Origin of the sequence: Acinetobacter sp. CIP 64.2 (assembly GCF_000369645.1) — a bacterium.
Lineage (GTDB): Bacteria > Pseudomonadota > Gammaproteobacteria > Pseudomonadales > Moraxellaceae > Acinetobacter.
The window spans coordinates 1,113,281-1,170,951 of the sequence record NZ_KB850122.1; the positions used below are offsets into that span (position 1 = coordinate 1,113,281).

General features: G+C 40.5%; 54 protein-coding genes and 2 pseudogenes (1 of these 56 cut by a window edge). 32 read left to right on the top strand and 24 right to left on the bottom strand.

Translation table 11 applies throughout. The features are described from left to right. Window positions 1–22 precede the first annotated feature (22 nt). The 11 genes from F895_RS05815 (at window position 23) to pal (ending at window position 9,737) form a co-directional block, all read left to right on the top strand. A complete protein-coding gene (locus tag F895_RS05815) occupies window positions 23–1,363 on the top strand; it encodes a deoxyguanosinetriphosphate triphosphohydrolase (RefSeq protein ID WP_005242688.1) in 1,341 nt (446 codons plus the stop codon). Further along, window positions 1,363–2,037 carry a hypothetical protein gene (locus F895_RS05810; protein WP_005242689.1) on the top strand — a complete coding sequence of 225 codons (675 nt, stop codon included), beginning with the start codon at window positions 1,363–1,365 and terminating at the stop codon, window positions 2,035–2,037. The genes F895_RS05815 and F895_RS05810 overlap by 1 nt, the downstream gene beginning before the upstream one ends. Before the next feature lie 9 nt (window positions 2,038–2,046). Beyond that, window positions 2,047–2,652: a Holliday junction branch migration protein RuvA gene (gene ruvA, locus F895_RS05805; RefSeq protein ID WP_005242690.1), complete on the top strand. Its 606-nt coding sequence runs from the start codon at window positions 2,047–2,049 to the stop codon at window positions 2,650–2,652. A 7-nt stretch (window positions 2,653–2,659) separates the two neighbouring features. Continuing rightward, window positions 2,660–3,655 (top strand): Holliday junction branch migration DNA helicase RuvB, encoded by a 996-nt coding sequence (gene ruvB / locus F895_RS05800; RefSeq protein ID WP_005242691.1) that lies wholly within the window; start codon window positions 2,660–2,662, stop codon window positions 3,653–3,655. A 92-nt stretch (window positions 3,656–3,747) separates the two neighbouring features. Continuing rightward, complete coding sequence (locus F895_RS05795) at window positions 3,748–4,656, top strand: hypothetical protein (RefSeq protein ID WP_005242692.1); 909 nt, start codon at window positions 3,748–3,750, stop codon at window positions 4,654–4,656. A gap of 134 nt (window positions 4,657–4,790) precedes the next feature. Next, a complete protein-coding gene (ybgC, locus tag F895_RS05790; protein WP_005242693.1) occupies window positions 4,791–5,198 on the top strand; it encodes a tol-pal system-associated acyl-CoA thioesterase in 408 nt (135 codons plus the stop codon). A gap of 24 nt (window positions 5,199–5,222) precedes the next feature. Next, window positions 5,223–5,921, top strand: coding sequence for a protein TolQ (tolQ, locus tag F895_RS05785; protein WP_005242694.1), 699 nt, complete (start codon window positions 5,223–5,225; stop codon window positions 5,919–5,921). After that, a complete protein-coding gene (gene tolR / locus F895_RS05780) occupies window positions 5,921–6,373 on the top strand; it encodes a protein TolR (protein WP_005242696.1) in 453 nt (150 codons plus the stop codon). The genes tolQ and tolR overlap by 1 nt, the downstream gene beginning before the upstream one ends. A 3-nt stretch (window positions 6,374–6,376) precedes the next feature. After that, window positions 6,377–7,765 carry a cell envelope integrity protein TolA gene (gene tolA, locus F895_RS05775; RefSeq protein ID WP_005242698.1) on the top strand — a complete coding sequence of 463 codons (1,389 nt, stop codon included), beginning with the start codon at window positions 6,377–6,379 and terminating at the stop codon, window positions 7,763–7,765. 99 nt (window positions 7,766–7,864) lie between these two features. Continuing rightward, window positions 7,865–9,148 carry a Tol-Pal system beta propeller repeat protein TolB gene (gene tolB / locus F895_RS05770; protein ID WP_005242701.1) on the top strand — a complete coding sequence of 428 codons (1,284 nt, stop codon included), beginning with the start codon at window positions 7,865–7,867 and terminating at the stop codon, window positions 9,146–9,148. A 22-nt stretch (window positions 9,149–9,170) separates the two neighbouring features. Next, window positions 9,171–9,737, top strand: coding sequence for a peptidoglycan-associated lipoprotein Pal (pal, locus tag F895_RS05765; protein WP_005242702.1), 567 nt, complete (start codon window positions 9,171–9,173; stop codon window positions 9,735–9,737). Window positions 9,738–9,794: 57 nt separating this feature from the next. On the opposite strand, the gene F895_RS05760 is transcribed toward pal, so the two are convergent. Continuing rightward, on the bottom strand, window positions 9,795–9,980 hold the full coding sequence (locus tag F895_RS05760; protein WP_005242703.1) for an NF038105 family protein: 186 nt from the start codon (window positions 9,978–9,980) through the stop codon (window positions 9,795–9,797). Window positions 9,981–10,156: 176 nt separating this feature from the next. Here F895_RS05760 and F895_RS05755 point away from each other — a divergent pair, with 176 nt between their 5' ends. The 5 genes from F895_RS05755 (at window position 10,157) to F895_RS05735 (ending at window position 13,425) form a co-directional block, all read left to right on the top strand. Continuing rightward, window positions 10,157–11,128, top strand: coding sequence for a class 1 fructose-bisphosphatase (locus F895_RS05755; RefSeq protein ID WP_005242704.1), 972 nt, complete (start codon window positions 10,157–10,159; stop codon window positions 11,126–11,128). 55 nt (window positions 11,129–11,183) lie between these two features. Next, window positions 11,184–11,960 (top strand): TrmH family RNA methyltransferase, encoded by a 777-nt coding sequence (locus F895_RS05750; protein ID WP_005242706.1) that lies wholly within the window; start codon window positions 11,184–11,186, stop codon window positions 11,958–11,960. Window positions 11,961–12,118: 158 nt separating this feature from the next. Then, the gene (locus tag F895_RS05745; RefSeq protein WP_005242713.1) at window positions 12,119–12,736 is read left to right on the top strand and encodes an RNA polymerase sigma factor; all 618 of its coding nucleotides are present in this window, start codon (window positions 12,119–12,121) and stop codon (window positions 12,734–12,736) included. Further along, window positions 12,723–13,046 (top strand): hypothetical protein, encoded by a 324-nt coding sequence (locus tag F895_RS05740; protein WP_005242714.1) that lies wholly within the window; start codon window positions 12,723–12,725, stop codon window positions 13,044–13,046. The genes F895_RS05745 and F895_RS05740 overlap by 14 nt, the downstream gene beginning before the upstream one ends. Then, a complete protein-coding gene (locus F895_RS05735) occupies window positions 13,036–13,425 on the top strand; it encodes a DUF3106 domain-containing protein (RefSeq protein WP_005242716.1) in 390 nt (129 codons plus the stop codon). Before F895_RS05740 ends, F895_RS05735 begins: the two co-directional genes overlap by 11 nt. Window positions 13,426–13,483: 58 nt before the next feature. On the opposite strand, the gene F895_RS05730 is transcribed toward F895_RS05735, so the two are convergent. The 4 genes from F895_RS05730 to cxpE form a co-directional block, all read right to left on the bottom strand. Next, on the bottom strand, window positions 13,484–16,000 hold the full coding sequence (locus F895_RS05730) for a CSLREA domain-containing protein (RefSeq protein WP_005242718.1): 2,517 nt from the start codon (window positions 15,998–16,000) through the stop codon (window positions 13,484–13,486). 16 nt (window positions 16,001–16,016) lie between these two features. Next, window positions 16,017–17,903: a rhombotarget A gene (gene rbtA / locus F895_RS05725; protein WP_005242719.1), complete on the bottom strand. Its 1,887-nt coding sequence runs from the start codon at window positions 17,901–17,903 to the stop codon at window positions 16,017–16,019. A 113-nt stretch (window positions 17,904–18,016) separates the two neighbouring features. Further along, a complete protein-coding gene (locus tag F895_RS05720; protein ID WP_005242723.1) occupies window positions 18,017–18,715 on the bottom strand; it encodes a DnaA ATPase domain-containing protein in 699 nt (232 codons plus the stop codon). 20 nt (window positions 18,716–18,735) lie between these two features. Further along, window positions 18,736–19,929 (bottom strand): chloramphenicol efflux transporter CxpE, encoded by a 1,194-nt coding sequence (gene cxpE / locus F895_RS05715; RefSeq protein ID WP_005242724.1) that lies wholly within the window; start codon window positions 19,927–19,929, stop codon window positions 18,736–18,738. A gap of 134 nt (window positions 19,930–20,063) precedes the next feature. Here cxpE and purM point away from each other — a divergent pair, with 134 nt between their 5' ends. Both purM and purN read left to right on the top strand, forming a co-directional pair. After that, window positions 20,064–21,134: a phosphoribosylformylglycinamidine cyclo-ligase gene (gene purM / locus F895_RS05710; protein WP_005242726.1), complete on the top strand. Its 1,071-nt coding sequence runs from the start codon at window positions 20,064–20,066 to the stop codon at window positions 21,132–21,134. Then, a complete protein-coding gene (purN, locus tag F895_RS05705) occupies window positions 21,131–21,760 on the top strand; it encodes a phosphoribosylglycinamide formyltransferase (RefSeq protein ID WP_171057820.1) in 630 nt (209 codons plus the stop codon). Before purM ends, purN begins: the two co-directional genes overlap by 4 nt. Before the next feature lie 36 nt (window positions 21,761–21,796). Here the strand turns inward: purN and F895_RS05700 are convergent, their stop codons facing one another. Both F895_RS05700 and sppA read right to left on the bottom strand, forming a co-directional pair. Further along, entirely contained in the window at window positions 21,797–22,588 is a 792-nt protein-coding gene (locus F895_RS05700) for an alpha/beta fold hydrolase (protein WP_010589736.1), read from the bottom strand. 134 nt (window positions 22,589–22,722) lie between these two features. Further along, complete coding sequence (gene sppA, locus F895_RS05695; protein ID WP_005242732.1) at window positions 22,723–23,745, bottom strand: signal peptide peptidase SppA; 1,023 nt, start codon at window positions 23,743–23,745, stop codon at window positions 22,723–22,725. Between the two features lie 138 nt (window positions 23,746–23,883). Here sppA and F895_RS05690 point away from each other — a divergent pair, with 138 nt between their 5' ends. Further along, entirely contained in the window at window positions 23,884–24,840 is a 957-nt protein-coding gene (locus F895_RS05690; RefSeq protein ID WP_005242740.1) for a lysophospholipid acyltransferase family protein, read from the top strand. Between the two features lies 1 nt (window position 24,841). On the opposite strand, the gene F895_RS05685 is transcribed toward F895_RS05690, so the two are convergent. The 3 genes from F895_RS05685 to F895_RS05675 all read right to left on the bottom strand — a co-directional run bounded on the left by F895_RS05685 (window position 24,842) and on the right by F895_RS05675 (window position 29,264). Then, window positions 24,842–27,268: a DNA internalization-related competence protein ComEC/Rec2 gene (locus tag F895_RS05685; protein ID WP_005242743.1), complete on the bottom strand. Its 2,427-nt coding sequence runs from the start codon at window positions 27,266–27,268 to the stop codon at window positions 24,842–24,844. Between the two features lie 84 nt (window positions 27,269–27,352). Further along, window positions 27,353–28,036, bottom strand: coding sequence for a lipoprotein-releasing ABC transporter ATP-binding protein LolD (lolD, locus tag F895_RS05680; protein WP_005242745.1), 684 nt, complete (start codon window positions 28,034–28,036; stop codon window positions 27,353–27,355). Further along, window positions 28,029–29,264, bottom strand: a complete 1,236-nt coding sequence (locus F895_RS05675) for a lipoprotein-releasing ABC transporter permease subunit (RefSeq protein ID WP_005242747.1) — start codon at window positions 29,262–29,264, stop codon at window positions 28,029–28,031. Before F895_RS05675 ends, lolD begins: the two co-directional genes overlap by 8 nt. A gap of 25 nt (window positions 29,265–29,289) precedes the next feature. Between F895_RS05675 and F895_RS05670 the strand changes: the two genes are divergently transcribed. Next, on the top strand, window positions 29,290–29,871 hold the full coding sequence (locus F895_RS05670) for a PilZ domain-containing protein (RefSeq protein WP_005242748.1): 582 nt from the start codon (window positions 29,290–29,292) through the stop codon (window positions 29,869–29,871). A gap of 12 nt (window positions 29,872–29,883) precedes the next feature. Here F895_RS05670 and F895_RS05665 read toward each other — a convergent pair whose 3' ends face one another. Together F895_RS05665 and F895_RS05660 are read right to left on the bottom strand one after the other, a co-directional pair. Further along, a complete protein-coding gene (locus tag F895_RS05665; RefSeq protein ID WP_005242752.1) occupies window positions 29,884–30,777 on the bottom strand; it encodes a DMT family transporter in 894 nt (297 codons plus the stop codon). A 7-nt stretch (window positions 30,778–30,784) separates the two neighbouring features. Then, window positions 30,785–31,255 carry a YaiI/YqxD family protein gene (locus F895_RS05660; RefSeq protein ID WP_005242754.1) on the bottom strand — a complete coding sequence of 157 codons (471 nt, stop codon included), beginning with the start codon at window positions 31,253–31,255 and terminating at the stop codon, window positions 30,785–30,787. 231 nt (window positions 31,256–31,486) lie between these two features. Here F895_RS05660 and F895_RS05655 point away from each other — a divergent pair, with 231 nt between their 5' ends. Continuing rightward, window positions 31,487–32,425 (top strand): hypothetical protein, encoded by a 939-nt coding sequence (locus F895_RS05655; RefSeq protein WP_005242756.1) that lies wholly within the window; start codon window positions 31,487–31,489, stop codon window positions 32,423–32,425. Window positions 32,426–32,461: 36 nt separating this feature from the next. Then, the gene (locus F895_RS20095) at window positions 32,462–32,605 is read left to right on the top strand and encodes a hypothetical protein (RefSeq protein WP_005242759.1); all 144 of its coding nucleotides are present in this window, start codon (window positions 32,462–32,464) and stop codon (window positions 32,603–32,605) included. Window positions 32,606–32,682: 77 nt separating this feature from the next. On the opposite strand, the gene serC is transcribed toward F895_RS20095, so the two are convergent. Then, a complete protein-coding gene (gene serC / locus F895_RS05650; protein WP_005242761.1) occupies window positions 32,683–33,762 on the bottom strand; it encodes a 3-phosphoserine/phosphohydroxythreonine transaminase in 1,080 nt (359 codons plus the stop codon). A gap of 350 nt (window positions 33,763–34,112) precedes the next feature. On the opposite strand from serC, the gene F895_RS05645 reads away from it, so the two are divergent. The 4 genes from F895_RS05645 to F895_RS05630 are packed head-to-tail and all read left to right on the top strand — an operon-like array spanning window position 34,113 to window position 39,004. Continuing rightward, window positions 34,113–35,609, top strand: coding sequence for a TolC family protein (locus F895_RS05645; protein WP_005242763.1), 1,497 nt, complete (start codon window positions 34,113–34,115; stop codon window positions 35,607–35,609). Window positions 35,610–35,621: 12 nt separating this feature from the next. Continuing rightward, on the top strand, window positions 35,622–36,785 hold the full coding sequence (locus F895_RS05640) for an HlyD family secretion protein (protein ID WP_005242765.1): 1,164 nt from the start codon (window positions 35,622–35,624) through the stop codon (window positions 36,783–36,785). 3 nt (window positions 36,786–36,788) lie between these two features. Beyond that, window positions 36,789–37,919 (top strand): ABC transporter permease, encoded by a 1,131-nt coding sequence (locus F895_RS05635; RefSeq protein ID WP_005242766.1) that lies wholly within the window; start codon window positions 36,789–36,791, stop codon window positions 37,917–37,919. Continuing rightward, complete coding sequence (locus F895_RS05630; RefSeq protein ID WP_005242768.1) at window positions 37,916–39,004, top strand: ABC transporter permease; 1,089 nt, start codon at window positions 37,916–37,918, stop codon at window positions 39,002–39,004. Before F895_RS05635 ends, F895_RS05630 begins: the two co-directional genes overlap by 4 nt. 62 nt (window positions 39,005–39,066) lie before the next feature. Here the strand turns inward: F895_RS05630 and F895_RS19575 are convergent. Continuing rightward, window positions 39,067–39,459, bottom strand: a pseudogene (locus tag F895_RS19575) (transposase family protein); the annotation flags it as partial. A 37-nt stretch (window positions 39,460–39,496) separates the two neighbouring features. Continuing rightward, window positions 39,497–39,901 carry a transposase family protein gene (locus tag F895_RS05620; RefSeq protein WP_000669095.1) on the bottom strand — a complete coding sequence of 135 codons (405 nt, stop codon included), beginning with the start codon at window positions 39,899–39,901 and terminating at the stop codon, window positions 39,497–39,499. Between the two features lie 175 nt (window positions 39,902–40,076). Between F895_RS05620 and F895_RS05615 the strand changes: the two genes are divergently transcribed. The 4 genes and pseudogenes from F895_RS05615 to F895_RS0119030 all read left to right on the top strand — a co-directional run bounded on the left by F895_RS05615 (window position 40,077) and on the right by F895_RS0119030 (window position 43,892). Continuing rightward, entirely contained in the window at window positions 40,077–40,868 is a 792-nt protein-coding gene (locus F895_RS05615; protein WP_005242770.1) for a ChbG/HpnK family deacetylase, read from the top strand. Further along, the gene (locus F895_RS05610; RefSeq protein ID WP_005242771.1) at window positions 40,868–41,848 is read left to right on the top strand and encodes a glycosyltransferase family 2 protein; all 981 of its coding nucleotides are present in this window, start codon (window positions 40,868–40,870) and stop codon (window positions 41,846–41,848) included. Before F895_RS05615 ends, F895_RS05610 begins: the two co-directional genes overlap by 1 nt. Next, window positions 41,848–42,231, top strand: coding sequence for a GtrA family protein (locus F895_RS05605; RefSeq protein WP_005242772.1), 384 nt, complete (start codon window positions 41,848–41,850; stop codon window positions 42,229–42,231). The genes F895_RS05610 and F895_RS05605 overlap by 1 nt, the downstream gene beginning before the upstream one ends. A 14-nt stretch (window positions 42,232–42,245) precedes the next feature. After that, window positions 42,246–43,892, top strand: a pseudogene (locus F895_RS0119030) (ArnT family glycosyltransferase). A gap of 46 nt (window positions 43,893–43,938) precedes the next feature. Here the strand turns inward: F895_RS0119030 and gyrA are convergent. The 4 genes from gyrA to xerA form a co-directional block, all read right to left on the bottom strand. After that, entirely contained in the window at window positions 43,939–46,668 is a 2,730-nt protein-coding gene (gene gyrA / locus F895_RS05600) for a DNA gyrase subunit A (protein ID WP_005242775.1), read from the bottom strand. A gap of 743 nt (window positions 46,669–47,411) precedes the next feature. After that, the gene (locus F895_RS05595) at window positions 47,412–48,347 is read right to left on the bottom strand and encodes an electron transfer flavoprotein subunit alpha/FixB family protein (protein ID WP_005242777.1); all 936 of its coding nucleotides are present in this window, start codon (window positions 48,345–48,347) and stop codon (window positions 47,412–47,414) included. A gap of 17 nt (window positions 48,348–48,364) precedes the next feature. After that, window positions 48,365–49,114, bottom strand: coding sequence for an electron transfer flavoprotein subunit beta/FixA family protein (locus F895_RS05590; protein WP_005242778.1), 750 nt, complete (start codon window positions 49,112–49,114; stop codon window positions 48,365–48,367). Window positions 49,115–49,552: 438 nt separating this feature from the next. Next, window positions 49,553–50,440 (bottom strand): site-specific tyrosine recombinase/integron integrase, encoded by an 888-nt coding sequence (xerA, locus tag F895_RS05585; protein WP_010589962.1) that lies wholly within the window; start codon window positions 50,438–50,440, stop codon window positions 49,553–49,555. Between the two features lie 162 nt (window positions 50,441–50,602). Between xerA and F895_RS05580 the strand changes: the two genes are divergently transcribed. Further along, window positions 50,603–51,217, top strand: a complete 615-nt coding sequence (locus F895_RS05580) for a LysE family translocator (protein ID WP_005242780.1) — start codon at window positions 50,603–50,605, stop codon at window positions 51,215–51,217. Between the two features lie 38 nt (window positions 51,218–51,255). Here the strand turns inward: F895_RS05580 and F895_RS05575 are convergent, their stop codons facing one another. The 5 genes from F895_RS05575 to F895_RS05555 all read right to left on the bottom strand — a co-directional run bounded on the left by F895_RS05575 (window position 51,256) and on the right by F895_RS05555 (window position 55,866). Next, window positions 51,256–51,867, bottom strand: coding sequence for an alpha/beta fold hydrolase (locus tag F895_RS05575; protein WP_005242783.1), 612 nt, complete (start codon window positions 51,865–51,867; stop codon window positions 51,256–51,258). 71 nt (window positions 51,868–51,938) lie between these two features. Continuing rightward, the gene (gene dapF, locus F895_RS05570; protein WP_005242784.1) at window positions 51,939–52,793 is read right to left on the bottom strand and encodes a diaminopimelate epimerase; all 855 of its coding nucleotides are present in this window, start codon (window positions 52,791–52,793) and stop codon (window positions 51,939–51,941) included. 6 nt (window positions 52,794–52,799) lie between these two features. Next, window positions 52,800–54,050: a diaminopimelate decarboxylase gene (gene lysA / locus F895_RS05565; RefSeq protein WP_005242786.1), complete on the bottom strand. Its 1,251-nt coding sequence runs from the start codon at window positions 54,048–54,050 to the stop codon at window positions 52,800–52,802. 22 nt (window positions 54,051–54,072) lie between these two features. Continuing rightward, the gene (lptM, locus tag F895_RS05560) at window positions 54,073–54,312 is read right to left on the bottom strand and encodes an LPS translocon maturation chaperone LptM (protein WP_005242788.1); all 240 of its coding nucleotides are present in this window, start codon (window positions 54,310–54,312) and stop codon (window positions 54,073–54,075) included. A gap of 141 nt (window positions 54,313–54,453) precedes the next feature. Next, the gene (locus tag F895_RS05555) at window positions 54,454–55,866 is read right to left on the bottom strand and encodes an amino acid permease (RefSeq protein WP_005242790.1); all 1,413 of its coding nucleotides are present in this window, start codon (window positions 55,864–55,866) and stop codon (window positions 54,454–54,456) included. 798 nt (window positions 55,867–56,664) lie between these two features. Between F895_RS05555 and radA the strand changes: the two genes are divergently transcribed. Beyond that, window positions 56,665–57,671, top strand: partial view of a DNA repair protein RadA gene (gene radA, locus F895_RS05550; RefSeq protein WP_005242792.1) — the 5' portion only. 382 nt of this gene lie beyond the right edge of the window; the window shows 1,007 of its 1,389 coding nt (coding positions 1–1,007); the start codon lies at window positions 56,665–56,667; its stop codon lies beyond the right edge, outside the window.

The window sequence follows — 57,671 nt, forward strand, 5'->3', positions numbered from 1 at the left end:
AATTCATAGTGAATAATGATAAATGGAACAAATGCGTTGGTTAGAATTGCTTTCTGCAATTCGCTTAGGTAGTAAAAAAAGCAGTACAGAATTGGCTCGAAGCCCTTTCCATAAAGATTATGACAGAATTATATTTTCCCAAAGTTTTCGTCAGTTGAATAGAAAAACACAGGTTCATCCACTAACTCAACATGATGGTATTCACACCCGCCTTACTCATTCCCTAGAGGTTTCTTGTATCGGACGTTCACTGGGCATGCTCGCTGCAGAAAAGATCAAAGACGAACTACCAATGTGGATTTCCCCTGCTGATGTCGGGGCAATTATCCAGGCAGCCTGTCTGGCACACGACATTGGTAACCCCCCATTTGGTCATGCGGGTGAATATGCCATTCGTGAATGGTTTGATGATGCTTCGCATCGAGACTTTCTGGCTAGACTCACGCCAGAAGAAGCAGCCGATGTACGCCAATTCGAAGGTAATGCCCAAGGACTTCGGCTTTTAAGTCGTATTGATTACCACCCTGATGATGGCGGCATGCGTCTAACCTGTGCAACACTGGGTGCTTATTTAAAATATCCATGGCTCTCAAAGACGATTGAAGAACAAGGCGACACGCCCTCACATCAACGTGCAAAATTTGGTTGCTATCAATCTGAAAAAGAAATTTTAAAACAACTTGCAGAACAGCTTGGTCTGATTCAACTGGGTGACTATCACTATTGCCGTCATCCATTGACTTATTTATTGGAAGCCGCTGATGATATTTGCTATGCACTGATCGATTTAGAAGATGGCATTATTCTAAATATGTTGAACTATGCCGAAGTTGAACCGATTTTTCTGAATTTAATTGCGGATTATGGTTATCCTGAAGAATTACAATTACCGCATACCACATGGCAGCAAAAAATTGCCGCTCTACGTGGCCGTGTCATGAAACGCCTTGTCGATGAAGTGACCTCTGCTTTTGCCAAACATCATTACGAAATTTTAACCGGCCAACTTAAAGGTAGCTTATTACAATATTGCTCACCCGATATTGAAGCAGGCATTCAAACGGCGAAGAATCTCGCCAGAGACCGTATTTTTGAGCATCCTCAAAAATCAGGTTTAGAAATTATTGCCCATCAAAGTTTGCAAACCATCTTAGATGCTTTTATCCCTTTAACCATGCCGCATAAGACCTTAAGCTTTAAAGAACAGCGCTTGATGTCAATTTTGCAACATTCAGGGGTAAATCTGCAAAACAACCACTATAATAATATTATGCAAGTCTTAGATATTATTAGTAAGTTCTCAGACCACCAAGCCTATAGTCTAGCACAGGAGTTGCAAGGCAATAAGATAGGTTTTTTTTAGTGAAGCGATTTTTTGATGACGGAAAGACATGGAATACTTTTACCCAGTATCCTATTTTAGTTGTATGTCCTTTTTGCCAAAGTCATGCACTGGTAATTCAATACGAACAAAATGATCAAACTGAAAAAAAAATAATTTTTAGTTGTGGATTGTGCTGTAAAACTTTTGACCAAAGCTTACAGCAGCAAAAGAACTTAGGCTATTTTGATGAGATCAACGTAGAAATTAATCAAACCTGCTCTTGTAAGCGTGGAAAATATAACTTTTCTCAATCTTATGCTCAGCCGAGTGTTCTTCCGCCTTTTATAAAATTAAGCTGTGATTTCTGCCAAAAAGAAAAAGTATATAATTCACCCTATACGTTATTTATCCATAAAATCCCGAGAAAGACAGGATTTGAAATCAATACAGATCCTTTTTTTGGCTATCGTTTGTATTTGACTATAGCAACAAGGCATGGTCTCATTTTCGTGTATAACACAGAACAGTTAAACGATTTGAAAGCTTACATCTCTGCAGAGCTAAGACAGAGAACCTATACCAATAAGAATAAAGCTTACTTAAGCCGCTTACCTTCTTGGATAAAATCCGCGCGAAATCGTAAAGAAATTCTAAAAGCCATTTTGCGTTTAGAACAAATGGCATCTACTATTCAACCATTAACAAATAAGTGAAAAGACTCAATGATCGGATGTTTAATTGGCGAAGTGTTTGCCCTAGAAGCCCCAACCGTATTACTCAATGTAAATGGCGTTGGCTATGAAATTGACACACCACTTTCGACATTTTGCCAATTACAAAAAGGACAGAAAGTCACTTTATGGACGCACTTGGTGGTTCGTGAAGATGCGCAGCAACTTTATGGTTTCAGTGATGCACAGGAAAAAACCATTTTCCGTACCTTATTAAAAGTGAATGGCGTTGGCCCTAAAATGGCTTTAGGCATTTTATCAACACTGAGCGTAGAGCTACTGATTCACACGATTGAACATGATGATATTAATACACTGATTAAAGTTCCTGGTGTGGGCAAGAAAACAGCTGAACGCTTAATGATTGAGTTGCGTGACCGTTTCAAAGCGTTGGCGCATTCAACCAGCGGTACGACAAATGCAGCAGTTGCTCAAATTCAATTTATGGCAAATTCACCTGTTGCGGAAGCGGAAGCCGCTTTACAATCGTTGGGCTATAAACCAGCAGAAGCACAAAAAGCAGTAGCAGCAGTCAAAGCAGACTATACTGAATCGGCTGACATTATCCGTGCTGCGCTTAAATCCATGATGAAGTAATAGATATATGCAAGATCGTCTTATTAGCGGAACAGAAAAACCTGAAGATCATTTTGATCGTGCCATTCGTCCGACCTCATTGGCTGACTATATTGGTCAGCCTGTGGTTCGTGAACAAATGGAAATTTTCATTGGTGCAGCGCGTGGCCGTGGTGAAGCACTCGACCATACCTTGATCTTTGGCCCTCCAGGTTTAGGGAAAACCACGTTGGCCAATATTATCGCAAGAGAAATGGGCGGTAATCTAAAGTCAACTTCTGGCCCTGTATTGGAACGTGCGGGTGACCTTGCTGCCATGCTGACCAATTTGGAAGAAGGTGATGTGCTGTTTATTGACGAGATTCATCGTCTTTCCCCAGTGATCGAAGAAATTCTCTATCCAGCCATGGAAGACTACCAACTCGATATTATGATTGGTGAAGGCCCTGCTGCCCGCTCAATTAAGCTAGATCTTCCCCCTTTCACTTTAGTCGCGGCAACAACACGTGCAGGCCTTTTGACCTCTCCTTTACGTGACCGTTTCGGGATCGTACAACGTTTAGAGTTTTATTCAGTTGAAGACCTGACCCATATCGTGACACGTTCAGCCAACTTGATGGATGTGCCGATTACTCACGAAGGCTCAACAGAAATCGCTCGTCGTGCACGAGGTACACCCCGTATTGCCAATCGATTATTACGCCGTGTCCGTGACTATGCCCAAGTCAAAGGCACAGGTGAAGTAACTCAGGAGATGGCACAACGGGCTTTGGACATGCTCAATGTCGATAAAGCAGGTTTAGATACGCTCGATCGGCGTTATCTCAGCATGTTACTGGAACGTTTTGAAGGACGACCAACTGGTGTTGAAGCTTTAGCCGCAGCCATGGCGGAAGATAGCGGAACGCTTGAAGATGTAATTGAACCGTATTTGATTCAGCAAGGTTATGTGATGCGGACTGCACGCGGTCGTATTGCAACCAATATGGCATATTTACAATTTGGTATGACGCCGCCTGAATAATATTAAATATTTTTAATTAAATGCTTCTTATAATGAGATGATTAGAATAGCATATACGTCATTCTAATCATCTCATTATTTTTAGGGTAACAATGAAAATTAAAACATTAACTGCCGTATTTATAAGTAGCTTATTTTTAACAGCCTGCGGGGGTGGAGGTGATAATGCAAATAACGGAAATTCATTTCAAGGCAAAGAAAGACTAGATTATAGCAAACCAGAAAATCTTGAATTGATTTATGCTCCGATTATCAATTTATCAAGTATTCATGAAAATCAGCTCATTGATACCATTACACTTGCCGAATCCGTTTTTTATTTAATACAAGGTGGAGAAAAAATGGGCTACAAAGCCTTCTGCCGAAATAAAGAAGGAAGCTTTAGCAGAAGTAGTCAAATGGTTACGCTGAATAAATGTGATCTACAGTATACAAAAGATGGCGTGATTCAACCTATTTCTGAAGGACCAATGATTCTATCTGGAAGTGTTAGCTCACAAGGATACTGGTCTCAGAATAACTTTAAAATCGATACGACACTGAACCAATTTAAAGTAGAAGTTGATAATGAAATAACAACCTTTAATGGAAGCAAAAGTAGTCTATCTTATTATGCTGATACTCGTCCCTTCAAATATGACATTGCTCAAATGGAATTCACATGGGCTGATAAGAAATATACAGAACGCTATAAACTCACAAACTATAGCTTTGAACCTTGGTCAACTGGATCAATTACTAAAGGATGCCTAATTGGGATAAACAATAATAAAGAATTCTCTGTAAATTTTGACAATCAAATCAAATTTGGAAGTGTTGACGATGCTTTGGCTTTTTATCCAAGCTTTGCCGAGATTTTTATTGAAGACACCAACAACAATAAAAATTCAATTAATATCACCAGAACCACTGACTATAAAGCGTTAATGCGTGCTTATGCGAATGGGACTACCGTTCCTGGCTTTCCTAAAGTCGTCGCTTGGGAAGAACTCAACTATTAAAAAAAAGAGGCCCTTAGATAGGGCCTCTTTTTTTTTATCTAGGTCAACAATATGTTATTTATTACTATTTCCTTAGCTCTCTTGAGGCAATATCATTCCTGATTGCTCACAGTACGCAAAAATAGGTAATAGAAATGGCCAATCATTTTGAGTTCAACATTCGCGTTTATATCGAAGATACAGATGCAGGCGGTATCGTTTACCATGCCAACCATATACGTTTTATGGAACGTGCTCGTACCGAATGGTTACGTGCAGCTGGTGTTGATCACTACTGGCACCAAAAAGATTACAGCTTCGTGGTACATCAGATTCAGGTCAAATATGTACGCCCAATATTAATGGATGATTTAATTACCGTTACAGCACGTGTTATTTCGTGTAAAGCCGCATCTTTTGTGTTGCAACAAAATATTTATCGTGGTGAAATCTTGCTGGCTTCAGGTGAGGTTGTGTTGGCATGTTTAAATAAAGAGTTAATGCCACGCCGACTTCCTGATGAAATTCGTGATCTAATTCAAAAAGAGTTAGCACAGGACTAAAATAAACTTTCGGCACAGCGACTTATGGCAACTAACTTAGAATCTTCCCTGCATATTTCTGACCTAATTTTACAAGCAAGTCCTGTTGTACAACTGGTCATGCTGATCTTACTTCTTGCTTCAATTTTTAGCTGGTATTTGATCGCTAAATTACATATGGGCTTTAAAAAAGCAGAACAAGAGGATGAGCATTTTCAAAAAATGTTCTGGTCAGGTGCCGAATTAAATACCCTTTATAACAATGCACAACTCAATTCTAAGCGCCGTGGTCTAGAAGATATTTTCTACCAAGGCTTAGGTGAGTTTTTCAAATTACAGAAACGTAAAGCTGATACCAATCAAACCATCGAAGGAACCGAACGTATTCTTCGTGTTGGCCTAAGCCGTGATCAAGGTGGTCTAGAGCAAGGCTTAGGTTCACTTGCCAGCATCGGCTCTGTTGCTCCTTATATCGGCTTATTCGGTACGGTCTGGGGCATTATGAATGCCTTTATTGGTCTTGCTGCCGTTGATCAAGTGACTTTGGCAACTGTTGCACCTGGTATTGCAGAAGCCCTCATTGCAACTGCAATTGGTTTATTTGCAGCAATTCCTGCGGTACTTGCGTTTAACCACTTTACCGCTAAAGGTGAATCAACCTATTCAGATCGTGCCTTATTTGCAGAAGAAATGGTTGCTCTTTTACAGCGCCAAGCGATTGGAACGACACAGGAAGATGCATAATGGCGATTCAACGATCTGGACGTTTTGAGCGGATTAAAAAGCCACTCAAAAGTGATATGAACGTCGTTCCTTATATCGACGTGATGTTGGTGTTATTGGTCATTTTCATGGTGACAGCACCCATGATCACCAGCGGTATTAAAGTAGATTTACCTCAGGCCAATAATCAACCTATCGAGTCTAAAGATATGCCAGCGATGGTGACTTTAGGTAAAGATGGAAATATTTATCTTGAATATAAAGAACATAAAAGTAGTGAGCCGCTTTCTCTTGAGCAGCTTGAAACTGTTCTAAGTGAAGCTCAAATTCAAGCTGAACAAGAAAATAAGAAGTTGATGGTATTAGTCAATGGAGAGGAATCTCGTCCTTATGGTGAAGTTGTCGCTCTTATGTCTAGTTTACAAGAAGCAGGCCTTACCCAAGTGGGCTTACTCACAAAGTCTTTAAAATAAATTATGAAGAAATTTCAAGAGCCACCTTTTAAACAAAATGCGATTGCGCTGGGTTTCACGCTTGGCGTCCATGCAATCGTGATTGTTGGCTTACTGTTTTTAGGCTTGAGTAAACCACCTGAACAGCCTAAAAAACTCACCACTATTTTGGTGAAGCCAGAAGATTTACCTCAGTCTTTACAGCAACCAGAACAACAAGTCACAGCAGATCACCAAGCTGAACAGGTTGAAAGTCCAATTGTTGATAAGACCTTGCCTGAGAATATTCCCGTAATTCCTCCACTGCCAACTGCGCAACAGCTTGCTGCTGAAAAGCAAAAAGCTGAACAGGCTCAGCAAGCCAGGCTTGCCGAACAAAAACGTAAAGCCGATGAAGCTGCGCGAGCTCAGCAGGTTGAAGAACAACGTAAACTCTCAGAAGCGCAAGCACAAAAACAACGTGCAGACGCTGAAGCCAAACGCCAAGCTGAGGCAAAGGCGAGAACAGAGGCTGAAAAACATAGAGCTGAACAATCTGCCAAAGCCGAGGCGGAAGCCAAAGCACGCCAAAAAGCGGAACAAGATGCGAAATTAAGACAGCAAAAAGCTGCCGAGAACGCAAAACTTCAAGCCCAGCAAGATGCAAAACGCAAAGCAGAAGCTGATGCCAAGGCTCGTGCTGAAGCCGATGCAAAACGTAAAGCAGAACGAGATGCGAAAGCAAAAGCTGAGGCGGACGCAAAACGTAAAGCCGATGCTGATGCCAAAGCTCGCGCGGAAGCCGATGCAAAACGTAAGGCGAATGCAGATGCAAAAGCAAAAGCTGAGGCTGATGCAAAACGCAAAGCCGATGCTGATGCAAAACGCAAAGCTGATGCTGATGCGAAGGCAAAAGCAGACGCTGATGCTAAGCGTAAAGCTGATGCAGACGCAAAACGTAAAGCCGATGCTGATGCCAAAGCAAAAGCGGACGCTGATGCCAAACGCAAAGCCGATGCAGATGCGAAACGCAAGGCCGATGCAGATGCCAAAGCAAAAGCAGACGCTGATGCGAAACGTAAAGCCGAAGCTGAAGCAGATGCCAAAGCGGCTGCAGCCAAAAAAGCGGAACAAGAAGCAGCTCAGAAAAAGGCTGATGCAAAACGTGTGGCTTCAACGGCTAAACGCGACTTTGAACAAAAAATCTATCGGGCTTGGAATATGCCATCGGGCTCTTCAGGACAACGTGCCAGCGCACGTGTAACCTTAAGTGACAGTGGTGCAGTACTTTCTGTTGTTGTTTCTGCAAGTGATCCTGATGTGAAAGCCAGTGTAGAAGCAGCTGTTCGCGCCGCAGCACCCTACCCAATGCCAGATGATCCTGTTGCCCGCCGTGAAGCAAGAAGCTTTACTTCAAGTTTTACTGCAAAATAGTAATGAATAGTTAACGTTACATGCTTTTAATAGCACAAAGCATGTAACTATGTTAAATAATCAACAGCCACAAAAATACGAACGCAAGTAATTGTAACTATGGACAAGACTCGTAAACACCTCATCTCTTTAGCAGTTTTCACTGCGATTAGCACTGTTGTTCCAACAGCAACTTTCGCACAATTACACCTCGAGATTGCAAAAGCCCCTGAACAAGCCCCTAAAATCGCGATTGTCCCCTTTACAAATGACAATGCGATCTATCCTATCGTAGAAAGCGATTTAAATCGTTCAGGTCGTTTTACCAGTGCATCTCAAAATTTACCAGCAACTGCAAGCCTGAATCAGGTTCAAGCAGCTGATTGGCAAAATGCGGGTGTACCTTACGTTGTCGTTGGGCAAATGAAAGCGGTTGATGCAAATACCTTTGAAATTCATTACCAGCTTTATGATGTACAAAAACAAAAATATCTACTGAATGAGGTACTCACTGTACCAAGCTCACGTATACGCCAAGCTGGTCATATGATCAGTGATACGATTTATCAAGCGTTAACGGGTATTGCGGGTGACTTTAGCGGTCGTATTGCCTATGTATTACGTAATCAGGCAACGCCAGCCCAACGTTATACTTTGCAAATTGCTGATACTGATGGCGAACAGCCTAAAACTGTCCTGTCTTCACGCGATCCTATTCTTTCTCCAGCCTGGACACCAGATGCCAAGAAAATTGCATATGTGTCATTTGAGACCAAGCGTCCTGCGATTTATCTGCAAGACTTAGCCACAGGCCAACGTGAAGTTTTAGCCAGCTTCCGTGGATTAAATGGCGCACCAAGCTTCTCACCAGATGGTAAATCAATGCTATTTACCGCATCGATGAATGGTAATCCTGAAATTTATCAAATGGATTTAAGTACGCGTCAAGTACAGCGTATGACCAATGATACTGCGATTGATACTGAAGCACGCTATGCACCCGATGGTAAATCATTCATTTTTACCTCAGACCGCGGTGGCTCACCACAGATTTATCGCTACAGCTTTGATGATAGTTCAGTTAAACGCTTAACCTTCAAAGGTGCTTTCAATGCACGCGGTACGCTAAGTGCCGATGGTAAAAAAATTGCTTTGGTTCATCGCCCAAGCGGTAGTAACTATAAAGTCGCAATTCAAGATATCAATACTGGCATTACCAACATTCTTACACCAACTAGTTTAGACGAATCGCCAAGCTTCTCACCAAATGGACAAATGGTGGTTTATGCAACGCGTGAAGGTAGTCGTGGTTTGCTATCCGTCATGTCTACTGACGGCCGTTTCCGCATGAATTTGCCAAGTGAGCAAGGTGAAGTTCGTGAACCAGCTTGGGCACCAAAATAAATTTAGTTTATTGGAGAATCAAATGAACATTAAATATCTAACGCTTCCACTTATTGCTGCAACGCTTGTATTTACAGGCTGTGCAAGTCGTAAACCGGCTGCTGAAATTACCACAGGTACCAATCCAAATGGTTCATCAACAGTCAGTACCGAGGGTTTAAGCGAAGATGCAGCACTCAATGCACAAAACTTGGCTGGCGCATCTTCAAAAGGTGTAACTGCTGCAAACAAAGCATTCTTGGCAAAACGCGTTGTTCACTTTAACTATGACAGCAGCGATTTATCAAATGAAGACTATCAAACACTTCAAGCACATGCTCAGTTCTTGGTTGCCAATGCCAACTCTCGTGTTGCTCTTACAGGTCATACGGATGAACGTGGTACACGTGAATACAACATGGCGCTTGGCGAACGTCGCGCAAAAGCGGTTGAAAGCTTTTTGATTACCAACGGTGTAAACCCACAGCAACTTGAAGCAGTCAGCTACGGTAAAGAATCACCTGTTAACGCAGGCCATGATGAAGCTGCATGGAAAGAAAACCGCCGTGTAGAAATCAACTATGAAGCCGTTCCACCACTATTAAAATAATCGTGGTTACGCTTTAAATAAAAATGCTCACTTAAGGTGAGCATTTTTATTTATTGATCAAGACGAAGACTGAGTATCCGGCTTGCTTTGCATCGACTCAATCAAATCGTGCTTGTTAAACTTTTTATATTCAGGCTTGGCCTCATACTGTTTCCATGCATCCTTCACATTTTCTTTGGAAATCGTATCTAAGCTAATGGGCTCACTTGGCGTGGGCGTTGCCTCAAAATTCTTGGTTGTCATATTTAACCTCCAAACATCCTGTTTAGTATCTATGCAACATAGCATGTAATGGCGTACTTGTAATCATAAAAGCAACATAAATAAAGTAAGATAATTTTTATTTTTGCACGATCTCATCTAGAATAGCCACATTCTTTTTTATCAATTTTGACACGGCTAAATCGGAGCTATTCAATATGTCAAACCTTACTTTGACCCAATATCTAGAACAACAAAATGGGAATTTGACTCCAGAGTTGGCACAAGTCATCGAAACAATTGCTGCAACTTGCCAAACTATTGATCAAGCCCTACAAAAAGGTGCTTTAGCAGGTATTTTAGGCAGTGCTGGCAATGAAAATGTTCAAGGTGAAACACAAAAGAAATTAGACGTTATTTCAAATGACTACCTGATTGATGCATTAAAAGTACATCCTCAAGTAGGCGGTTTAGCTTCCGAAGAATTAGATGATTTCACCCCTGCTCAGGAAAATGGTAAATATCTGGTTTTATTTGATCCACTCGATGGTTCAAGCAATATCGACATTAACATGTGTGTCGGTACAATCTTCTCTATTCTTCCTGCAAAGAATGCAGTGACTCAATCTGCTGACTTTATGCAAGCTGGTACAGAACAAGTTGCTGCTGGTTATGTACTGTATGGCCCATCGACCATGCTCGTGCTTACTGTGGGTTCTGGTGTGGTGTTCTTTACTTTTGATCCGACCACAAAGAACTTCCTGTTAACAACAGAACAAGTGCAAGTTACAGCAGATACGCAAGAATTTGCAATTAATTCATCTAATCAACGTCACTGGGAAAATCCGGTAAAACGTTATATTGATGAGCTGTTAGCAGGTAAAACCTCTGTCCGTGAAAAAGACTTCAACATGCGCTGGGTGGCATGCATGGTTGGTGATATCCACCGTATCTTATGCCGTGGTGGTATTTTCCTTTATCCTTACGACTTAAAAGACCCGAAGAAAGCAGGTCGTTTACGTTTAATGTATGAAGCAAACCCAATGAGCATGCTGATTGAACAAGCAGGTGGTGCTTCTACAACAGGTCGTGTTCGTATCATGGAAATCCAACCAACTGAATTACACCAACGTGTTCCAGTAATTATTGGCTCTAAAAATGAAGTCGAACGCGTAACAAGCTATCACTAATTACTTTTATAATCAGGGTATTATAAATTTATAATACCCTTTCGGATGTTATTTTATGGCGGTTATTTTCCTAGAATCAAAAGACAATGCAAAAATCAAACATTTGCGTGGGCTGATCGAGCTCAACAGTGCTCGAAAAAAACATCAGCAAACCGTTCTAGAAGGTACACATCTGTGCTTGGCGTGGTTACAGCAACAGAAAAAAATCTTTTCTTTATTTACCACTGAACAAGCCTTAGAACATCCAGATTTACAAGAAGTGATCGAACTCCACCAAGGTCACATCTTCGTTATCAGTGAAGTCCTATATAAGGATTTAAGCACCTTGGGTACCACCCTGCCATGTCTAGCGATTGTCGACCTCCCCAAAACTGCTGCCACTATTGATTTTAAGGCCGACACTTTAATTCTAGAAAATGTTCAAGATCCTGGAAATGTAGGTACACTCCTCCGCTCTGCTGCCGCTGCAAACATCAAGCAGGTGATTTGCACACAAGGTTCAGCTGCACTATGGTCTCCACGTGTGCTTCGAGCAGGTATGGGTGCTCATTTTAGTCTTCAATGTTTTGAAAACTTTCAGCTCACGGATATTTTACCAAAATTTCAAATACCTGTGTTTGCCACCAGTTCACATCGTTCAACCAGCCTATATAGCAAGGATTTAACCAAAGCTTGTGTCTGGATTTTAGGTAACGAAGGTCAAGGTGCGAGTGATTATGCGCTAGCACATGCTCAAGCTGTGACAATCCCTCAACCGGGTGGGCAAGAGTCCCTCAATGTTGCGATTGCAGGCTCTGTGTGTTTTTTTGAAATGGTTCGTCAACGTCAGTAAAACGTTAAATTATTTTAACTACGAGTTTTTTACTGAGAAAATCAATTACACTACTAAAAATAATTGCTTAAGTTGTCAACGCGCTCACCATTTTCAACGTTATATGATTAATGAATTGGAATTAATGGTGGGTATCCATGACAGGATTTTCCATCTCTATGGATTTAGCACCGAAAAAGGCTCGAATTGAAAACAGTACTGATCGTAGTACTGTTGAACAACGCCTGCGTTTTTTCATGCAGGACGTTACAGGTCGTGCCTTGGTTATGATGGAAAGTGCAACACAGGGGCAACAAGGCATTGCCATGGATTTAGTGCAAGAAGCATTTATTTCATTACATAAATCATATGCCGACAAAAGTACCGATGAATGGTATCCCTTGTTCTATACCATATTGAACAATAAGCTCCAAGACTGGCGACGAAAGGAAGCTCGTCGAGCAAGTCCTTTTTCTTTATTTAAAAAAATTAGTTTAGATGATGATGAAGAAATCATTGATGTTGTAGATGAATCTACGCCTAATCCATTTGAATTTCTTGATCAGGAAGTCACGATGGAGGAAATTCAGGCAGCGATCAATCAGCTACCTGTTCGTCAACAACAGGCATTTATGCTCAGAGCGTGGGAAGGGTTCGACACAATGACCACAGCACAAATTATGGATTGCAGCGAAGGCAGCGTTAAAACGCATTACCACCGTGCAATTCAGGGACTTCGAATTGCTCTTGAGCATTTAAACCCACATACAGGAGGATCATCAGATGAAAAAAGATGAGTTCACGAACCATGTGACTTCCAGACTTGACCAACTTGCGAAAGAGCAGCATCACAACAAAATGCAAGTCATGAATCATGTTCTAGATACGATACAAAAGAAACCAACTTCTTATTATAGTATCTGGAAAATGACAGGTTTTGCTGTTGCTGCTGCAATCATGGGAATTGTGGTTCTGCCAAGCTCTTTACAGCTTGCTGATCAACCACAAAATCAGGTTGTCGTAAATCCAAAGCTTTCGCCGCAAATGGTTGAAGATATGGAGATGTTATTGGTCTTAGGTGAGAATAAGGTTCCACATGGCAGCTAAAAAATTAGCACTTGTTGTGTGTACGCTCGGGTTACTACAAACCAGTTTTGCAGGTTCTGAACGCTTTTGGGTATTTTCTAAACCCAATAAAGCCACAACAGAAGAAGCATGGGATGATCTATCGCCTGAAGAGCAACGTGTTTTAATTAAACGTTACCAAACCTTGAAAGAAGTTCCTAATAGCCAGAGTTCTCAACTACAGCAAAGGATGGAATGGTTCACGCAACTGCCAGAAGATGAAAAACAAAAAATGCGTGATGTCTGGCAAAAGATGAGCACACAGGAACGCAATACATTACGTAAGCGCATGTTAAATGCCAGTACCGAAGAACGGATAAATATTAGAGAAGAATATCTCAGTAAATATTCTGAGCACTGAGTTTATAGTGTATAGAAATAACAATAGCGCCTAAATGGCGCTATTATTATATTTCGGGTTATTTACTTTTAAAGCGGCGATAAGCCAATAACCCCAATAACCCCAATACTGAATAGAAACTAAAACTCCCCCCCCCACTGTTACTGGCAGAACGTGTATCGTCTGTTGTGGTTGCCGTGCTAATGGTTCGCACTGTCGCCACATTGGAGGATACGCCATCAGCATCGTAAACTTGGTAGTTAAATGAGAAGTTAAATGGATTAAATGCATTAACTTCTTGAACATAAATATTACCACCATAGCAGGTTTCTTTTTCATCTGGCGCAGGGCAAGCACCTTGGCGATCTGCCGTAATACCTAGATCTTTGGTTGGCACATTGGTTAAACGAATTGGTAATTCGATACCTTCGGCATTCTTCCAAAACTGAGGTTTATTCGGATTCTTTTCTGGCCCAGATCCACCCTCGCCTGTATCGCCATTGTCATTTGCAAAATTTAATAAGTTTAAGCTTAACTTTTGCTTTTCTTTATATTTGAAAGTTAAGGATGTATTTGTTGCAACTGGTGCAATATTTACAAATGCTGCTCGGATTAAACCAGATGAACTCACTTGTGGACTAGTTCCTGGTTTAGAGGTAATCGTATATTTACAGAAAATCTTATCACCAGCTTGAGTAACACTGTCATCTTTTCGATAAAAAATAATTTGCTGTAAATCTTTATTCCAAGTACAAACCAAATTTTCTATATCACTTTTATCTATATCAGTAACCGTATCATTGATCTGTCCTTTACCTAAAGGTTCTGTCGTTACATCATATAAATCTGGGCTAAAGAACTGTAATTTATAACTGCCATCAGCTTGCTGTACATCTTGTGGTAAAGGTAGTTGATAATTTCTTAAATCAATGTAAATTGCACGATAATGTAAATTAGCTTTGGTGTATTGCAATAATTTTTGATATTGATCCAAACGAGATTTGTAATACGTTAAAAAATCAGGATTATTTGGATTTTTCACCAAATTATCGAAAAAGTCATATTGTGTTTGATAACTTGTAATCAAGCTGCTAATCGATGTATTGGTTAGATCCTGTAAATCACCTGCTGTAAACTTCATTAGTTCAACCGAACCAATATCACAGCGGTTGCTTGCTTTAGGGTCATAATATAAAGTGCCGTCGGTGATACGGGCTAAACCACGCTGGTCCGTCAAACTACAATTGACTCCATCAACATCTAATAAGCCAACTAATTTTGTATTCCCCTTATCATCGATAGGCACGCTTGTCGCATTTTTTTTAGGGTAATACATTGGTAAGAATGCCGTATCAGCTGAAGCTTTTTGTAAAGGGCTCAATAAGGTATTAAAATCAATCGCACTTACATTCAAATTGGTTTTATTGTCTTTAAGCGACGCTTTTGGCACATCACACACATTATTTACTACAGAACTAGAACCATCCTGCTTGAGCGCAAGTGCATTGTAAGCAATTCCAAGACCTACCCCTTCTTGATCAGCGACATTTCCAAATAAATATCGACAGGCATATGTATTGCTATCACCATTATAAGCAAGAACATTGAACTGTAATAATTTAGCACCAATTTTATCATAGAGAAGCGTCGTAAAAGCTTGATTTTCTACGATTGTATTACTCGTCAAGCTTAAAATACTGGTTTTACTTAAAATACTAGACTTATTATCTTCTACAGTTCCAGCTTTGGTATCACCAGTGAATTTAAGTAGATTTCCTGTTGAATTATTTACAATATTTTTTGCAATGGTATTGGTCGTTAAAGTTGCTGTAGATTCCCCACAAAACTCAATCATACTACTTGAATTTGGTGAACCATTATTAATAAAACTGTTGGAGGTTAAGTTGATGGTCCGCTTTGCATATGTAATATCATTAAAGCAACTCATCGAGAGTACACTGCCTTTCTCCGCACGGTTACCCTGAATCACACTCTTATTCAATGTTAATGTCGTCGAAGGACCAGCTAAAAAAATAGCTCCACCTTCTTTTGCCTCAGAATCAAGGATTTGTGTACTTTGTAATGCAACATCAGCACCTGCATATATTGCACCACCAAAATCAGCCGAACGTCCACCTGTTAAAATCAAATTGGTTAGGCTTAAACCCTTGGCACCAAGTGTCGTGTTAAAAATACGTGAATTTTCTGCTTTGATTGTTGTTTGCAATGGGATTTGAGCTGGATATTGATTAACAACATCATTTAGCAGGACATTTTTTCCTTCCCAATTTACAGGACTTGCCCCTAGAATTGAAACGCTCACATTTGGCGTCAATTCCTTTTTCAGGTTATATACCCCTTTTTCCAGCTGAATAACTTTTTGCGTACTTGGTAAGGTATCTGTTACAACACAACCACCATAAGAGACACGCGTCTCGGCAGTTTTTATTGCCTCACGTAATGAGCAAGCATTTGGATTTTCGCCATCCTCATCCACAAATGTAGTTACCTTAATGGGCGTGCTGCTGGTGGCAGCTAACAACGGCATAGTTGCCAAAACCATAGTTGCTAATATTGTTTTTCTATAATATTTCATCTCATCACATCCCTGATTATGATTTTAAGCGGCGCAATCCTATTAAACCGAATAATGCCAAGATCGCTCCTAGACCAAAACTTCCTACATTTACGGTTTTACTTTTAAAAGTGTTTGGTGGGTCTTGTACAATTGTTGCTGGAATATCAATAAAATAGTTTGATACATCATTAAAACGAGTCGTTGTCGTCATAACACGTAAGTTAAATTTATCTGCACCATGCCAATCACTATCAGGCACGTAAGTTACATTACCATCCTGATCAAGAGTTAGCTTTCCTTTAGATGGCGTTTGGGTTTGAACCACTTGCAAACAACCAACTTGCCAAGGCTGGCCATCAGGACGCTTACCTAATTGAGCCTCGCATGTGGCTGGATCTAACAATTCACCATCTAACAAACTCTCTGCAATACTGAATTTCGCAATTTGTCCATATAAAATATCTTGACCAACGATTGGAATCTCCCCCCGGTTAACAACCAGTTCAATTGCGCCTAAGTCACACAACTCATTAAAGCCCGTACGGCTTTTCCCACGCTGGTCAGTTGCTTCACAACTCGCTAAACTAAAGGTCGTACCATCACTATAAATGCGTCCTTTATTGACAATGAGCGAATCCGATAACTGCTTATAAGAAGTGAGTAAACGTGGTTTAAAGAAACCCAGCATTTGATCTTTTGGCGTCGAGTATGGACATAATAATCCTTTTGCTGGAGGAGCAGCACAAATCCCTTCATCATTTGTACCGCCAGCAATTAATGTTTGCTCAGGATCATTCTGATTCCACATAAAATTGGGTAATCGTTCACCCGCATTACGGTCGCACTCTGATGTCGTTAAATTACTTTGAACAATCGTGGTATCGTCTGAGGTAGTACCACAATTACTATTTCCATTTGCAACTAAAACACTATTCGACACATAAGAGCTTGGGTACTCTTTGACTGTTTCTTTTTTCACTCCATTGACATCTTCTTCTGTCGTTACTTTAAAATTTAAAGATTGTAAATACAGCCCCGCAGCATTCTTAATAATCGTATTATTATTAAGGATCATGCCTTCACGAATATTCGCTACATAACCGCCTTTATTATGGAAAATAGTGCTACTACGAATACCGGAAGATCTTACGGCAAGTGCCCCAGCTATCGTGTCATTATTGAAGCCCGTTTGAACAAATAATAAAGCACCATTTGGCCCTGCTACACCTTCATTGTCACGTATGACCGATTGTGTAATCAGATACATTGGCATTTCGCTATAAATGACTGCCCCCTGATCTGCTTTATTATTCTGAAAAATACTATTATTAATAAAAACATAGCCTGCAGTGTTCTTCGCGTCCGATGAAACCCCAGCATTATAAATTGCACCACCACGGTTTGCAGAACCACCTGTCAGGCGAGAATACTGAATTGATAGACTTTCACGATTAAGAATTAGCCCGCCGTCATTCAGCTTATTTGCAGCACCTTGTAAATTTAATTCAATCAAATTAACTGCAAGTAATGCACTTTCAACATTATTATCATCAATGACAAAAAGACGATCATTTCCCGCCATTTTAAGCGTCGCATTGTTCAATCCTTTTTTATTATCATTAAAACCATCACTCACTACAGTGCGAATTGTCATCGCGGCTTTGATATTTAATGCCGAGTTAAGTTGATAGGTTTGATCGCGTTGTAAAACAATTGTATTGCTTGCATCCTTGTTACCACATCCGTGATAACCATTTTCAAATTCTTTTTGGCTTCTTTTATTTAAAAACTCGACAGCTTCTCGTAATGAACAAACGGCGTCATCTTTGTCTTCATCAACTAATGTTGTGACTTGAATATCCGCAGAATATGCATATCCAGTAACGGTAAATAAAGCACAGGCAAGCATCCGTTTGAGCATACCAATCTCCTTCTATTTTTCATTTTTTTTCGTCTTGCAAACTAGCTGTTTACAACCACATTCCTTTGTGCGTACTTTGTCATAGCTCTCAAAATTACTCAAGAAATTTTATACTATTGGCGATATTCATCAATCAATGCATAAATTTGCTTAAGTGTTGTATTTGATAGTTTAGTTTTCTCGCCTTTGAGCATTTTTTCAAGCTGAGCCAATCTCTGTAATAAAATCGAAGCCTGATGCGGCCCATTACTCAATAAATAGTCAACAATTTGCTGGTCAAAATGAATACCTCGGCGCGTCATGACCGAGTGCAACAGGGCTTGTCGATCACTATAAGAACTGCCATTAGGTACTTTAACACTCACAGCTTGGGTCAGCCTTGACTGTAAGTCAGGTAATTCTAATTTTAATTCAATAGGCGCCACACGAGAGGAAAAAACCAACTGCCCCTCATGATTATTCATCAAATGAAATACAGCTTTCTGCCAATGTGGAACACCACTGATCGCATCAATATCATCCAAAGCGACCAAATCATAAAATTCTAATGAAGTAATGGCTTCAATAGGTGCATCTAATAATTCTAGTAATGAGACTTTAATTGCTGGGCGACCGAGCTCCAGATAAGAATCACAAATCGCAGAAAGTAAGTGACTCTTGCCAGTACCTGCCCCGCCATAAACATAAAAGCGGCTGACTAATCCGGCATGTAACTGTCTAACTGCGTCAACCACAGGCCCCCAACCCGGCCCCGAAAAATCACTGATTCGGGCATCGAGTTGTGGTTCTATATCCAGTTGGAGTTGACGCATATCCTTAATTTTTTCCTCAATTACTTTAAGTCATTCGTGTTTGAAGTCTCTGTATCTTGAGAGTTTTTAATTTGAATATCAAGCTCTACATGATCTGTTTCAACATTTATATGCTTGGTTTGCCCTTCTGCCAGCACAACTTCAGTTGGCAGACCATATAAACGACTTTTTTCATAATGGTCGCGTGCATGTTTTAGCAGCACCACAATAACTGCTGCAACAGGTAAAGCGATTAACATGCCAAGGAATCCACCTAGTTGTGCCCCTGCAAGTACAGCAAAAACAACTGCAACTGGCGACAAACCAATTTTATCACCCAGTAAAAATGGCTGAAGAATATAACCTTCGACCATTTGGCCAATCATGAAGACAACACCCACTAGCAGCAATTGTGTCCAGTCAAGTCCAAACTGGAACAGTGTTGCAATGATAGCTGCAATAATTCCGACACCAAATCCTAAATAAGGAATAATACTGGCTAGACCAGCAATCATGCCAATGATCAAGCCAACTTCTAAACCAATAAATTGTAAACCAACAGCATAAACAATTCCCAATAAAAGCATGACAAGGAATTGTCCTTTGACAAAAGCACCTAGAACACTATGGCACTCACGAACAATGGTTAAGGTAGAGGCTTCATAAGGACGTGGTATCAAACGTCTAAAGCTTTGTAACATACGATCCCAATCCAGTAAGAAATAGAAAGAAATAATTGGAATCAGTACAACCACACCACCAATCTGGATGAAATTCAGTCCAGACTGAGCAACCCTTAACGCCATCGTTTGGATACTATCCGCACTGTAATTGGTTTGAATATAATCCATCAAGGCCTTGGTAATTTGATCAGTATCAATTTCCATTGGAACCACATTAAAGGTATGTGATACCCACGGCAAGAAAGTTGCATTCACCCAGTGAATACCAGCAGGAATGCTATCTCGAGCATACATCAACTGTTTCCAAATCAATGGCACCAAGAACCATAAAACCATGGTCAAAGTAACACCAATACCTATAAAAACGATGCTGATAGCCAACCAACGTGGAAGTTTAATTTTAACAAGAACATCGACTAAAGGACTAAATAGGTAAGCAATAAAAAAAGCACCAACAAAAGGGATCACAATGGGCTTTAATAAATAGAGAACCCAAAGGAATAATGCGAGCCCAGCGAGGATAAAGATACGACGCAGTACCTGATCTTGCATAAAATCTAGCCTTTTTTCGTGTAATCGTTATAAATGAAAAAAAAATTTAATTAAAGATAGCATTTTCGAGCATAAATAACATAAGAGTTTCGTATATTCAGGTTATAATCTGCCGCCACTGCGGAGACTTCACTATGAGCAACTCAACTTCTACCCCAAATACTGGTTTAAGCTATAAAGATGCGGGCGTCGACATTGAAGCGGGCGACGCACTGGTCGATCGTATCAAATCTGTCGCTAAACGTACCACTCGTCCTGAAGTAATGGGCGGCCTCGGTGGTTTTGGCGCGCTATGTAAAATCCCTAAAGGTTATGAAGAACCTGTATTGGTTTCAGGAACAGATGGCGTAGGTACAAAATTACGTCTGGCGCTGAACCTCAACCGTCACGACACCATTGGTCAAGATCTCGTTGCAATGTGTGTAAACGACTTACTTGTTTGTGGTGCTGAACCATTATTCTTTCTCGACTACTATGCAACGGGTCATTTGAATGTTGATGTTGCAGCAGATGTAGTGACAGGTATCGGTAAAGGTTGTGAACTTGCTGGTTGTGCATTGGTTGGTGGTGAAACTGCTGAAATGCCTGGCATGTATGAAGGTGAAGATTACGATCTTGCTGGTTTTGCTGTGGGTGTGGTTGAACACAGTAAAATTATTGATGGAACTAAAGTGAAGTCTGGTGATGTACTTCTTGGTGTGGCATCAAGTGGTGCACATTCAAATGGTTATTCTTTACTACGTAAAATTTTAGATGTTAAGAATGTCGACTTAACTCAAATCGTAGATGGTCGCCCACTTGCTGACGTTGCAATGGAACCAACGCGTATTTATGTTAAACCGGTGCTCGAACTATGCAAACAAGTTGATGTACATGCTATGGCACACATCACTGGTGGTGGTTTACCAGGTAACTTACCGCGTGTTCTTCCAAATGGTGCGCAAGCTGTGATTGACGAATCAAGCTGGGAATGGTCTGAATTATTCCAGTTGTTACAACGTGAAGGTAACGTAGAGCGCTTTGAAATGTACCGTACATTTAACTGTGGCGTGGGTATGGTGATTGCAGTTGATGCCAGCGAAGCTGACAAAGCAATTGAGGTATTGAATGCTCAAGGCGAAAAAGCATGGAAAATTGGTTATATCCAAGAAAATGCTGCATCAGTTGAAGGTGCTGACGAAAAAATTCGCGTGATCTTTGCATAATGAGAATTGCGGTCCTTGTCTCTGGCAACGGTAGCAACTTACAGGCCCTGATAGATGCAAATCTGTCAGGGCAAATCATTGGTGTGCTCTCAAACAAAGCCGATGCATACGCATTACAACGTGCTGAGAACGCCAATATTGCAACCGCTGTGATTTCACATAAAGACTATCCAAGTCGAGAAAGTTTCGATGAAGCCATGCACCAGCAGCTATTAGCATGGCAAGTAGATTTAGTTATTCTTGCAGGTTTCATGCGGATTTTAACGCCAAGCTTTGTGAACAATTGGCAAGGCAAAATGTTAAACATCCACCCTTCTCTGTTGCCTGTTTATAAAGGCATCAATACTCATCAGCGCGTATTGAATACAGGCGACCGTTTGCATGGCTGTACCGTTCATTTTGTCACGGCTGAACTAGATGCTGGCCAAAGTATTGCCCAATCCGCGATTCAAGTCAGTGTGCATGATAACGTAGAAAGTCTGGCACACCGTGTACACGAACTTGAGCATTTTATTTATCCTCAAGTGGCCGAATGGCTCTGTAACGGCCAGCTTAGCTGGAAAAACGGGCAAGCTTATTTCAATCGAAAACCTCTAGAACGCCCCATTCAGTTTACCCAGTTTTAAAAATAAAAACGCATCCTCGGATGCGTTTTTTCTTTATCAAATCACCAAGCTTTTAATTTTATCGGCTGTTTCCAGTGGATGCTCTAATGGGAACATATGCCCGCCATCCACGACAGAATAAGGAATTCCCAGTTTTTTTTGTGCGACTTGCGGGAATTTCTCTTTTAAGAAAACACTGTTTTGACCCACCGCCAAATGTACAGGAACAGGTGGCTTGGGCATTGGCAACCACCACATCGATGGAGTTGTTCTAAACATGGCCACTTCATCATCTTTAGGAATGGTCAGTGTTACGCCACCATTTTGAGGATCATCTGTTAATGCATAATCAATATAAGCTTGAAAGCAATCTGCATCAAAGTGTTGATAAAAACCTCTCGAACCTAAAAGCGCTGCAGCTTGCTCACGCGAATCCCAATGATCCCGTCGACGTACCGACAAACCTGCTGGGGTAATTTTATCCACCAGCTTCGGTTTAAAGAGTTTAGCCAGATGAAATACAAACGAAGCTTTACCAATAATTAAGGGTGGATCAAGCATGATCACTTGTGAAAATAATTCTGGACGGCGATAGGCTGCCATTAAGGTCAATACTGAGCCCAAAGAGTGTCCTAAGCCAATTACTTTACGTCCTTGTGCTTGCTGTACAATGCTATCAATCACTTGATCGACTAAATGCGTCCAGCCATGTGTGATTGGGTAACGCTTATCTGTCCCAATCTCAGCAACATAAATAATGTCATATTGATCTTTTAACTGATCAAACAACTTTTGATAAACCTTAGATGGAACACCATTCGCATGGGCAAAATGAATCAAGGGTTTCATAAACTTGTCTTTTATTTCCACGGATTGATCAATTATCTCGCTCTACACATGTATTGCAAATAAAAAGAAAAACTGTGCAGTTATTTTTAGAATAAAAAAAGGGCTGTGATCAACACAACCCTTTTTTGGAAATATTACTGTATTTTTGCGTTTTGCTGTGTCTCTAATTGCGCTGCAAGAGAACTACTAATCCCTTCACCAATTTTAGCCCCCATACGCCCCAAGATTGACTCAAGCGGATTACGTTGCACCGTATAATCAATCTTTTGTTCAACCTTAAGATCACGCATCAGCGTCGTTAGACTACCGCTACGATCAGCAACCCCTAGTGCAATTGCCTGTTCACCTGTCCAAAACAAACCTGAGAATACCGCTGGATCATTTGATTTCAAGCGTTTACCACGGCCTTCTTTAACAGCATTAATAAAGTGGGTGTGTACATTATCAAGTACAGACTGCACATGTTGCTTTTGTGCAGGATCAATTGGCTTGGTCATGCTTAAAATATCTTTATTGCTACCAGAAGTCAGAGTACGGTCTTCAATCCCAAGCTTTTGTGCTAAACCACTTAAACCGTAGTTCGGCATAATCACACCGATTGAACCAACAAGACTAGATGGATTGACAATAATTTCATCCGCCGCAGAAGCAATATAGTACGCCCCAGATGCGCCCATATCACCAATCACAGCATAGACTTTTTTATCAGGATGCTGCTTTTTCAAATAACGGATTTCTTGCCAGATTTCATCTGACTGCACTGGTGAACCACCTGGAGAATTTATATTTAAAGCAACGGCTTTGCTGCCACTGGCTTCAAATGCACGCTTTAATGCTTTATTGGTATCTTCACTATTTACCGAAGATTGACTGGTAGATGAATCAATCGTTCCAATAATATCAACCACAGCCAAATGATCACTACTTATATTCGTAGTTGATTTTTCTGTCGAAGTTGAACAGCCTTTACTCATTGCAATCAGGACAATCAGAAGATAGGCGAAACCTAAACATTTAAAAAAGATGCTCCAACGACGACTACGGCGTTGTTCCTCAACAGAAGCTAAAACAGCTTTTTCTAAAATTTGCCATTCTTTGCCTGTCACATTATTACTATTTGTCGATTCGTTTTGTGGTTTTGGTGGCCAATCGGACATAAGATTCCAATCCAATATGTTTTAAAGTGGCTTTATTATATACGCTGATTTGAGCAAAACTGTTTAAATAACTTGTTTTAACTTATAATTATTTTTTACATTATACTTTCCCTTTGTAACTGTTCTCATTTTGAATACATGACTCAATCCAAATCCAGTAATGCAAACTATCGTCTGATCAAGTTCGCAAGTCGCATGCCGATGCAATTTAGCCGTTTTTTTGCCCGTATGGTTGCAGGATTGGTGAGTACCTTTCAGCTCTCTAGACTTTCAAAAATTATTGGGCTGAACATTCAAATTGTATTCCCAGAGATGGATCAGCAACAAAGACAAAAACTTACCAGACAAACCATTCAAAATGAGTTGATGTCATATTTTGAGTTTTTGAGTATTTGGGGTTCATCCAATCAAAAAAATATTCAACGTATTCAAAAAGTGCATGGTGAACACTATTTACATGAAGCACTTGCAGAAAAAAAAGGCGTAGTGTTAATTGTTCCCCACTTTGGCACCTGGGAAATTATGAATGCATGGGTCGCCCAATATAGCCCCATGACTATCCTGTATAAACCCGTAAAAAATCCAGATGCCGACCAGTTTGTCCGTGATGCCCGAAGTCGTGAACAAGCTCATCTGGTCCCCACAGATGAAAGTGGTGTCAGACAAATTTTTAAAGCCTTAAAGCAAGGTGGAACTACGGCAATTTTGCCTGATCATACCCCTGACCACGGCGGAGACATGATCAACTATTTTGGTATTCCTCTTGCCTCTAGCAGCTTAAGTGCCAAACTCATTCAAAAAACCAAAGCCAAAGCCCTACTTCTTTATACCAAAAGAAATGAACAAGGTGGCTTTGACATGTATATCGAGCCGATTGATCCGAATATTTATGAAGGCAGCGCTGAAGATGGCACCTTAATTATTCATCAGGCCTTAGAGCAACTAATTCAACGCTATCCTGAACATTATCACTGGAGCTATAAACGTTTTCGTGCCAACCCTGCGCTCAAGAAAATTTATGACATTGATGAAGCTGAAGCACTTGCACAAGTTCGTACAGTTCGCCAGCAACAACAAGAGCTTACAAATACTTAGGCTATTCTCGTTGCAGCCACCTGCGTTGCTGCCGTTGTTGTTTTAATTCAACGGCACCTTTGTTAAAGATAAAACTTAAACTGCCTGTCTGTGCCGTATTCAACAATGGAATTTTCAAAGCGAGCAAGCGACTTTGTAACTCCTGACTAGGATGACCATAGCGATTATCAAAACCAGCTGACGCAACTGCCAGTTTAGGTTTGAGCGCTGCTAAAAAATCATAAGCTGAGCTATTTTTACTGCCATGATGTCCTAGCACCAATACATCTACTTTTAAATCAGGATATTGTTTTAATAATTTATACTCAGTTTCCCATCCTGCATCTCCCATAATCAAAAAATTTTGATACGGCTGAGCATTGGAGAATTGCAAATAAACCACGCAAGACTGCTCATTTTTCTGATCTTGAGCAATCCTTAGCCCCTCTTGCGTAGGCGACAAAATCTCAATTTCAAGATCGGTATATGACCAATGCTGACCCTGTTGGCAATAGGAGAAATTATCCTTAAACGGGAACTTTTCACTTCGTTCACTTGACTGAACTTGAGTAATCGCAAAAGCATTTTGGATTGCTGGAAATGCGCCACTATGATCTTGATCAAGATGAGATAAAATTAAATGATCTAACCTCCGTATACCTTGCTGTCTTAAGAATGGAATATCAACTCGCTCACCAATACCAAACTTCGCTTCGTCATGTAAACCACCCGTATCAATCATGAGTGTCTGTTGAGGATGCTGTAAAAAAATTGCTTGCCCCTGACCAACATCCAGAATATTCAATACGGTAGGTTGAGTCTGTACGCCCAAAACCATTGGTAAAAAGCAAATAACAGCCCATAACTTGGGAATTGTTGCTTTCGGCATAAATAAAATCACTAACCCCAATGTCAAACTCAGCAACATCAAAGGCGTATAACTAACACCATAGAGTTGAGGAGATAGCTGCTGTAAGTGATTTAATATCCACATTAATATTGACAGCAATCCATCATTGAGCTGAAACAAAAGTAGCCCGAATGCAGGAACTACTAGCCAAATACAGGCTGCAATAATATCCAGTGGTACGATTAAAGTACTGAGTAATGGGATCGCGATTAAATTACTGAGCGGCGCAGACCAAGAAATTTGCTGAAAAAAGATAAGCATCAGTGGTAATAAAGCGATAAAAATTTTCCATTGCGACTCAACAACCATATTAATGGCCAAGATTTGCTTTTGTACGCTTGTCAGGGTCTGATCTTGTGTGAAGTGTTCAATGGTTTGGTAGATTCGCAGCAGAATAAAACAAGCCCCATAAGACAACCAAAAGGCTGCGGATAGAATACTAAATGGATCATAAATAAGAAGTAGGCTGGCACTATAAAGCAATAGGGTGAACGGTTGAATTGACTGTCGGAACAATAGAAAAACACTGGCGATAATGACAGTGAACAAGGTTCTCAGAGCAGGAATTTCAAAACCAACAAATGCCACATACAACAACACACTTAACCCAAATGGTAAAAGCAATAAAATCTGCCGCGGTTGCCATAAATATAATGTTGGAACATAGCGCTGTATCATGCATTTCAATAACCAAGTCAACATCAATGCAAAGATCAATACATGTGGGCCTGATATTGCCAGTAAGTGTGAAATGCCCAACTGCTGAAATTGCTGCTTTAAACGATTTGATAATAAACTTTCATCACCCGTCAACAAAGCCAGTAGCAACCCTTTATGTTGAAAAGCTGATATCTGTAGCATTTCACGAAATGACAATCGCAGCATTTCAACATTTAATAGAAATTTTGCTTGCAGTGTATGTTGTTGCTTTAGGTGCCACTGGTAACCCAGACGATCAATGTCATCCTGAGTTAAAAGCTGCATATGCCTGACCTGATATGCAGACATGATATTTTGTTGCAAAAACCATTTTTCCTGATCGAATACGCCTGCCACAGCATAGCTATGGGCTGGTTTGATCATACCTTCAAGGCGATAATAACGACCTAACTGTAAGTTTTGCTGTGGAGCAAGCAGACTATTCGATTGACTTAAATACAGGAACCAATCTACAGACTGAGCATGTCGGTTCAGCACTTCTGCTGTCTGTTTACGCCCCTCCTCCGTGAGCTCATCTATTTTCTTGATATAAACAATGGCTTCAAAAGGCTGCGCCTCCACTTCTCTTAAGCTTAGCCGTTGCTCTAAGGCGGAATCCGCATAATAAAAGCCCGTACAAAACAAAGCCCAGCTAGCACTGATCAACAGTACCGACTTATAGCAAACAGATTGAAAATACCGAGATCTTTGATATAAACCGATGCAGAAAATCACGATCGCTAGAATTAGCCAAACCCACCAAGTGCGAACAGCAAAGCTAAAATGATATCCCATCAAAGTTATACCAGCGATCCAGCTGAGTAATATTACTTTTAACATTTTTTAAAATTAAGTTTTAGTTTTTCTAAGGACAAAATTAAAGCCCGTTTCCAGGGCTTTAACAAGAGATAAATCAATTTTTTCTTATTGATCAATCCACAAACCATCTTGCATATGCAAAATCGAATCAGCGGACTGCGCCAGTTGCTCGTCATGGGTAACAATCAACATGGCCATATTCAGCTCTTTTTTCAAATCTGTCAGTAATTCGAAAATACTAAGTGCTGTTTTACGGTCGAGGTTCCCTGTCGGCTCATCAGCTAAAACCACAGCAGGTTTAGTTACCAGTGCACGTGCTAATGCCACACGCTGACGCTCGCCACCAGACAACTCGCCAGGTTTATGATCCATACGATGATATAAACCAACGCGATCTAATAAATATTCAGCCTGTCTTTTGACATCTCTAAAGTTGCTTTCACTACGCAACATTAAAGGCATGGCCACATTTTCCAAGGCTGAAAATTCAGGTAAAAGATGGTGGAACTGATAGACGAAACCAAGATATTGATTGCGCTTATAACCGCGCTCGGCTTCACCCAAATCATCGAAACGCTGCCCTTGTAAAAATACTTGACCTTGTGAGGGTTGCTCTAAGCCTCCCAATACATGTAACAAAGTACTTTTACCAGAACCACTTGAACCAACAATGGAGACAAACTCACCTGCATTCACTTGAAGAGATAAACCTTTAATCACTTCAACTTTGCTTTTGCCATCGTCAAAATGTTTAAAGATATTTTTTGATTCCAGTACAATCTTACTCATAACGTAACGCCTCGGCAGGTTGAACTTTGGCTGCACGCAATGCAGGATAAATTGTTGCCAAGAAACTCAATAGCAAAGATACCGTTACAATGATCACCACATCTTGCCATCTGAGATATGAAGGCAAGTAATGTACAAAGTAGGCATCAAATAAATTTAAACCTAACACGGTATTAAACCAGGAAATAATATCACTGATCGTTAAGGCTAAAGTAACCCCTAAGATTGTCCCAGCAATCGTACCAATCACACCAATTACGGTACCTTGTACCATAAAAATCTTGGTAATCATCGAAGGTGAAGCACCCAGCGTACGTAAAATAGCGATATCGGATTTCTTATCAGTCACGACCATGACCAATGAGGACACAATATTAAATGCAGCCACCACAATAATCAGTACCAGCAACAAACCGACCAAGGTTTTTTCCATTTGAATGGCATTAAACAAATTGCCGTGCGTATAGGTCCAGTTTGATGCATAGAAATTACTTGGAAGCTGACTAACGATATCATTGGCCACTTTCGGAGCAGCAAAAATATCATCCAGTTTTAAACGTACACCTTGCGCGCCATCAGGTAAACGCAATAAGGTAGAAGCATCATTCAGGGCGATATAACCCACCATTGAATCCACTTCAGCACCAACACTAAAGATTCCTACGATTTTAAAACGTTTAAAACGTGGTACAACACCTGCAGGTGATGGCGTTGCTTCAGGCAATACTAAGGTGACATTGTCATTTAAACCCAATCCGAGTGCATCCGTCATGTCCTTACCGAGGACAATACCAAACTCACCTTTCTTCAAAGCACTTAAATCACCTGAAACCATGTGGTTCTGGATAATCGAAACCTTCTTTTCATATTCAGGCTCAATTCCCGTCACCATGATTCCAGCCACTTGCCCCTGTGCGGTCAACATCCCCTGTAACTGGGTAAATGGTGCAACACCCGTGACATGTGGATGGTGCTCAACTTTTTTTACAAGCTCAGGCCAATCTGTTAGAATTTGAGTAGAAGAAACAGTGGCTTGTGGAACCATTCCCAAGACACGGGTTTTCAATTCACGATCAAAACCATTCATGACAGATAAGACTGTAATGAGGACAGCAACGCCGAGGGTTAAACCAATCATGGAAACCAAGGCGATAAAAGAAATAAAATGATTACTCCGCCGAGCACGAGTGTATCTCAACCCTATATACAGCGAAATTGGCTTAAACATACCATCTAGTCCGAGGTGATTTATTATGGAAAATTCACAACATCATCTTGTTGACGACAACACTGAACGTCGTGTGATGTCTCGTATTGATGCCGTGTTGAGAATCAATTATCAAATCATTCCAGATGATGTTGCGCTGAATGACCCATATGATTCCCATTTCGTATTGCCACGCTATTTTCTACTACTTGCAGAATTAGATCAATTTGATCATGCGTTTCGCTACGAATTAGAACAATTAAATGAAAAAGATCAACAAATTGCTCGCATCTTATCCCTGATTAACCAGAAATTGAATCTGATTACCGGGTCATATTATGACAATATCGTACAATCTTTACTGCCTGTACCCGAGCAAGTCAACTTTTCAGAAAATGGCTTAAGTTTCTTTAGTTCTCAAGATATTAACGAAGGCACTTATATCCATATTACCTTAAGCCATCCAGAAAACTTCTTCCATATCGCAGCAACCGCACAAGTAGTGCATAGTACTGCAGAAGAGCAAGGTAAGTTCCGCATCGGAGCTTATTTCATTACCTTAAATCCACAGGACCGAGCCAAATTAGCTGCCAGTATTCGTCAAGCTCAGCTCACAGATAGCAATTAATTTCTACCTCGCTTAAACCTTTAAACGGCGGTATGCGCTTAGGTCTCGAAAGAAATAGAGTAGTAAACCCAAAAGGATAATCGTTGCGCCGATAAAGACCTGAACGGATAACTGCTCATGATTCAGGTACGCACCAATCAAGATCGCCAACATTGGCGTCATTACCGTTGTTAATGACAACGTTGTCGCTTGTAGATTTTGAACCAATTTAAAATAACAAAACATCGCAATCAGCGATGCCATAATTACGGTATATGTCAGCGCCAATAGTGATTTCGCTGATGGGATATGTGTCGGTGCATAAGGCCAAATCCACGGCAATAACAAGACCGCCAATAAGGTTGAAACCAGAATCGAACCTGTTGCTTGTGCCATAACAGGCAAATCAGCATCAATCTTTTTGACTAGAAAAATAGATAAGGAATAAGAAAAAACACTGATCAGCATCAAAATAATACCAATCGGCTGGACATGCTGTTGGCTTCCACTTAAACAAATCATCGCCAAACCGATAATTGAGGTAGCCATGCCCAACCACTGTAATCCCGCCAGTTTGTGTTGAAAGCCAAAACGACCAATCAGCCCTGCCATAATGGGCGCCAAACCGAACATCAGGGCAATTAAACCTGAACTGAGATATGCCGTTGCCGCATAAGTAAAGATTTGTGAACCAATCAAGCTTAAAGCACCTGCGCTATAGCTCAACAAGGCAATTTTATGCGTCGGAAACTCCACCTTTAAAAGCAAGACCATACTGACAGCCAAAGGTAGGGCAATAAAAAAGCGAATGACCAGTGCCCACATTGGATGCAAGTCCGAGACACTCCACACAATCGCCAATGGCGTCGTTGCCCAGATAAAAACCAGCAACCCGTAGGTCAGCATTAAATTAAGGCGTGATGGCATAATCGACTCAAAGCGCGGTTTTACGTTTTTGTTTTAAAATGGTCTGATCCAGTGAACTGGAAAACTCACGTTTATCACGTTCTGAAATTGGTGGTGGCCCACCAGTTTGTACTCCTGCGCCGCGTAAAGTATCCATAAAATCACGTAAATGCAGACGAGCTTTTACGTTGGCTGTGGTATAAATCTCACCACGAGGATGAATTGCAATTCCGCCTTTTTCAATCACTTGCGCTGCAAGCGGAATATCTTGTGTAATGACAATATCATTCTCTTGCATACGATCTACAATTTCCTGATCCGCCTGATCTGCCCCGCTCATGACCTGAATGGATTTAATCCGTAACGACGGCGTAATGCCGACATTCTGATTGGCAACAAAAGTGACTTCGAGTTGATAACGATCAGATGCACGTAAAATTACTTCACGTAAAATTTTAGGTAAAGCATCGGCATCCACCCATAATTTAAATGGCAGCACGTTGGCAAAAGCTCTTGAGAAAACGCTAGTGTAGCAGATTAAAGTAAAAGTAGAGTTCTGATCATGTCCGCACATACATTAATTCATGCTTTAGCAGGCAACTGAATCAGTACATTGATATTTCAGGCTAAAAAGTGAATTATTTTTTAACGAATTACATATCCAGACTTGAAATATGAGCATTACCCTCGATTTAATAGAATAAGTTCAATCTTTTTAGCATTTCGCTTTATGAAAAATCAAAACAGTCCAGAAACCATTAAAATTCAAGATCAAAATTTCGGTAATCATGCTGAGCATTGGAATTTACTCACCGATACTCCCGAAAGTGATGTTCCCAAATGGTTAGGATTGGCACTTGATGCACCTGTAATGCCGATGGGGCTCTGTGAAGATGAACATGAGATGGATCAGTCCTTCTGGTTAATTCAGGGCCCAAGCGGACACGCTGTTTCCATTAATCAGATTATTGCAGTCGAAGATCAGAAACCACGTGCATTAAAAACCGCATTCCCAAGTTTTGAAAGCCCATATAAGTACCATGCAAAAATTGAGCGAATTATTACCTGTGATTCTGCAACTCAAGCCGTATTACGCTTGAATTTAAATAAAGATACGACGATTTATGCATTTGATAATTTATTCAGTGTAAATAGTTGCCAATACGACAAGAATCAAACCTATCAAGTTCAATTTAATGCTTGGGCATATGAATTAGAAACTGTTTCTGAAGATGAGAAAATCATTGTTGATGATCCAGCGTCAATTAAACACCATCGTGCTTTAAATGCGATTCTGGCTGAACATAATGGAATTGCACCTGAAAACTTACAAGAACTGATTAATGAGTGGCAGCCAAAAACACCAGAAGATCAAGAACCTGTTACAGTCGACTTTTCTAAAATGGTGGCTTATTTATTCGGTGAAACTTTAGGTCAGGAAGATGAAGCTTGGTTTCAGGGTAATATCGTAGGTAAAACATCGATGCAGTTTATGCAGGATGAATATACGCTTTATGATGTCACCTTAGTTTTAGAAGATGATTTACCAGCAATCATAATTCGTATTGCCACTAAAAATGAATTGTATAAAAACTTTAACATTGGCCAATATATTCGTGGCAACCTATGGATTCAGGCCAATATTTATGCTAAAACTGCTATTGAGTGACAAAAAATCACATAAATGGCATTTTTAGGCGTTCTAATGAAAATTATACCAGAACAAACAACCACCAGTTTGATTCATTCGGGTGATCAAGGTCTTAAACTTGATGTTGGTGCTTTTTGCTTTTTTTTACTGGGCATGTTCTTAGCAGCAATAATTTTTCATCAAATTGGCTTTTTCTAATTTTTGACCATAACCCTATTCATACATAAAAGCCCTCACTAACGAGGGCTTTTATTTGAGCAAGACTACTCTATTGCTTAACCATGACGTTTTGCAAACTCATCCATGAAATTCACCAAAGCCTGCACACCTTGTAATGGCACGGCATTATAAATACTTGCACGCATACCGCCGACAGAACGGTGGCCTGCCAAGTTCAATAAGTGATGTTGTTCAGCTTCTTTCAGGAAGGTTTTTTCAAGTGCTTCATCAGCTAAGGTGAATGGTACGTTCATCATTGAACGGTTTGGTACGGCGATCGGATTATTATAAAAATCACTTGAATCAATATAACCATAAAGCAGTTTCGCTTTCTCTTGGTTCATTTTATAGATCGCATCTACCCCACCCTGCTCAAGCAACCACTCAAACACCAGGCCAGATAAGTACCATGCATAAGTTGCTGGTGTATTCACCATTGAGCCATTTTTTGCTTGATCAGCATATTTTAAAATGCTTGGAATCTCAGGTTTGGCTTGATCCAATAAATCATCACGGATGATCACAATAGTTAAACCTGCTGGGCCAATATTCTTTTGCGCACCCGCATAAATCAAACCAAATTTGCTGACATCTAATGGCGCAGACAAAATGCTTGATGAATAGTCACATACCAACGGTACATTCACATCTGGAATAGCTGCGAATTGCAAACCACCAATCGTTTCATTATCCGCATAATGAACATAGGCTGCATTGTTTGAAAGATTCCAAGTACTTTGTTCAGTGATGGCATGTTTACCATCCATTAAAGTACCTGCTTCAACAATATTAATATCGCCATAGCGTTTTGCTTCTTTTAAGGCTTTTTCAGACCAGATACCTGTATGGATATAATCGGCCTTGTTATTTTTACCTAACAGGTTTAATGGGATCGCTGAAAATTGTAATGACGCCCCGCCCTGTAAAAATAAAACTTTATAGTTCTCAGGAATATTCATGAGCTTACGTAAATCAGCTTCAGCCTTTTCCGCCACAGCAACATAGTCATTGCTACGATGACTCATTTCCATGATCGACAGACCTTTGCCTTGCCAATTCAACAATTCTTGTTGAGCTTTTTCTAAAACGGCAGTAGGTAATGCAGCAGGACCAGCGCAGAAATTATAAGCACGCATGAGTTTTCCCTTGTTAAAGTGGAACAAATTGGAATGGGAATTTAATCATAGATTGGCGAAGCTTGCAGCAGCTTATCCAGTAAATATTTCAATTTTACTGCAAAAAAAACTATTAATTTTTCCATCATGTTTTTGTCATTACAATTATTTTAGGCCAGATCAGCACCGCCTATTTATGAGCCTTCAATTCTTTAACTTATAGTGTTTTTATTTAGATTAAAAACTCTACTTTTTACAAATTCACTACACCAATCCACCCCATATAACTATTTAATTAAAAACATAATATTTAATTTTTATAAAAAGAATTTAGACTTACTCAGGATATTCTTAAATTGCGACATACCCAAATGTTGAAACAACATAATCGACCGAGTTTTAAGCTCCAACGGTTTCCCAAAATGTTAAGCTTGAGTATAAGTTTAATCAGCTGTGCCCTGTTGCCCACAACTCTACTCGCGCAAACTTTTAGTTATAGTGACGCTGAACAATATGTTGTGGAAAATGCCTATGCCTCACAGGCACAACAAGCATTACAACAAGCCTCTCAGCTGGAAATGGAAGCCGTAAAGCATTTAGGTCTTCCACGTATTGACTTGAACGCACGTGCTTACTCATTTCGCAGTGAGACCAGCGTACCGTTAGAATCTAGTAAACGTCGACTAGAAAACTCGCTGACACGTGGTTTTGATGACAAATTATCGCAATGGGGAGGTACACTTCCGCCAGAAGTAATAGATCAGGTCAGTCAAGGTTTTGATCAAACCGTTAACGAAGGTTTAAATCAGGTTCCCAATAATCTTGATGTGACGGTAAAAGATCATGACGTTCGGACTTCCATTTCAATGGTCATGCCACTCTATACTGGCGGTAAAATTAGTAGCGCCAAACAAATTGCCAGCATTCAGGCACAACGCTCAAACATCAGTGAAAAACAACAACAAGACTCACAACGTTTTGAGATGATTCAGTCTTATTTTAATGTGCAGTTACAACAGCAATTACTCAATGCCAGCCTTTTCAATTTAAATGCGATGCAAGAACACTATAGCAATGCACTTAAACTCGAACAGCAAGGCTTCATTAATAAAGGTCAACGCATGCAATTTGAGGTGGCGCGCAATAATGCGGAGCGAAGCTATCAAAATGCGCAGTCGAATCTGCAAGCCAGCCAATTCAGCTTACAGAATTTATTAAAAACCAAAGAAGGTTTAAAGCTCACCACCCCTCTTTTTGTCAATACCACACAAAATCATTCTTTGGATAAGCTGCTTGCCAATTACGATCAAAATTCAAGTTTGATTAAAAAACTGCAGATGGATACACAACTTGCCAATGAAAATGTCAAAGTTCAACAATCCGCGAAAAAGCCCAGCCTGTTTGCCTTTGGCGAATATGGATTAGACAATAAAGACAACTGGATTGTTGGCGTGATGGCCAAATACAATCTATTCTCTGGGATTGATAATAATAAAAATATCCGTGCCGCTGAGCTAAAAAAGTACGCTGCTGAACTCATGACTGAACGCACTAAACAAGAAGTTGAAAATGTGCTGTATAAGTCATATAGCGAATTAAGCTCGTCCCAAACCAGTCATCAACTGCTTACTCAAAATACTAAAGCCGCACAAGAAAACTTACGCATTCAACAGCTTTCATTTAAAGAAGGTATGGGCACTGCCACCCAAGTGATTGATGCACAAAATGCTCTCAGTGCATTAAGAAGTGAAATGGCAATCAACTCGTACAAATATATTTTATCTTTGGCGACCTTATTGCAAAGCTATGGTTCGATTGATGAATTCAAGCTTTATGTTAATCAACCACGTACTGACTATATCCGCTAATTGGAGAAATTTATGAACCAAAATCAATCATCATCCAATTCAGAACACGATATAGATCCAGTGGAAAAAACAACGACGACTCAAAGTTCTGAAACAGCAACAGCGCAAGTGAGCCCTGCTGAAAAAGCGAATCAACCAGAGCCGAATACTGGAACTTCAAACTCTCAACAGCCACCTGCTGAACCGCCGAAAAAATCAAAAGCGAAATTGATTGGGTTGATCATTTTGATTCTACTATTGGGCGTCATTGCATTTGGATTATGGAAAGCGTATCAACCTCAAGCGATTGAACTACAAGGTCGGGTTGAATCTGAAACTGTTCATATCAGCACCAAAGTTCCAAGCCGCATCGAAGAGTTTTATGTCACTGAAGGCCAACCAATTAAAAAAGGCCAAGCATTGGTTCGTTTCGTTAGTCCTGAACTCGAAGCGAAAAAAGAACAAGCACAAGCCGCTTTACAGAGTGCCACAGCGTTCCATTCAACTGTGTATCGTGGGGCGCAACAAGAAAACATCGATACGCTTTATGCTAATTGGCAAGCGATGAAAACCCAAGCTGAATTGGCCGCTACGACTTATAAGCGTGGTGAGACACTCTATCAACAAGGAGTGATTTCACGTCAACGCCGTGATGAAATGCTGGCAGCACAAACCTCTGCTCGTGAAACAGCAGAAGGATCTTATCAACAATATGCACGTGCCAAACGAGGTAGTACTGAGCAGCAAAAATCCACAGCTGACGCACAAGTTGCCATGGCACAAGCGGCTGTTAAAGAAGCCAATGCCTTGACGGAAGAAACCAAACTGTATTCGCCAACCGATGGTACGGTGTCTAAGACCTATGGTAAGCCAACTGAACTCGTTGCCACTGGTGTGCCTGTGGTCAGTATCATCGAAGACCACGATTTATGGGTCAGCCTGAATGTCCGTGAAGATATGTATAGTTCAGTCTATAAGACCAAAACCCTTGAAGGCTTTATTCCTGCACTGAATCAAAAGGCCACTTTTAAGGTAAAAAATATTGATGCTGAAGGTGACTTTGCCACCATCAAAACTACACGCCAAACTGGTGGTTATGATATTCGCAGCTTCAAGTTTCATCTGGTGCCAGAACAATCAATTCCTGATTTGAAAGTTGGCATGAGTGTATTGTTTAAAATTGAAGAGGCAAAATAAGCAATGTTTGCAGTCATGCTGCGGGAATTGCGCTATTTAAAACGCCATAAAGTAGATCTATTTATGGCAGTGATTGCCCCCCTGTTGGTGATTCTATTATTTGGCAGCATGTTTTCGTCAGGTAAAGCCGAACACATACCGATTGTCGTCATCGATCAAGATCAAAGTCAAATGAGTCGCAAAGTGATTCATGCGCTTAGTATTAACCATACACTGAAAGTTAAGACCATTACTGCCAGTCAAGATGAAGCTGAACAGCTGATCAATAAAACAGAAGCTTGGGGCTTCGTGATGATCCCTGAAGGTGCTGAACAACGTCTGGTCAAGGCCCAAGATGCGCAGATCAGTATTGCCTACAACCAGTCTTTTTTTAGTATCGGCAATACCATTTCTTCTGCCATGCTGATTAGCACCTTGAATGGCATGGCAGATTATATGGGGCACAGCTATTTAGCCAATAGTATTCCTTATCTGGATATGCCAACACCGCATATCAAGATTTCAACCCTATATAATCCAAGCATGAGTTATGAACTGTTTCTCGAACCATTTATGGTGCCTGCCGTTTTACACTTATTGTTATGCTGTTGTGTCGCTTTTGCGATTGGACAAGAATTTAAGCGCAAAACAGTCGGTGAATGGGTCATCTCAAAGCAGATTATTTCCAGCCTACTGGGTAAAATCTTGCTTTATGTCTTTATTTTTTGTGCATGGACTTGGTGCTGGATGTTCTGGCTGGCACATATTCGCGGTTACTTCATTGCAGGTTCGCTCAGCTTGATTCTGGTCGCACAATTTTTATTATATTTTGCCTATGCAGTCATTAGCAGTACGGTGGTCTTGGCAACCCAGAATTTACCCAAAACCTTTGGCTTTATTGCGCTATACGGTGGCTCATCTCCTAGCTTCTCGGGGATTACCCTACCTTTAAATAATGCACCCGCATTTACTCAATTCTGGTCGATGATTATTCCCTACACGCCTTATGCCAAACTACAAACTGAACAATGGATTATTGGTAGCGACCTCTATGTTTCAGTGGTGCCTTTTGGGATATTAATCCTCTTTGCAGCTTTATTCTTTATGTTGAGCGTGCGTCTGTTAAAGAAAAATACTCAGGAGCTTTGTTCATGAAGTCATTTTTCAGTTATTACATACAGACCTTTAAAAACATTTTTGCCAACAATTCAGTGTTTACCACTTTAATTGCCGCAACACTTATTTATAGTTTCTTCTACCCGACTGCTTATAAAGCACAAACAGCCGAAGATATTCCGATTGTGATTGTGGATGAAGAACAAAGCATTTTAACCTCAAAAATCATTAGCCAAGCATCGAATAGCCCACATATCAAAATCACAACGGTGACTGATAACTTTCTGGAAGCGCAGCGGATGGTTCAAAACCAGCAAGCTGAAGGCATCTTGTTACTCCCTGAAAATCTAACCAATAGCTTAAAACGAGGTGAAATGGGTGGGATTGGTCTCTATTTGAGCACGGCGTATTTTATTCGAACCAAAGAAGTTGGAGTCGGTTTAGCAAGTTCAATTGAATATACACTGAAAGAACATTTAGAGAAGTTTGGCAATGCTTCCTCTTTTGAACCAGAACTTTCGATTCATCAAATTCCATTATTTAACACCATGTCTGGTTATGGCAGTTATATCTTCCCTGCTGTCGCCAGTTTAATTATCCATCAAACGATTTTGCTCGGACTTGCCATGCTGATTGCCAGTTATCGTGAACAAGGCTGGGTAGCAAAACCTATTGAATTCTGGGCAACATTTGCTGCAATTTTTACAACAGGTTGTCTCAGCTGTCTGTATTTGTTTGGCTTCACCTTCTGGTTATATGAATTTCCACATGGCGGTAATTTTTGGGGCATGTTACTCGCTGTACCCATTTATGTCAGCTGTGTCATAGGCTTGGGCATGTTGGTCGGCTCACTGGTAGATATGCCTGAACGTGTTGGGCACTTGATCGTGGTCACCTCTGTGCCGCTGTTCTTGCTAACAGGAACAGCGTGGCCTCACGAAGCCATGCCGCAGTGGATGCAATGGTTGGCGTGGACACTCCCATCTACCCATGGCGTACAAATGTTTGTTCAGCTTAACCAAATGGGTGTACCGACCTCGATTGTGGCACCGAAATTAATTTATCTTGCAACGCTTGCAGCAGTTTTACTGACACTTTCTTATTATCGTCTCGTGAAAAAATAGCTTTTAATAGTTTAAGTTGCTATTAAGGATATATTAGACTTCCTTCATAAATCATTTTTCAATCAATTTAATTGTTTATCTTTCACCCAATCTAAATTGTATATGCCAGCAAGTAAATTAAACCGCAGGTTTAATCTTTTACGACGATTTCTATATACACAAGATAAAATCTTAAAACATTTCATCCTTCCAAATACATGCTCTACTTGAATTCGTCTACGACCAATCTCTTTATTTAACTTTTTTAATTCAGAATCTAGTTTTTCAGTTTTCTTTGCTTTAGATGGCATGAGGCATCCAAAACCCAATTTCTTTATCCCTAAATAACCCTTATCAACGATAAAAAAGGGCTTAAATTTTAATTTCCTCATGCTTTTTTTAAATATTTTAAAATCATGCATGCTTCCATGACTTCCACATACACTCAGTATTTCACCTGTTATATAGTGCATAGATAGCTGAAATTTAAAGGTATGTCGCTTTTTTTTACCGCTATACCATTTCTTCTGTTTTTTTTGGACGTTGAACTAATATTTCAGTGGCATCAATCACAACAACTTCCCAATCCACTTCATCTCGATTAGGAAGTTGTTTTGGCAAGTTGAATTTTCCAGAACGGATTAAGGTATCTTCAATAACACGTGTGATACGAATTGCACTCGTTTCAGATACACCGTAACTCATACCAAGATGGAAAAATGTTCGATATTCTCTCCAATATTCTATACATAAGAGCAAACGATCTTCCAACGGTAATTTATGCGGTCGTCCTTTACCAATATGACGAGGTAAATGCTTATTTAGCTCGGCCAACATGAGGTTAAATGTAGCCCAACTAACACCGGTAAGCCTACGAAACTTAACGTTTGATAATTTTTGAATATCTTTGAATTTCATCCAAGGATTATCTCTTGAATTAAATAATTTTGCTGATTAATTTAAGATCAAATAAATTGTACGTTTTTTGATTTATGACGGAAGTCTATTGGCATATTGCTTTAATGAAAATTAATTAAAAGGTAAGACTAGATCACTATCTTATCTTTTAATTGGTCTAAATTGAGGTATTGAGATGGCTAAAGTCTGCTATTGTGCTGATGATTTTGCAATGAACCCTGAAATTTCAGAGGCAATTCTATTGCTGATCAAAAAAGGGGTTTTACATGCTACTTCATGTATGACCCAATCTGAGCATTGGCCAATTGCAGCACAACAACTCAAAGCATTAACGGCTCATGCAGAAGTCGGTTTACACCTTAATTTTACCCATCCCTTTCAAGCAGAAACCTTCGCATTGCCGCTTCCCATGCTGATGTTGAAAGCATGGGCACGCCAGTTAGATGCCCAAATGATTCAACGCAGCCTCGAACAGCAATGGAATAATTTTATTGTAGCGATGGGCAAACAACCTGATTTTATTGATGGACATCAGCATATCCATCAATTTCCAGTGATTCGGGATGTCTTGATTAACTTCCTTAAACAGCAAAATTTTCAGGGATGGGTCAGAAACCTGCAACACCCCCTCACTATTTCTCATTACACCATCAAAACACGTTTACTTGCAGCGCTAGGTGCAACAAGCTTAGCGACGCTATGTAAGCAAAAAAATATCTATCAAAACCAATATTTCGCAGGCATTTATGATTTTGAGCAGGAAGACTACGCTCGATTAAACCAACAGTGGTTAATGCGTGCACAAGATAATTTATTAATCATGTGCCATCCAGCAACCCAAGCAATTGACTATCAGGACCCGATAGCTCAGGCACGTGTTAGGGAGTTCCAATATCTCAGTTCATCTCAGTTTCGTGATGATTGTCGACTCTATCAAATTTCGCTGACCACAATGGGTGCATTATAATGACAAACAATCCATTTTTATCTTGTGTCGTCCCAGCTTATAACGAAGCAGAGAATCTGAAAAAATTTATTCCTGGATTGGCTCAGCAACTGGAACAACAAAATTTACGCTATGAGATCATTATTGTAGATGATGGTAGCCAAGATCAAAGTATCGCAGTTTTACAGCAAATGCTTGACGACTATCCATTACGTATACTCACCCTATCACGTAATTTTGGTAAAGAAGCTGCGTTAAGTGCGGGTCTGGATCATGTCAGAGGCGATGCTGCATTACTGATTGATGCAGATTTCCAACACCCTCTGGATGCCATTCCAACCATGATTCAACTTTGGAAAAGTGGTTATGACATGGTGTATGGTATCCGAGATCGAAGCACCGAATCATGGTTGAAAAAGCTTTTTACCCAAGGTTATTACCATATCTTAAATCTCAGCTCTACTGTCGATATTCCTGAAAATGCAGGTGATTTTCGTTTGCTCGATGCGAAAGTTGTTGAGGCGGTTAAAAACTTACCTGAAAAAAACCGCTACATGAAAGGGCTATTTGCCTGGGTTGGTTTTAAAACTATCGGGATCCATTTTACCGAGCAACAACGCCAGCATGGACAATCGAGCTTCAACTTTAAATCCCTGTTTCAGTTGGCTATGTCTGGCTTAACAGGGTTTTCAGACCTACCTTTACGTTTATGTATTTACATCGGAGCTCTACTTGCAGTATTTGCAATGAGTTATGGCATCTGGATTATTATTGAAACTTTAATTGAAGGAGTGATCGTACCCGGCTGGGCGACACTGGCAGCAGGTATGACACTTTTAGGCGGGATTCAACTGCTTTGTATCGGGATTTTAGGTGAATATATTGGACGTATTTATGCGGAAGTTAAAAATCGACCTAAATACATTGTCTCGGCAGAATATTCACATCTTCAGTCCAAACCCGTCATTCAAGATAAACAAAACAATGTAGCTTCTCTCTGATGCAGACTCATTTCCTCCAGTTCTTTCGGTTTGGTCTTGTTGGTTTAATTGCGGCATGTGCTCATTATCTTATAGTCATTCTGTTGATTCAGCCTCAATACCAAATCGCATTGAAATACGCCAATTTCTTCGCATTTTTAATTGCATTCTGGATCAGTTATTTCGGTCACCGTATTTTTACTTTTAAAGCGACCCACCTACAACATAGAGAAACCCTGAAAAAATTTATTGTGGTCGCTGGACTTGGCTTTATTTTTAATGAATCGCTATTACTCATCAGTCACCACTTTCTTGAGACCAACGTCTCCGTACTGGTTATTTTCAGTATTGGCGTTACTTCTTTATTTACCTTTTTACTTAACCGTTATTTTGCATTCCAATAATGGGGATTAAATATATGCAACAATGGCTACGCTCATCCAAGTTTTTGCTTATTTTTTTACCACTTTGGTTATTGATAACCTCATGGATACGTCCACTATCGGTCCCAGATGAAGGTCGATATGGTGACATCAGCCGCTTCATGCTGGAATCTGGAGACTGGCTGATTCCTCGTATCAATGGCTTACCATTTATGCACAAACCACCATTGTTGCATTGGCTTTCAACCGCTTTGATGGAAGTATTTGGTATACACATTTGGGTGCTGCGACTGGTTCCAACCCTAGCTGCCTGCATGATGCTGATCAGCCTGTTCATTTTTTAAAAAAAACATGTATCAGAACAGATTGCCCAACTCAGCATTATAATTCTGGCAACCAGTTTATTGTTTTATGGAAGCAGTGAATATATCAACCATGACCTGTTAGTGGCCTCATGGATGACGGTTTGTATTTTAAGTTTTGTTGACTTTACCTTCTCAGGAAAAAAATCAGTTTTATTTTTAGCTTACTTTGCAGCAGCTGCGGGCTTCTTGAGCAAGGGGTTAATTGGTGTGTTAATTCCTGGCATGGTTTTACTACCTTGGTTACTTTACACACAGCAATGGCGAAAAATCCCAGCCTTACTCAACCCTTTCGCAATTCTGTTTTTTCTTGCTCTGACTGCACCATGGATCTATTGGGTGCAATTAAAATACCCGCAATTTTTACACTATTTTTTCATTGATCAACAATTTAGCCGATTCAGCTCGAATGAGTTCAATAATAAACAACCTTGGTTTTTCTATTATCTCATTTTGTTTGTAAGTTTTTTGCCATGGTTCTTTGTCAGTCGATTTAAATTTCCAAAAGGTATTTTTCAAACATCACTGTCTCCATCTTTATTGGCACTATGCCTATGGTGGTTTATCTCGGTGAGTATTTTTTTCTCAATTCCTCCCTCAAAATTGGCAGGCTATATCTTACCAGCTGTCGCCCCAATGGCGATCTTGCTTGCTGTTGCTGTGCGTGCCGCATTGCAGAATCCAGAGAAGAATCGATTACAAGTCTGGGGAACGGCTGTTTTTATTTTTGTACTTGGGCTGGCGATCACTTTAGCACCACACTTTATCAAGAATGCGCATGCGTTCTACCAAGCACATGCCATTCAAATTTACATCATAGGTGCAATTTTATGCATCGTTCCTTTTGGTCTAGGCTGGTTATTCAAGCAAAAGAAAATTGATTATTTAACTGCAATTTTCTTAAGTTTAATCATCTTCTGTACCTCTATTTCAATTGCCGTACCATTACTCGATAGTAAAAATAACGCTGACCAAGTCGATTTTGCACATTCGATCTCGCCAAATTCAGATGTTGTTTTCTACTATAACTATTTTTATGACATTCCCTTTTTATTGAATCTGAAAAAACCAGTTTATATTGTCAACGATTGGGACAGTGTCAAAACAGATAACTCATCATTAGAGCTTAAAGATGGGCTGCTATTTGAGCCTGAACGCAAACAATACTTATGGAATAAACAGCAACTTGAAAAAGCTTTAGAGCAAAAACAGCCAATGGTCATTATTAGTAATCCGAACGGCTACCAGACAGATAACCCAAATATAAAAGTACGTCACTATCGCAACTACGATGTATTTTTAATTAATCAAAATCACTAAAGAAAAAAGGAAGCTAATCAGCTTCCTTTTTTCTTACTTAAAAGCATTACGCGTCAGGCGTATCCTCTTTTGGTTCAGCGGCAACTTCCTCAGAAGTAATCGCTTCTCCCCCAGTATTTTCTACATCATCAATCGCATCTAACTCTTCGTCATCTTCAACTGCTTCAATAGATACAACACCGACTAAGGTTTCAGCATCGCTTAGACGAATCAAACGAACACCTTGCGCATTACGGCCTGTCGTTGCCACTTCAGCAGCACGCGTACGAACCAAAGTACCGCCATCAGAAATTAGCATCAGTTCTTTGCTTTCATCAATCGATACGGCACCGATCAGCTCACCATTACGCTCACTGGTCTTAATCGCAATTACGCCCTTACCACCACGTTTCTTGGTTGGGAAGTCATCCACAGGAGTACGCTTACCATAACCATTGGCGCATGCACACAGCACTTCACCCGTTTCAGGCACAACAACCAGTGAAACAATGCGGCTAACTAAGTTTGAATCTGATGAATCATCATTGTCATCACTATCATCATTTTCAACATCGGCATCTTCAGCTTCAATGGTATTGCTTGCGAAGCTAACGCGCATACCGCGTACACCTTTGGCAGTACGACCCATGGCACGAACATCAGTTTCAGCAAAACGGATTGCCTTCCCTTCATTCGAGAACAACATGATCTGCTGATTACCGTCGGTAATCGCAACACCAATCAAGGTATCTTCTTCATTCAGCTCAATCGCACGCAAACCATTTGAACGAACATTACTAAATTGTTCTAGTTCAACACGTTTTACCGTACCTGAGGCAGTCGCCATAAAGACATAGTGATTTTCAGGAAATTCCGTCAACGGTAAGATTGCAGTTACAGTTTCATTTGCATCCAATGGAAGCAAATTAATAATCGGACGACCTTTGGCACCACGTGACGCTTGCGGCACTTCAAACACGCGTAAGCGATAGACTTTACCGACATTGGTAAAGCACAGTACCGTTGCATGGTTCGATGCCACAATTAAATGCTGGATGATGTCATCATCTTTCATTGCAGTTGCAGACTTACCGCGACCACCACGACGTTGCGCTTGATAATCAGAAAGTGGCTGAGTTTTCGCATAACCTGTTTGAGACACAGTCAATACAACTTGCTCTTCAGGAATCAGGTCTTCACGGCAGAAATCAACACCAGACTCTACAATTTCAGTGCGGCGACCATCACCATATTGTTGCAAGATCAACGCAAGTTCTTCACGAATCACATTCATCAACAAGTTAAAATCATTCAGAATTGCAGTTAATTCAGCAATTTGACCTAAGATTTCAGTATATTCTGCATGTAACTTGTCTTGTTCCAAGCCCGTTAAACGATGCAAACGTAATTCTAGGATCGCGCCAACTTGAGTCGGTGACAAACGATAAATATCACCCGATAAGCCAAATGGACGTGCTGGGTCTTCACCTTCAATTTCATCTGGGCGAACAGAGATAGCACCTGCTTTTTCAAGCAATGCAACTACACCACCACCAGCCCACTCACCTGCTTGTAAACGCTCGCGCGCTTCAGCTGGATTCGCAGACGTTTTGATGGTTTCAATAATGGCATCAATATTGGCTAAGGCAACCGTCAAACCTTCCAAGATATGACCACGCTCGCGTGCTTTGCGCAATTCGTACATGGTACGACGGGTCACCACTTCTTGGCGGTGGCGAATAAATGCCGCAATAATCTCTCTCAGATTCATCAACTTTGGCTGACCATTGTCGAGACAGACCATGTTGATGCTGAACGAGTTTTGTAATTGTGTATGCAAGAATAAATTATTCACCGCAACTTCAGCGTTTTCACCACGCTTCAAGTCGATGGCAATACGCATACCGTCTTTATCAGACTCGTCTCGAAGTTCAGAAATTCCTTCAAGTTTCTTTTCTTTGACTAACTCGGCAATACGCTCAATGGTTTTTGCCTTGTTGACCTGATAAGGAATTTCAGTAAATACGATCGTGGTACGACCTGTTTTCTGGTCTTCTTCGAAGTGATATTTACCACGAATATGCAAACGACCTTTACCAGTGCGATAAGCATCTACAATGCCTGATTTACCGTAAATAATACCGCCTGTAGGAAAATCTGGACCAGTAATGTGCTCCATCAGACCTTCTACAGAAATATTCGGGTTATTGGCATAAGCCAAACATGCATTCACAACTTCGGTCATGTTGTGTGGCGCCATATTGGTCGCCATACCTACCGCAATACCCGTCGTACCATTGATCAGAAGGTTTGGAATACGCGTTGGCATCACCTGAGGAATACGCTCAGAACCGTCGTAGTTATCTTCCCAATCAACCGTATCTTTTTCCAGATCGGCTAAAATTTCATGGGTGAGTTTTTGCATACGGACTTCGGTATAACGCATTGCTGCTGCGCTATCCCCATCGACCGAACCGAAGTTACCCTGACCATCAACCAACATGTAACGCAAGCTGAAGTCCTGCGCCATACGAACAATTGTTTCGTATACTGCACTGTCACCATGAGGGTGATATTTACCGATCACGTCCCCGACAACACGAGCAGACTTTTTATACGCTTTGTTATAATCATTGCCCAATTCGTGCATCGCATATAATACGCGACGATGAACAGGTTTTAGACCGTCTCTCACATCTGGCAATGCACGAGATACGATTACGCTCATCGCGTAATCTAGATATGAATGCTTGAGTTCGTCCTCAATGGCAATCGGTCTGATTTCCGATACGCTCATGCATACTCCTTGTTTACAGGTAGAGAGTTGTACCTGTTTTTATGTCTTCAATCTTGCAAAAATTTAGCTCAAGGGCTTGAACTAAAAATAAAAAATACAGCGGAAAAGTATAGCATAAAGCACTCATCAACTGTGAGTTTATGCATCTAAAAATAGCATTTTTTTACAATAAAAAATTTATATAAATTAATAACTTAAAATTATCAAATATCATGTATGCCGATAAAAAAGGATTCGTAGACTTTTTGAACAAAAGTTCATCAAATGATTCAATAAAAGTATTGAATCAAATAAAATTTAGCTTCTTCTTTCAGACCGATAAATGCGTATTAAACTTTAGGCAACAGATGACCTAATCTGAACCGTATTTAAAACATCTTGTTCATAAAAGCTCTTCACAGGCCCATAAAATGAAAAAATAGAGCGAAATGTTTATTCAAGAAAAACTGCATTAAAAGAAATGTTGTATCAACATCAGGAAATAGCCCCCCAATGATCACAGCTCTGAGTACGAATAGCCCTTATTTTGATTCTAGCGCCATTCAGGCATCGATTGAGGAGTGTGCATTACTTCATGATGTATTGTTCTTATAACACGAATACAACCCATATTTGGCTCACCACAAGCTTTAGGTACACCGCATAACAAAAACAAAAAAATAAATGGTGATAACGATTCCCCTTACATTTAAAGCATAAAAAAACGCCCCTTTCGGAGCGTTTTCAACTTTATTCAGAGCGAATTAAAGTTTAGATACCAATTCAGGTACCACAGTGTTCAAATCGCCGACTAACCAGTAGTCAGCAACACTGTTGATTGGCGCTTCTTCGTCTTTGTTGATTGCAACAATAACTTTAGAATCTTTCATACCTGCCAAGTGCTGAATCGCACCAGAGATACCAATCGCCATGTAAAGATCTGGTGCAACGATTTTACCAGTTTGACCAACTTGGAAGTCGTTTGGTACGAAACCAGCATCTACCGCAGCACGTGATGCGCCTTGAGCAGCACCAAGCTTGTCAGCCAATGGGTCAAGTACTTTGTGATAGTTCTCACCAGAACCGACACCACGACCACCAGAAACAACGATACGCGCAGCAGTTAATTCTGGACGATCAAGTTTCACGATTTCTTCGTTTACAAACTTAGAAATCCCAGCATCTTTCACTTCAGCAACCGCTTCAACGGCAGCAGAACCGCCTTCAGCAGCAACTGCATCAAATGCTGTACCACGAACTGTACCAACGATAATAGCTTCGTCAGATCGAACAGTTGCAATCGCGTTACCCGCATAGATTGGGCGCTTGAATGTGTTTGCAGATTCAACAGCAATAATGTCTGAGATCATGCTTACGTCAAGAAGTGCAGCAACACGTGGAAGAAGGTTCTTACCTGTTGTGGTAGAAGCAGCTAATACGTATTTGTATCCGCCTTTCACGATGTCAGCAACTAAACCAGCAACGTTTTCAGCCAATTGGTTTGCATAAGCAGCATTGTCAGCAAGTAATACTTTGCTTACACCAGCAACTTTAGCAGCAGCATCCGCAACTGTTTGAGCACCAGAACCAGCAACCAATACAGTAATATCACCACCGATTTTTTGAGCTGCCGCAACAACGTTTAAAGTTGCACCGTTAAGTGTCTGGTTGTTGTGATCAGCGATAACTAAAATACTCATGATTTTATCCTTCTGTATTAGATCACTTTCGCTTCGTTTTTCAATTTTTCAACAAGCTCGTCTACAGACTTCACTTGTACACCAGCTTTACGTTCAGCAGGAGCTTCAACTTTAACTGTTTTAAGTTTAGTACCAGTTGCAACGCCATAATCAGCAGGTGACTTAGTATCAAGCGGTTTTTTACGCGCTTTCATAATGTTTGGAAGAGCAGCATAACGTGGCTCATTCAAACGTAAGTCAGTGGTGATGATTGCAGGAAGTGTAAGCTCAACAGTTTGTAAACCACCGTCGATTTCACGAGTGACCTGAACTTTACCATCTTCAACTTTAACTTCAGATGCGAAAGTCCCTTGACCTGCACCCAGTAAAGCACCAAGCATCTGACCTACTTGGTTAGAGTCGTCATCAATTGCTTGTTTACCAAGAAGAATAAGCTCTGGTTTTTCAGCATCAACTACGCCTTTCAAGATTTTAGCAACTTCAAGAGCGCCAACTTCATCAGCCGTTTCAACTAAAATACCGCGGTCAGCACCTAGAGCCATTGCAGAACGAATTTGTTCTTGAGCTTCTTTAGCACCCACTGAAACAACAACGATTTCAGAAACTGTTCCTTTTTCTTTTAAGCGAACCGCTTCTTCCACTGCGATTTCACAGAATGGGTTGATTGACATCTTAACGTTGGTAAGGTCAACCCCACTATTGTCCGGCTTAACACGAACTTTAACGTTGGCATCAACCACACGTTTTACAGCGACAAGAGCCTTCATGTAATCCTCGGCTGTTCTAAGCAAGTAAATGTAATGAAGAGCATTCTAACTCTTCGATTGAAACTTTTTAGGTGCCCTATCTTGCAATGTATTTGGCATTTCGGTCAAGTCACAATTTCCGCTACAGCCATAAAAAAGATGAAACGCTCAGTTCACATATTGAAAATAGTGATTGGTACTACAAATTTAGTTTATAAAACTGATGAATATTAAACTTTGATTTTTTTAATATTTTATAAAATTCAACGATCTAAAACAGGCATTTTTTATTTCATGAGGGTGTTCTGTAACGGATCGTTTCTGACGAATTTGCAGGTGTTTTCACTTTCGAAAAAACGCGTCAATTAAGTAAGAACATCAATTCAACAAATCTCACCCCCAAAGTGGAAAAGTCATTGATGATTAAATGCTCAATTTTGCAACATAATATATCAAGATTTAGTTTTTTTGCGCTCGTGGATGAGTTTGATCATAGACTTTGGCCAGTTGCTCAAAATCAACATGGGTATAAATCTGGGTAGTTGACAGATTGCTGTGTCCCAGCATTTCTTGCACAGAGCGTAAATCCCCACTGGCAGACAGCATATGACTGGCAAAACAATGGCGCAATAAATGCGGATGCAGATCGACATTGACGCCTGCACGTTGTGCTTGCAGCTTGACCCGATTTTCAATTTGACGCGGTGTTAAAGCATTGCCACGTTGCGAGATAAAAACCGATGAATCCGCATTAAAGTCGCCTTGCCAGATCCGATAGATTTTCAACCACTCAATCAAACTGTCTTTGGCCTTTAAGCCAAAAGGCACAATTCGGGTTTTATTGCCTTTACCTGTGATCCGTAAAAGTTGTCGATTAAAATCGATATCTTTAATTGTTAAGCCCTGCAATTCAGCTAAACGCAAGCCGCTCGAATATAAGAGCTCAAGCATCGCCTTATCACGTAACCATAATTGTTGTTCAATCGGCTTTTCTGGTGCAGCTTGATCTAAAATTTGGTGAACAGTTTCAATATCAATCATCCCTGGTAAAGGCCGCGGTTGACGTTTTAATCGAAAATCTTCAGATGGATTTTGTTGTAGATATTGACCTTGTTCCGCCCACTTCATAAATTGGCGAATTGAAGTCAAATGCCGCTGTAAGCTACTACTACCCAGTTGATCTCGCTCAACCCTTGCAGCCAGATATTCCCGCAAATCAGAGGCTTCGACATCTTGCAATTGCAATTGTTTATATTCACAAAACTTAAAGAAATCGGTTAAATCACGCTGATAGGCTGCAATGGTATGTTCGGACTGATTTTGAATGATCCGTTCTTTTAACCACATGGACAGCAGTTTTTCATGGCTTTCCAAATTGCTCTCCAGTGTTATGCCAATACCCACAACGACAGTCTAGCAAATTTTACTTCTACTTATCATTAAACAAATATCGAAGAATCTATGGCTCTGTACTACAATTATTTTCAAGTTTTAAATGGTGCTTGATCAATGACAGCCATACTTATTCCTTATCTCATTGCAATTACCCTGCTCACGCTGACTCCAGGTTTAGATACTACGCTGATTATTCGTACCGCTACATTGGAAGGTAAAGCCAAAGCATTCCAAGCGGCTTTGGGTATCAATCTTGGCTGTATTGTGTGGGGAATCATTGTCGCCTGTGGTTTAGGTGCATTGCTGATGACATCGGATCTGGCCTTCAATACCTTGAAATGGATGGGTGCAATTTACCTGACATGGTTAGGACTCAATCTCCTTTTAAAGCCCCGCAGCCAACTTGCGAATTTAAATGATTCAGCAGTAACAACACAAAATTGGTTTATTAAAGGTTTTTGGGGCAATTTACTCAATCCCAAAGTCGGCATTTTTTATATTTCTTTTTTGCCACAGTTTATTCCACAGTCTTCGTCTCCAGTGATTTGGACCATGGGGCTGGTGATGATTCATGTGGTGATCGGCTTGATCTGGTCAGTTTTTCTAATCGCTGCGATGCAGTCCATTTCTGCTTATTTGAAGCAGCCCAAATTTATTCGCTATATGGATCGCATCACAGGCAGTATTTTTATCTTGTTTGCACTCAAACTTGCATTCAGCAAACGATAAGCGATACAAAAAGTGTGCTGATCTCAGCACGCTCAATTTCAATCATGATCTAAATTTTTTAAATAATCATTGATTTGTATGGCAACCTCATCAGCACATTTCTCTGCGAGTTGATGATCGCCATCTTCAACAGTATAGAGTTTAGATTTTTGCAAGATCTGATTTAAATATTGTCCAACCTCAATCGGACTAATCGGATCTTGATTACCCCAGATTAGTAAGGTTTCTATCTCTACATCTGGTAAATATCGCTCATAATCGACTTTCGTTGTTACAAACCAATCAGGATATTCAATATATTCTTGTTGATAAAACTGCCGCCAGTCTTGAACTTGAAATCGGTCTAAATTAATTCCACCAGAGGTTGCAATCAATACCAAACCTTTAACCAGATCTGATTTTTGTAAAACTGCTGCAATCGCAAAGATTCCACCCATGGATTGAGCAATGAGAATAGAAGGTTGCTGAATCTGTGCAAGCACATAATGACTCAGATCATCAAAACTATTAATGTCTGAATCTGTTGCCACCCCATGAAACCCAGGATAAGCAATCACTTGTTTTGTATAATTAGTAGGAAGCTGTGCAATCAGAGGATTCCAAAATTGTGTATTGCCTGATGCACCAGCAAGAAAGACGAGATGATTCATTCTTATCCTTTTAAATTATAATTTTTTTAAACGTAAACACCCCTATTTAGGAGTGTTTACAGCGTTCAACTTTAGCCTTGGAAATATCGTAAATCCAGACGGGCATCATAAACATGTGTAGTTGGACCAGTCATCCACACCACATCACCTTCACGCCAAGCAATATGTAACTTACCACCTGCAAGCTGCACTTCAACTTCATTGGCCAGTAAACCACGGCGCATACCACTGACCGCAGCGGCACAGGCACCCGTACCACAAGCCAAAGTCTCACCGACACCACGTTCAAACACACGTAAACGGATATGCTTTTCATCCAGAATCTGCATAAATCCAGCATTCACCCGTGCAGGAAAACGTGCATGTGATTCCACTTGCGGACCGATATGCTCAACATCAGCTGTTAAAACATCAGGCACGATAGTGACGGCATGAGGATTCCCCATGTTCACGACATCAATATTAATGCTCTGATTATCTGCAAGTTCCAATGCATATAAGCCTTCAATATCTTCATGCTCTTGGGTCACAAACGGAATTTCTTCTGGAAGAAATTTCGGCGGCCCCATATTGACACGAACCCAACCATTGGCACCCAATTCAGGTTCAACAATACCGGCTTTGGTTTGTACGCGAATCTTGGTTTTGGTCGTCAATTGACGCTCATGCACAAAGCGGGCAAAACAACGCACGCCATTGCCACACTGTTCAACCTCGGAACCATCGGCATTAAAGATTCGATATTTAAAATCGACATCGGGCAAATCAGGTGGTTCAACAATCAATAGCTGATCAAAACCCACACCAAAATGACGATCAGCCAAACGTTGAATCGTCACGGTATCTAAATAAGCACGCTGGGTCACAAGGTCAACGACCATAAAATCATTGCCCAAACCATGCATTTTGGTAAATTCTAAATACATCTTCATTTACTCCTCAGGCAACAAACGCTCTTTGTCCCAGAGTGATTCTATGGTTTCACGTTCACGAATTAAATAGGCTTGATCACCATTGACCATCACTTCAGCGGCACGACCACGGGTATTGTAGTTCGAGCTCATCACAAAACCGTATGCGCCTGCACCTAATACCGCCAACACATCATTTTCCTGAAGGGCTAAATCACGCTCTTTACCCAAGAAATCGCCCGTTTCACAGATCGCACCGACCAAATCCCAAGTTTTAACTTCAACATCAGGGTTTGCATTAACAGATTGAATATCCATCCACGCTTCATATAAAGCAGGACGAATCAAATCGTTCATGGCCGCATCAATAATGGCAAAGTTACGGTGATTGGTTGGTTTGAGTAAATCTACCTTGGTGAGTAATGCACCTGCATTGGCAGAAATACTACGCCCCGGTTCCATATAGACTTTTAGCCCAAGTTTTTCTAAAGCTGGGCGCATGGCATTGGCATACGCTTCAACACTTGGCGGTGTTTCATCTTTATAGCGAACACCTAAACCACCACCAATATCAATATGCTTGAGGTTAATGCCCAAGCCTTTCAACTGCTCAATCATTAAAATGACACGATCAAGTGCATCGACAAAAGGTTTGGTTTCAGTCAATTGTGAACCGATATGACAGTCAATCCCGACAATCTCAAGATTCGGTAACGACGCAGCATATTGATAAGTTTCATTCACGCTATCGCTTGGAATACCAAACTTGTTTTCTTTCAGACCTGTTGAGATATACGGATGAGTTTTGGCATCCACATCTGGGTTTACCCGTAAAGAAATCGGTGCCTTTTTACCAAGCTTGGCTGCAACTTTTTGAATTCGATCTAACTCAGCATGTGATTCCACATTAAAGCAAGCAATCCCGACATTGAGCGCTTTTTCGATATCGGCTTCCGATTTACCCAAACCAGAGAATACGATTTTGGCAGGTTCACCACCCGCTGCAAGTACACGAGCCAATTCTCCACCCGTCACGATATCAAAACCTGCACCCGCTTTTGCCAATACATTCAGAACAGCCAAATTTGAGTTTGACTTCACTGCAAAACAGATTTGATGATCAATAAAATCAAAAGCACGGTGCATATCCAAATAATGCTTTTCAAAAGTTGCTTTTGAATACACATATAAAGGCGTGCCATATTGCTGTGCGAGCTGATCCAGTGAACATTGCTCAGCGTGCAATACTCCATTAATGCGAGTGAAACTCATGAAGATGTCCTTATATACAAACTTAAGGGGAGATTGTTTGTGATTGAGTCGTTGACGATGTTGCTTGGTTTTCCACGTCTACTTGGTCTGTTTTAGCAGCCACTGACGCTTTTTTCTGAGATGCTTCATTTTTATAAAGCAGATATTTTGCGCGTTTATCTTGATTCTGATCAGATGGTAATTGCAATGCACCTGACTGACCACATGCAGTTAAAATAACGCTGCTCAGCAACACACTGATAGAACAAATGACTTTAAGCATCTGTGCACCTAACTTTTACAATTCGGAGCAGTATAGCGTGATCATCCCATTGGCTAAAGTCTAAACTTGAATGAATCAAACAATAACCATAAAAAAACGCCGACTCTAAAGTCGGCGTTTTGGATTCAATTCGCTTAAAAATTACTTTTTCTTATAGAAGAAATAACCAATCGCCAAAATAACAAACCAAAGTGGACTCACCTTCAGTGATTCCAAAGTGGTTTCATCCAAGGCAAGGAAATAGATCGTTGCAAGGAAGAAAATAATCACCACCCAACAGGTAAACACGCCACCAGGCAGTTTAAATGTTGATTGCGCATGTAGCTCAGGACGATTTTTGCGGTAGTTGATATAACTCCACATAATAATGATCCATACACAGATGAACAAAATCGTTGATAGCGTTGTTGCTAAAGTAAAAGCCGTCACTTCATCATTGGTACCTGTTTGTAATTTATAAACAAACTGAACGAATGCACCAATAAAGATACAGATTGATGAGAAAATCAAAGCTTTTGCAGGAACGGCTGACTTAGATAATTTACCAAACAGCTTCGGTGCTTGCTCATCCGTCGATAAACCAAACAACATACGGCTAGTTGAGAATACACCACTGTTCATGGATGACATCACTGAGGATAACACCACCAAGTTCATGATAATCGCAGCAGAAGCAATCCCTGCTTGCGAGAAGATGTTGACGAATGGGCTAACTTTAGGATTGATTTGATCCCAAGGCGTGACACACATCACCACGAACAATGCCAATACATAGAAAATAATGATACGGATTGGAATCGAGTTAATCGCTTTCGGTAAGTTGCGCTTTGGATCTTGCGTTTCAGCAGCCGTGGTACCAACCAATTCCACACCCACAAAGGCGAAAATTGCAATCTGGAAGCCAGCCAAGAAACCGTCAAGGCCTTTCGGGAACATCCCACCATGTGTCCAAAGGTTCGAAACGCTTGCAACCGTACCCGTGGCATTGGTAAATCCAGTAAAGATCATCCACAAACCCACAGCAATCAAGACAATGATCGCCGTGATCTTCACCATCGCAAACCAGAACTCCATTTCACCGAATAGTTTTACGGTGACCAAGTTCAAGCCCAGTACAAAAGCAATAGCAACAGTACTAATCAGTAAACCACCCAATGGGGTAAATGACTCACCACCATTAAAGAATTCCAGATAGTAAATAATGGCTGATAAATCTGCGATACCAATGGTCACCCAACACAGCCAGTAGGTCCAGCCGACAAAGTAACCTGCCCAAGGGCCAATTAAATCAGTCGATAAATCAATAAAAGACTTGTAGTTAAGGTTGGATAATAACAATTCTCCCAATGCACGCATTACAAAGAACACCATCAAACCAATGGTCATATAAATAAACAGAATAGATGGTCCAGCCAAACTAATGGTTTTACCAGACCCCATGAACAACCCTGTTCCGATTGCACCGCCAATCGCAATCAACTGTAGATGTCGATTAGATAGACTACGGTGAAGTCCGCTTTGCTCAGCAGCCTCACTCAGATTTTGATTCGACATTTTACAAAAACTCTCCAGTGTTTTTAATTCATTAACTAAAGTCCACTCTGAATAACGATTCGTACTATTTTCGGTATCTTTTCTCGTTATCTATAAATTGGCTGACTTTAGCTAAGCAATTTTTACCTGTATTTTTCAAGTTAAATACAATTGAATTCGATCATACGCACAAGGCCAAAACAATACAATGAACTTATCAGGACAACACAGGTAAGACCAAAACGAATTATAAAAAAGAACACTAAACTTAGCCGAGCTGTTCTTTTCTATTCCAAAACATCCATCTAAAAAATTGATTTATAATTCAATCATTAGATAAAAATCTCTGTGTACGTTTAATATATTCTTTGCTGAATGTTGCATTTATAGCTAAGCAATTTAATTGGATCATATATAAACGCTTTCACACCCACTTCTTACATCTCCTTATCCTCTACACCATTAATACTTGGTGTTTGCACAAAATAAGGCACAATAATGCCAATATTTCATTCCGCTTTGCATGAGCAATATCTATGCCATCAAATCGTCATCTCATGACGTCAGATTAAGCAAACATAGCCCTCCCATCCTTGGAAAAAGTGAATTGAACAAAAAAAGTGATTGCTAAAAACACACTGTCTATAACTTGTAAAAGTTGTATATCATGTTATTTTTCTGAGCACTTCCCTTTAACCAATCTGCGACGAAATCATGCCGTCTTCGTTTTGTTATTCCTTAAACAACGATTAGCATTGTTAGAAATTTTCGTCCTGATTCTTTTTTATCTAATTTTAAGAAAGTTTTCAATTTTATCTTATGGCAAAAATTAAAACCGTTTACCGATGTGAACAATGTGGTGCAGACCATCCCAAATGGACGGGTCAATGTACTGAATGTGGCGAATGGAATAGTCTGCTTGAGGTTCGTATCGAGCCAGCAGTAACACATCGTGGCCAGCCTAAAATAGGTGGCTATGCAGGACAAGCGTCTAGTATCACTACGCTCAACCAAGTCACAGTCTCCAATGAAAGCCGTGTTCCAACAGGGATTAGCGAATTCGATCGCGTGCTCGGTGGGGGGTTAGTTATTGGATCTGTTGTATTAATCGGTGGTGACCCAGGGATTGGTAAATCAACCATCCTACTGCAAACCGCAACGCATATGGCCAGCAAAAAAAGTACAGCCCTGTACGTCACAGGTGAAGAATCTTTATCGCAAGTGGCTTTACGTGCACAACGTTTAGATCTACCGACAGACTCACTCAAAGTCATGGCGGAAACCTGTGTAGAACGTATCTGTGAAGTACTGGCACAAGAACGCCCAGTAGTGGCTATCCTCGATTCGATTCAAACCTTATATACCGAGACTTTACAGTCTGCCCCAGGGGGTGTTTCACAGATTCGTGAATCTGCTGCCTTACTGACACGTTTCGCCAAAAATAGTGGCACCGCTTTGTTTATTGTCGGTCATGTCACCAAAGAAGGCTCTCTTGCAGGTCCTCGTGTTTTAGAACATATGGTCGATTGTGTCCTCTACTTTGAAGGACAATCTGATTCTCGCTACCGTATGATTCGTGCGGTAAAGAACCGTTTTGGTGCGGTTAATGAACTCGGTGTTTTTGGCATGACCGATAAAGGTCTGCGTGAGGTTGCCAACCCATCGGCGATTTTTCTGAGTCGTTATGATGAAGCCATTCCGGGCTCTATTGTGATGATTAGCCGTGAAGGTACTCGCCCACTACTGGTTGAGGTGCAAGCACTGGTTGATGATGCGCATGGGCAACCCCGTCGTGTTGCACTCGGTTTAGAACAAAACCGTTTGAA

Excerpts from the sequence above, each read along its gene's own strand:
- F895_RS05605 (WP_005242772.1), top strand. The coding sequence starts at position 41,848 with ATGCAGACTCATTTCCTCCAGTTCTTTCGGTTTGGTCTTGTTGGTTTA.
- F895_RS05720 (WP_005242723.1), bottom strand. The coding sequence starts at position 18,715 with ATGCGTCAACTCCAACTGGATATAGAACCACAACTCGATGCCCGAATC.
- F895_RS05690 (WP_005242740.1), top strand. The coding sequence starts at position 23,884 with ATGACTCAATCCAAATCCAGTAATGCAAACTATCGTCTGATCAAGTTC.
- F895_RS20095 (WP_005242759.1), top strand. The coding sequence starts at position 32,462 with ATGAAAATTATACCAGAACAAACAACCACCAGTTTGATTCATTCGGGT.
- F895_RS05755 (WP_005242704.1), top strand. The coding sequence starts at position 10,157 with ATGTCAAACCTTACTTTGACCCAATATCTAGAACAACAAAATGGGAAT.
- pal (WP_005242702.1), top strand. The coding sequence starts at position 9,171 with ATGAACATTAAATATCTAACGCTTCCACTTATTGCTGCAACGCTTGTA.
- tolR (WP_005242696.1), top strand. The coding sequence starts at position 5,921 with ATGGCGATTCAACGATCTGGACGTTTTGAGCGGATTAAAAAGCCACTC.
- F895_RS05795 (WP_005242692.1), top strand. The coding sequence starts at position 3,748 with ATGAAAATTAAAACATTAACTGCCGTATTTATAAGTAGCTTATTTTTA.
- F895_RS05745 (WP_005242713.1), top strand. The coding sequence starts at position 12,119 with ATGGATTTAGCACCGAAAAAGGCTCGAATTGAAAACAGTACTGATCGT.
- F895_RS05740 (WP_005242714.1), top strand. The coding sequence starts at position 12,723 with ATGAAAAAAGATGAGTTCACGAACCATGTGACTTCCAGACTTGACCAA.
- serC (WP_005242761.1), bottom strand. The coding sequence starts at position 33,762 with ATGCGTGCTTATAATTTCTGCGCTGGTCCTGCTGCATTACCTACTGCC.
- ruvA (WP_005242690.1), top strand. The coding sequence starts at position 2,047 with ATGATCGGATGTTTAATTGGCGAAGTGTTTGCCCTAGAAGCCCCAACC.
- F895_RS05615 (WP_005242770.1), top strand. The coding sequence starts at position 40,077 with ATGGCTAAAGTCTGCTATTGTGCTGATGATTTTGCAATGAACCCTGAA.
- F895_RS05815 (WP_005242688.1), top strand. The coding sequence starts at position 23 with ATGGAACAAATGCGTTGGTTAGAATTGCTTTCTGCAATTCGCTTAGGT.
- cxpE (WP_005242724.1), bottom strand. The coding sequence starts at position 19,929 with ATGCAAGATCAGGTACTGCGTCGTATCTTTATCCTCGCTGGGCTCGCA.
- F895_RS05590 (WP_005242778.1), bottom strand. The coding sequence starts at position 49,114 with ATGAAGGCTCTTGTCGCTGTAAAACGTGTGGTTGATGCCAACGTTAAA.
- F895_RS05635 (WP_005242766.1), top strand. The coding sequence starts at position 36,789 with ATGTTTGCAGTCATGCTGCGGGAATTGCGCTATTTAAAACGCCATAAA.
- purM (WP_005242726.1), top strand. The coding sequence starts at position 20,064 with ATGAGCAACTCAACTTCTACCCCAAATACTGGTTTAAGCTATAAAGAT.
- F895_RS05760 (WP_005242703.1), bottom strand. The coding sequence starts at position 9,980 with ATGACAACCAAGAATTTTGAGGCAACGCCCACGCCAAGTGAGCCCATT.
- xerA (WP_010589962.1), bottom strand. The coding sequence starts at position 50,440 with ATGTGGTTAAAAGAACGGATCATTCAAAATCAGTCCGAACATACCATT.
- F895_RS05670 (WP_005242748.1), top strand. The coding sequence starts at position 29,290 with ATGGAAAATTCACAACATCATCTTGTTGACGACAACACTGAACGTCGT.
- F895_RS05610 (WP_005242771.1), top strand. The coding sequence starts at position 40,868 with ATGACAAACAATCCATTTTTATCTTGTGTCGTCCCAGCTTATAACGAA.
- ruvB (WP_005242691.1), top strand. The coding sequence starts at position 2,660 with ATGCAAGATCGTCTTATTAGCGGAACAGAAAAACCTGAAGATCATTTT.
- lptM (WP_005242788.1), bottom strand. The coding sequence starts at position 54,312 with ATGCTTAAAGTCATTTGTTCTATCAGTGTGTTGCTGAGCAGCGTTATT.
- F895_RS05675 (WP_005242747.1), bottom strand. The coding sequence starts at position 29,264 with ATGTTTAAGCCAATTTCGCTGTATATAGGGTTGAGATACACTCGTGCT.
- F895_RS05735 (WP_005242716.1), top strand. The coding sequence starts at position 13,036 with ATGGCAGCTAAAAAATTAGCACTTGTTGTGTGTACGCTCGGGTTACTA.
- ybgC (WP_005242693.1), top strand. The coding sequence starts at position 4,791 with ATGGCCAATCATTTTGAGTTCAACATTCGCGTTTATATCGAAGATACA.
- rbtA (WP_005242719.1), bottom strand. The coding sequence starts at position 17,903 with ATGCTCAAACGGATGCTTGCCTGTGCTTTATTTACCGTTACTGGATAT.
- F895_RS05620 (WP_000669095.1), bottom strand. The coding sequence starts at position 39,901 with ATGAAATTCAAAGATATTCAAAAATTATCAAACGTTAAGTTTCGTAGG.
- F895_RS05630 (WP_005242768.1), top strand. The coding sequence starts at position 37,916 with ATGAAGTCATTTTTCAGTTATTACATACAGACCTTTAAAAACATTTTT.
- sppA (WP_005242732.1), bottom strand. The coding sequence starts at position 23,745 with ATGTCCGATTGGCCACCAAAACCACAAAACGAATCGACAAATAGTAAT.
- tolB (WP_005242701.1), top strand. The coding sequence starts at position 7,865 with ATGGACAAGACTCGTAAACACCTCATCTCTTTAGCAGTTTTCACTGCG.
- tolA (WP_005242698.1), top strand. The coding sequence starts at position 6,377 with ATGAAGAAATTTCAAGAGCCACCTTTTAAACAAAATGCGATTGCGCTG.
- F895_RS05595 (WP_005242777.1), bottom strand. The coding sequence starts at position 48,347 with ATGAGTATTTTAGTTATCGCTGATCACAACAACCAGACACTTAACGGT.
- F895_RS05665 (WP_005242752.1), bottom strand. The coding sequence starts at position 30,777 with ATGCCATCACGCCTTAATTTAATGCTGACCTACGGGTTGCTGGTTTTT.
- F895_RS05575 (WP_005242783.1), bottom strand. The coding sequence starts at position 51,867 with ATGAATCATCTCGTCTTTCTTGCTGGTGCATCAGGCAATACACAATTT.
- dapF (WP_005242784.1), bottom strand. The coding sequence starts at position 52,793 with ATGTATTTAGAATTTACCAAAATGCATGGTTTGGGCAATGATTTTATG.
- lolD (WP_005242745.1), bottom strand. The coding sequence starts at position 28,036 with ATGAGTAAGATTGTACTGGAATCAAAAAATATCTTTAAACATTTTGAC.
- tolQ (WP_005242694.1), top strand. The coding sequence starts at position 5,223 with ATGGCAACTAACTTAGAATCTTCCCTGCATATTTCTGACCTAATTTTA.
- F895_RS05700 (WP_010589736.1), bottom strand. The coding sequence starts at position 22,588 with ATGAAACCCTTGATTCATTTTGCCCATGCGAATGGTGTTCCATCTAAG.
- F895_RS05555 (WP_005242790.1), bottom strand. The coding sequence starts at position 55,866 with ATGTCGAATCAAAATCTGAGTGAGGCTGCTGAGCAAAGCGGACTTCAC.
- F895_RS05655 (WP_005242756.1), top strand. The coding sequence starts at position 31,487 with ATGAAAAATCAAAACAGTCCAGAAACCATTAAAATTCAAGATCAAAAT.
- F895_RS05730 (WP_005242718.1), bottom strand. The coding sequence starts at position 16,000 with ATGAAATATTATAGAAAAACAATATTAGCAACTATGGTTTTGGCAACT.
- lysA (WP_005242786.1), bottom strand. The coding sequence starts at position 54,050 with ATGAGTTTCACTCGCATTAATGGAGTATTGCACGCTGAGCAATGTTCA.
- F895_RS05640 (WP_005242765.1), top strand. The coding sequence starts at position 35,622 with ATGAACCAAAATCAATCATCATCCAATTCAGAACACGATATAGATCCA.
- F895_RS05685 (WP_005242743.1), bottom strand. The coding sequence starts at position 27,268 with ATGTTAAAAGTAATATTACTCAGCTGGATCGCTGGTATAACTTTGATG.
- gyrA (WP_005242775.1), bottom strand. The coding sequence starts at position 46,668 with ATGAGCGTATCGGAAATCAGACCGATTGCCATTGAGGACGAACTCAAG.
- F895_RS05580 (WP_005242780.1), top strand. The coding sequence starts at position 50,603 with ATGACAGCCATACTTATTCCTTATCTCATTGCAATTACCCTGCTCACG.
- F895_RS05645 (WP_005242763.1), top strand. The coding sequence starts at position 34,113 with ATGTTGAAACAACATAATCGACCGAGTTTTAAGCTCCAACGGTTTCCC.
- F895_RS05750 (WP_005242706.1), top strand. The coding sequence starts at position 11,184 with ATGGCGGTTATTTTCCTAGAATCAAAAGACAATGCAAAAATCAAACAT.